This is a genomic window from Enterobacter sp. PL_is514, from assembly GCF_055816715.1.
Genome location: NZ_JBVPGN010000036.1, coordinates 229,392 through 287,062, shown reverse-complemented (window position 1 = coordinate 287,062; position 57,671 = coordinate 229,392). Strand labels below are relative to the sequence as shown.

Here is a 57,671-nt window from a genome sequence, read left to right as displayed (position 1 = left end):
TCCAGCGCCGTCGTTGGTTCGTCGGCAATCAGCACCGCTGGACGGCAGGAGAGCGCCATGGCAATCATCACCCGCTGGCGCATGCCGCCGGAAAGCTGATGCGGATAGCGCCCCAGAATGGCCTGCGCCTCCGGAATGCGCACCAGCTCCAGCATCCGTCGGGCCTCTTTGAGCGCTTCATCGCCGCTCAGCCCCTGATGCAGGCGGATGGACTCGGCAATTTGCTCCCCGACCGGGAACACCGGGTTCAGGGAGGTCATCGGCTCCTGGAAGATCATCGCAATATCCGCCCCGCGCACGCTCTGCATCTGCGAACCGCTTAGCTCATTTAAATCAATGACCTGACGATTGCGGCGGCGCAGGAGCATTTTCTCGCTGCTGATTTGCCCGCCCGTCTGTTCCAGCAGGCGCATCAGCGCCAGCGCGGTAACCGATTTCCCGGAGCCGGACTCGCCAACAATCGCCAGCGTCTCGCCGCGCCTGAGCGTGAACGATAAATTCTGTACTGCGGGGATGAACTGCCGCTCTTCCTGAAACGCAATATCGAGCTGATGGACAGCCAGCACTTCGCGGTTGTCCAGTTCTTCACTGTGCGGCACGCGCTGCCCCCTTATTCACGATAGATGCCCGTGCTCGGTTCATCACCGGCATAACCCCAGGCGCGATACATGCCTTCGCTGTTGAACGGCAGTGCCACGTTGCCCTCACGATCCACCGCAATGAGTCCGCCGACGCCGCCCAGGGCAGGCAGTTTTTCCATCACCACGCGCTCGCAGGCCTCGCTCAGGCTTAAGCCGCCGTAATCCATCAGCGCGGTGATGTCGTAGGCCGCGAGGGCGCGAATAAATACTTCCCCGGTTCCGGTACACGACACCGCCGCCGTCGCGTTATTGGCATAGCAGCCGGCGCCCGGCAGCGGGCTGTCGCCGACGCGTCCGGGAAGCTTGTTGGTCATCCCGCCCGTTGACGTCGCCGCCGCGAGGTTCCCGGCCTTATCCAGCGCCACCGCGCCGACCGTGCCCATTTTGGTGGTTTCATCAAGCGGCGCACTGTGGTCAAGCTGCGTCATGCCCGCCGAACGGGCGTCCAGCAGCTGCTGATAGCGCGCTTCCGTGGAAAACAGATCCGGCGATACCGGCTCCATTCCATGTTCGAAGGCAAACCTCTCCGCCCCCGCGCCCGTCAGCAGCACGTGCGGGCTCTCTTCCATCACCAGACGCGCGGCCAGCACCGGGTTACGCAGGTGGCTGACGCCTGCCACGGCCCCCGCTTTCAGGGTGATACCGTCCATGACGCAGGCATCCAGCTCGTGCGTTTCATCCCGGGTAAAGACCGAACCGATCCCCGCATTAAATAACGGGCACTCTTCCAGCAGACGCACCGCCTCGGTGACCACATCCAGCGCGCTCTCGCCCGCTTCCAGCATTTTCTGGCCCGTTTCCACAATGGCGTACAGCGCGTCGATGTAGCGTTTTTCCTGCTCAGAAGTGAGCTGTGCACGGGTGATTGCCCCGGCCCCGCCATGAATTGCGATTACCGCCTTAACCATTCGCATCACCCGTTAGCCTGTTTTGCGGCTTTTTCTATAAATATCATTATCGTCGACGAAACTTCAGATGATTTTTGAATATAGAAAGACGTAACAGTGATGTAAAGCGTGCACCCTTCGGTCATACAGTTAGCCGCACTTTTCTGCCATAATGGACGCTTTCGTTGTTACTCCGCAGGAGCCCACCATGGATTTTACCGCCGGATTGATGCCGCTTGAGACGGCACTCACGCAGATGCTTGACCGAGTTTCCCCGCTGCATGACGTTGAGACGCTGCCCCTCGTGCGCTGTTTTGGCCGTATTGCCGCGCGCGATATCGTCTCTCCGCTTAACGTGCCGGGGTTTGATAACTCCGCGATGGACGGTTACGCGGTACGCCTGGCGGATCTCCAGACGGGTAACGCCCTGCCGGTGGCGGGTAAAGCCTTTGCGGGTCAGCCGTTTAGCGGTGAATGGCCTGCGGGCACCTGCGTGCGCATTATGACCGGCGCACCGGTTCCGGCAGGCTGCGACGCCGTGGTGATGCAGGAAGAGACCGAACAGACCGACGACGGCGTGCGTTTTACTGCGAACGTTAAAGCGGGCCAGAACATCCGCCGTACCGGCGAGGACATTACCCTCGGCGCGACGGTCTTTGCTGCCGGACAGAAGCTGACGGTGGCGGAGCTGCCGGTCCTGGCCTCGCTCGGCATCGCGGACATCGACGTTATCCGTAAAGTGCGCGTTGCGGTTTTCTCCACCGGCGACGAGCTGCAGCTTCCGGGCCAGCCGCTGCAGGACGGCCAGATTTACGATACCAACCGCCTGGCGGTACACCTGATGCTGGAGCAGCTGGGCTGCGACGTGATTAACCTCGGCATCATTCCTGACGATCCGGAAAAACTGCGCGCCGCGTTTATCGAGGCGGATAACGCAGCCGACGTGGTCATCAGCTCCGGCGGCGTCTCCGTGGGCGAAGCGGATTACACCAAAACCATCCTCGAGGAGCTGGGTGAAATCGGCTTCTGGAAGCTGGCGATCAAGCCGGGCAAACCGTTCGCGTTTGGCAAGCTTTCACACAGCTGGTTCTGCGGCCTGCCGGGTAACCCGGTCTCGGCGGCACTCACCTTCTACCAGCTGGTGATCCCGCTGCTGGCGAAGCTTTCCGGCAACAATGCTAACCCGCTGCCGGAACGCCAGCGCGTTCGTGCCGCCACGCGCCTGAAAAAATCACCGGGCCGCCTCGATTTCCAGCGCGGCATTCTGGCGCGCAACGCGGACGGCGAGCTCGAAGTGAGCACCACCGGGCACCAGGGCTCGCACATTTTCAGCTCCTTCAGCCAGGGCAACTGCTTTATCGTGCTGGAGCGCGAGCGCGGTAACGTGGAAGCAGGCGAGTGGGTTGAGGTCGAGCGCTTTAACCACCTGTTCGGAGGCTGACATGACGGTGGAGCTGAGCGACCAGGAGATGATGCGCTACAACCGCCAGATTGTGCTGCGCGGATTCGATTTCGAGGGCCAGGAAGCGCTCAAGGCAGCCAGCGTACTGGTTGTCGGTCTGGGCGGTCTGGGCTGCGCCGCCGCGCAGTATCTTGCCGCAGCGGGCGTGGGAAAGATGACGCTGCTGGATTTCGATACCGTATCGGTCTCGAACCTGCAGCGCCAGACGCTGCACAGCGACGCGACGGTGGGCCAGCCGAAAGTGGAATCCGCCAGGGCTGCGCTGGCGCGCATCAACCCCCACGTTCAGTTCACGTTGATTGACGCGATGCTGGATGACGACGCGTTGTCCGCGCAGATTGCGCAGCACGATCTGGTGCTGGACTGCACCGATAACGTCGCCGTCCGCAACCAGCTCAACGCGGGCTGTTTTGCCCACAAAATTCCACTGGTCTCCGGCGCGGCGATCCGCATGGAGGGGCAAATCAGCGTCTTCACGTACGCCGAGGGTGAACCCTGCTACCGCTGCCTGAGCCGTCTGTTTGGCGAGAATGCGCTGACCTGCGTTGAGGCGGGCGTGATGGCGCCGCTCGTCGGCGTGATTGGCTCATTGCAGGCAATGGAAGCGATCAAAGTGCTGGCGAATTACGGCACGCCCGCAGCGGGGAAAATCGTGATGTATGACGCGATGACCTGCCAGTTCCGCGATATGAAGCTGATGCGTAACCCGGGGTGTGAGGTTTGCGGAGGGTAAACCCTGCTGCGGCCTGATGCCCTCACCCCGGCCCTCTCCCACAGGGAGAGGGCCGGGTAAGCGCCAGCGCCACCCGGCAACCGCGTCAGATCGACGTCCGTCCAAACACCCCCTGCCAGTCCTGCTCAAACTTCACGATCGCCGCATCCACGGCCGGAGAGGTAATAAACTGCTGCGCCACGTCCAGCGGCAGCGTGATGGACTCGCACCCTGCCAGCAGGCAGTCCAGCGCCTGACGCGGGGTTTTAAAGCTCGCGGCCAGCACTTTTGACTGCGGGGCATGCAGCGTCAGCAACTGCTGTAATTCCACAACGGTCTGGATCCCGTCCCCGCCCTGCGCGTCCACGCGGTTAACGTAAGGTGCCACATACTCAGCACCTGCCAGCGCGGACAGCATCCCCTGCGCGGCACCGTATACCGCCGTACCCAGCGTCGGGATCCCTTCAGCTTTCAGCATCTTGATCGCCGCCAGCCCCTCTGCGGTCACCGGCACTTTCACCACCAGATCGTTAATGATGGCGCGCAGCTTACGCGCGTCCTCCACCATCCCTTCGGCGGTGGTCGCCATTACCTGAGCGAACAGACGACCTTTACCACCCATCGCGTCGTGCAGCGCGGGCAGCAACACGTCCAGCGGCGTTTTACCTGCCGCCACAATGCTTGGGTTGGTGGTCACGCCCGCCAGCGGGAAGATACGCGCCAGCTTTTTGACTGCCGCAACGTCAGATGTGTCGAGATAAAGTTCCATGATGTCACCCTCAAAATTAGCCTGCACTTACCCTATCACGACAAAACCTGCTCAAGAGTTGACCTGCATCAAGATAACTTTCATTCGAAAGTAATTTAATCTTCATATGCAATATGAGAGGCGAAATCATGATCTTCAATATTCAGCGTTATTCTACCCACGATGGCCCCGGCATTCGAACCGTGGTGTTCCTGAAAGGCTGCTCGCTGGGCTGTCGCTGGTGCCAGAACCCGGAAAGCCGCTCCCGCAGCCGGGACGTGCTGTTTGATGCGCGCCTGTGTCTGGACGGCTGCGACCTGTGCCAGCAGGCGGCACCGGGCTGTATCGAACGCGCGCTGAATGGCCTGGTCATCCACCGCGAAAAGCTGAATGAAGAGACGCTTAATGCCCTTACCGACTGCTGCCCGACGCAGGCGCTGACCGTCTGCGGTGAAGAGCAGCAGGTCGAGGAGATCATGGCGACCGTACTGCGCGACAAACCCTTCTACGACCGCAGCGGCGGCGGGATCACCCTCTCCGGCGGCGAGCCGTTTATGAACCCCGAGCTGGCACAGGCCCTGTTTAAAGCCAGCCACGAACACGGGATCCACACCGCCGTCGAAACCTGCCTTCACGTGCCGTGGCACTATATCGAGCCGTCATTACCCTACGTCGATCTGTTCCTCTCCGACCTGAAGCACGTCGACGGTGACGTGTTCAAACAGTGGACGGACGGTTCGGCTAAGCGCATCCTGGACAACCTGAAACGCCTGGCCGCTGCCGGGAAAAAAATCACCATCCGCGTGCCGCTGATCCAGGGCTTTAACGCCGATGAAGCCTCCATCACCGCCATCACCAACTTCGCCGCCGACGAACTCGGCGTCGACGATATTCATTTTCTGCCGTATCACACGCTGGGCATGAACAAATACACCCTGCTCGGCCAACCCTACTCTGCCCCTGACAAACCGCTGGATAACCCTGCCCTGCTGGACTTCGCGCAGCAGTACGCCTGCCAGAAAGGGTTAACCGCGACCTTACGAGGATAAACCTATGACAACCCTGAATCTCAATACCCTCAGCGAGCGCATTAAGGCGCACAAAACGGCGCTGGTGCATATCGTTAAGCCGTCGGTCTGTACCGAGCGCGCGCAGCATTACACCGAAATGTACCAGCAGCACATGGACAAGCCGATCCCGGTCCGTCGCGCCCTGGCGCTGGCCCATCACCTGGCCGAGCGTACCATCTGGATCAAACACGACGAGCTGATTATTGGTAACCAGGCAAGCGAAGTGCGCGCAGCACCGATCTTCCCGGAATACACCGTCTCCTGGATTGAAAAAGAGATCGACGACCTGGCGGATCGCCCGGGCGCGGGCTTTGCGGTGAGCGAAGAGAACAAGCGCGTCCTGCACGAGATCTGCCCGTGGTGGCGCGGCCAGACGGTGCAGGACCGCTGCTACGGCATGTTCACCGACGAGCAGAAAGGCCTGCTGGACACCGGCATTATCAAAGCCGAAGGCAACATGACTTCCGGCGACGCGCACCTGGCGGTGAACTTCCCACTGGTGCTGGAGAAAGGTCTCGACGGCCTGCGCGCCAAAGTGGCCGAGCGCCGCTCGCGCATCAACCTGACGGTGCTGGAAGACCTGCACGGCGATCAGTTCCTGAAGGCAATTGATATCGTGCTGGAAGCGGTGAGCCTGCACATCAAACGCTTCGCCGATCTGGCGCGCGAGATGGCCTCAACCGAAACCCGCGCAAGCCGCCGCGACGAGCTGCTGGCGATGGCAGAAAACTGCGACGTGATTGCTCACGAGCCGCCAAAAACCTTCTGGCAGGCGCTGCAGCTGTGCTACTTCATTCAGCTGATCCTGCAGATTGAGTCCAACGGCCACTCCGTCTCCTTCGCGCGTATGGATCAGTATCTCTATCCGTACTACCGCCGCGACGTGGAGCTGAACCAGAGCCTCGACCGCGAACACGCCATCGAGCTGCTGCACAGCTGCTGGCTGAAGCTGCTGGAAGTGAACAAGATCCGCTCCGGCTCGCACTCCAAGGCTTCCGCCGGTAGCCCGCTGTACCAGAACGTCACCATCGGCGGCCAGAAGCTGGTCAACGGTGAGCCGATGGACGCGGTGAACCCGCTCTCGTACGCGATTCTGGAATCCTGCGGCCGTCTGCGCTCCACCCAGCCGAACCTGAGCGTGCGCTATCACGCGGGCATGAGCAACGACTTCCTCGACGCCTGCGTGCAGGTGATCCGCTGCGGCTTCGGGATGCCGGCGTTCAACAACGACGAAATCGTGATCCCGGAATTCATCAAGCTCGGCATTGAGCGCGACGACGCCTACGACTACGCGGCGATTGGCTGCATCGAAACCGCGGTGGGCGGCAAGTGGGGCTACCGCTGCACCGGCATGAGCTTTATCAACTTCGCCCGCGTCATGCTGGCGGCGCTGGAAGGCGGCCGCGATGCCACCAGCGGCAAGGTGTTCCTGCCGCAGGAGAAAGCCCTCTCAGCCGGTAACTTCGACAATTTCGACGAGGTGATGGCGGCGTGGGATACCCAGATCCGCTACTACACCCGTAAATCCATCGAGATTGAGTACGTGGTGGACACCATGCTGGAGGAAAATGTCCACGATATTCTCTGCTCGGCGCTGGTGGACGACTGCATCGAGCGCGCGAAAAGCATCAAGCAGGGCGGCGCGAAGTATGACTGGGTCTCCGGCCTGCAGGTGGGCATCGCCAACCTCGGCAACAGCCTGGCGGCGGTGAAGAAGCTGGTGTTCGAACAGGGCGTCATCGGTCAACAGCAGCTGGCGGCCGCCCTGGCGGATGACTTCGACGGGCTGACCCACGAGCAGCTGCGTCAGCGCCTGATCAACGGCGCGCCGAAGTACGGCAACGACGACGACAGCGTGGATATGCTGCTGACCCGTGCCTATCAGACCTATATTGAAGAGCTGAAGCAGTACCACAACCCGCGCTACGGCCGCGGCCCGATTGGCGGTAACTACTACGCGGGCACCTCCTCGATTTCCGCGAACGTGCCGTTTGGCGCGGCGACGATGGCGACACCGGACGGACGTAAGGCGCACACGCCGCTGGCGGAAGGGGCAAGCCCGGCTTCCGGTACCGACCACCTGGGTCCAACGGCGGTCATCGGTTCCGTGGGTAAACTGCCTACCGAGGCGATTCTCGGCGGCGTGCTGCTGAACCAGAAGCTTAACCCGTCAACGCTGGAAAACGACAGCGATCGCCAGAAGCTGATGGTGCTGCTGCGCACCTTCTTCGAGGTGCATAAGGGCTGGCATATTCAGTACAACATCGTCTCGCGCGACACGCTGCTGGAGGCGAAGAAACATCCTGACCAGTATCGTGACCTGGTGGTGCGCGTCGCAGGCTACTCGGCGTTCTTCACCGCCCTGTCGCCGGATGCGCAGGACGATATTATTGCGCGTACTGAGCATACGCTGTAACGGTGTATCCCCTCTCCCTTGAGGGTGAGGGGGAAATACGCACGCTGATGCCCTCACCCCGGCCCTCTCCCACGGGGAGAGGGAGAAAACACTAAAAACGGCAACCTCGGTTGCCGTTTTGCTTTTACTTTCGAATGAAATTAAATTTGTGCTCCCCGTCACCTTGTTATTAGAATGTTTCAAAACGCAGTGACCCAGGAGCACAGTATGACCGTTAAAGTTATCGTCACCGATATGGACGGAACTTTTCTTGATGATGCCAAGCAGTACGATCGTGACCGCTTCCAGGCACAGTTTGAGCAGCTTAAAGCCCGCGGCATTGAATTCGTTGTCGCCAGCGGCAACCAGTATTACCAGCTCATCTCCTTCTTTCCGGAGCTGAAAGACAGGATCTCCTTCGTGGCGGAAAACGGCGCGCTGGTGTTCGATCGCGGGGAGCAGATTTTTCACGGCGAGCTGACCCGCCATGAATCGCAGATCGTCATTGGCGAGCTGCTGAAAGATAAAGGGCTGAACTTCGTGGCCTGCGGGCTGGAGAGTGCCTACGTGAGCGACAAAGCCCCTGAAGCGTTCGTGGCGCTGATGTCAAAGCACTACCACCGCTTAAAGCGCATCAGCGATTACCGTGAAATTGACGACGTGCTGTTTAAGTTCTCCCTGAACCTGCCGGACAGCGATATCCCTAATCTGGTGGATAAGCTGCACGTCTCCCTGGACGGCATCATGAAGCCCGTCACCAGCGGCTTTGGTTTTGTCGATTTGATTATCCCCGGCCTGCACAAAGCCAACGGCATCAGCCGTCTGCTGAAGCGCTGGAAAATCTCCCCGCAGGAGTGCGTGGCCATTGGCGACAGCGGCAACGATGCCGAGATGCTGAAGCTGGTGAAATATTCCTTTGCAATGGGCAACGCGGCGGAAAGCATCAAAGAAATCAGCCGCTACAGCACCGACGACAACAACCATCAGGGCGCGCTGAACGTTATTCAGGCCGTGCTCGACCACCACTCCCCGTTCGACGCCTGATCCTCTCCTCGCCGGAGCCTGGCTCCGGCTTATCACTCTTTTTCCGTCCTGTGGCTTGCGTCAAGTTTTTAAACTTGCATTAACTTAATTTTAACTTAAAGTATCACTTGTAGACATTTTTACTTTCGAATGAAAGAGGCGAGGCAGTTATGACCTTTACCAGTGAAACTTTGCCGGCGGATCACAAAGCGGCAATCCGTCAGTTGAAACGTGAGCTGCGTGCGCAGATCGGCGACGTGCAGGCGGTGTTCAACAAGCTCAGCGATAAAATTGCCACCCGCGTGGCGGAAATCAACGCCCTTAAAAACAAAGGCGAATCCGTCTGGCCGGCGATCCCGTTCGCGGATGTAAAAAACGGCACCATTACCGACGCGCAGCGCGAAGCCGTTAAGCGCCGCGGCTGCGCGGTGATTAAAGGTCATTTCCCGCGCGAGCAGGCGCTGGCGTGGGATCAGTCGATGCTCGACTACCTCGATCTGAACAAGTTTGACGAGGTGTACAAAGGGCCGGGCGATAACTTCTTCGGCACCCTGACCGCTTCCCGTCCGGAGATTTACCCGATTTACTGGTCGCAGGCGCAGATGCAGGCGCGCCAGAGCGAAGAGATGGCGCAGGTGCAGTCGTTCCTGAACCGTTTATGGACATTCGAGAGCAACGGCAAACAGTGGTTTGACCCGGACGTGAGCGTGATTTATCCGGACCGTATCCGCCGCCGTCCGCCGGGAACCACCTCGAAAGGACTGGGCGCGCATACCGACTCCGGCGCGCTGGAGCGCTGGCTGCTGCCGGCTTACCAGCAGGTCTTTGCCCGCGTGTTTGACGGCAACGTCGAGAAGTACGATCCGTGGAACGCCGCGCACCGTACCGAAGTGGAAGAGTATACCGTCGATAACACCACCAAATGCTCGGTATTCCGCACCTTCCAGGGCTGGACCGCGCTGTCGGACATGATCCCCGGACAGGGGCTGCTGCACGTGGTGCCCATCCCGGAAGCGATGGCGTACATTCTGCTGCGTCCGCTGCTGGACGACGTGCCGGAAGACGAGCTGTGCGGCGTGGCGCCGGGGCGCGTGCTGCCGGTTTCCGAGAAGTGGCACCCGCTGCTTATCGAGGCGCTGACCAGCATTCCGGCACTGGACGCGGGCGATTCCGTGTGGTGGCACTGCGATGTGATCCACTCCGTCGCGCCGGTGGACAATCAGCAGGGCTGGGGCAACGTGATGTACATCCCCGCCGCACCGATGTGCGAGAAAAACCTCGCCTACGCGAAAAAGGTCAAGGAAGCGCTGGAGACCGGCGCGTCGCCGGGGGATTTCCCGCGTGAGGATTATGAAAAGAGCTGGCAGGACCGCTTTACCGTGAACGATCTCAACATCCACGGCAAGCGCGCGCTGGGCATGGTCTAACTGTCGTACAGCCCTTCCCGCTCCACGGCGGTGCGTCGTTTCCCCTGACGTATCCGCCGTACCGAATCCCGCACGGTCAGCGTGCCGTTAAGCAGCAACGTCCCCACCGGCGCGTCCGGGCGCATCAGCCGCTGCTGGAGCATGTGTACCGCTTCGGTTCCCAGTTCGTCGCGGGGAACGTGCACGGCCGTTAATGGAACATCCTGGATCGCCGCCAGGTTAAACCCGTCGATGCTCATCACCGACACGTCCTGCGGCACGCGCAGACCGTGGTTTTGTAATGCGCTGATGGTGCCCGCCGCCATAAAGTCGCCGCCGACCAGAAACGCGGTAGGTAAATCTTTCCCCTGCACTTCGCTGAGCCAGCTGCTGACCGCCTGTTCCGTTTCGCGCGCGCTGAAGCTGGGCACCACCAGCAGATCGCGTTTATCGCTGAACGTCAGGTTGTGGGACTGCCACGCGTCGCGGATCCCCGACAGGCGCAGCTCCATGGTGTAGCGACGCAGGCACAGCACGTTCATCACCTCACGGTGTCCCATCTCGAACAGGTATTCCGCCGCCCGCTCGCCAATGGCGCGGTGATCCGGCGCAACGACAGGCAGACGCATGTGCCGGTCGCGGCAGTTAATCAGCATGCAGGGTTTACCCACATCTACCGCCAGATCGTGAATATGGGGATCGTCAATGCCGAGAAGGATTGCCGCCTGAGTATCCGGCTCATTCATGCGCGCCAGAAAAAGCTGGGCATCGCTGTCGTTCTCTTCCAGCGCGCAGTAGCGCAGGCGCACATCGTGGGATGCCAGGCCTTTACTCACGCTCTGGATCACGCGGTAGTAAAAGATGTCGGACCGCTCGTCGAAGGCGCGCTGGGGGGCAAAAACCACCAGGCTATTGAGCAGCAGCCGTCCCGCCGCCATGCCCTCCATCACCCCCAGCTCCCGCGCGCACGCCAGCACCTTTGCGCGCGCTTTTTCGCTGGTATTCGCTTTCCCCGCCAGCACCCGAGACACGGTGCTGATCGAGAGCTGCGTACGGGCGGCGATTTCGGTGATTTTTAGCCTTTTGTCCATTTTGTGATCTGGCTCCTTTTGCGAAATGAAAAAATTTTCATAGCGTATCCGTCAGGCAATAACTGACATAAATGCCATCATGCCAGAGTGGTTGAGTCAGTTATGAGAAATTTTGCACAAAATCCACTATTGCCCACTCATTTTCTCCCTTAAGGTGAACTTGTCACACAACTTCCATACTAGTTGTATACCAACTTAAGCAGTTTAAACGGATAGAAATCAAAGGCATAAAAATCTGTGTGACACCTGAACCTCCGTCCCCTTACCGTCCGTCTTGTGGAGAGTAAAATGAGTCAGGACATCAATAACACCGTTGCGACAAGCAAAACCCGTCGCGTCATCAAGAACCTGCGCTGGTACGTGCTGGTGCTGTTCTTACTTGGCGTCACCGTTAACTACATCACCCGAAATTCGTTAGGCATTCTTGCCCCCGAGCTGAAAGAGAGCCTCGGGATCACCACCGAGCAGTACTCCTGGATCGTTGGCGCGTTCCAGATCGCCTACACCATTTTCCAGCCCCTCTGCGGCTGGCTGATTGACGTGATCGGCCTGAAGATTGGCTTTATGGTCTGCGCCGGCATCTGGGCGCTGATGTGTATTTTCCACGCGGGCGCCGGAAGCTGGCTGCACCTGGCTATTTTGCGCTTCTTTATGGGTGCCTCTGAGGCCGCCGCTACCCCGGCTAACGCCAAAACCATCGGTGAATGGTTCCCGAAATCAGAACGACCCGTTGCCGCCGGCTGGGCGGGCGTGGGCTTCTCCATCGGCGCGATGCTGGCTCCGCCAATCATCTACTTTGCTCACGCCTCGTTTGGCTGGCAGGGGGCGTTTATGTTTACCGGCGTGCTGGCGCTGCTGTGGGTGATCCTGTGGTGGGCGTTCTACCATAACCCGGAGCAGCACCCGAACCTGAGCAAGGACGAGCTGGCGTTTATCAAGCAGGATAACGAACCACCTGCCGTCAAACTGCCCTTCCTGACCGCGCTGAAAACCGTCTCGAAAAACAAACGCTTCTACGGTATCGCCATCCCGGCCTTTATGGCGGAACCCGCCTGGGCGGTGCTGAGCTTCTGGGTGCCGCTGTACCTTGCCAAAGAGCACGGCATGGACCTGAAGCAGATTGCGATGTTTGCCTGGCTGCCGTTCCTCGCCGCCGACCTCGGCAGCGTGGCGAGCGGCTACCTGACGCGTCTGTACACCCGTCTGTTCGGCTGCTCCCGCGTTAACTCGGTCGTCGCCAGCTCCGTGACCGGCGCGTTCCTGATGATCTCGCTGGCCATCGTGGCCATTACCCGCGACCCGTATATCACCATCGTGCTGATCTCCATCGGCGGCTTCGGGCACCAGATCATCTCCTGCATGCTGAGCGCCCTGGTCGTGGAGTCCTTCGACAAAGGCCAGATGGCAACCGTCAACGGCATGCGCGGCTCGGCGGCGTGGATCGCCAGTTTCCTGTTCTCGCTGTTAATCGGTGTGACCGCCGACAAAATCGGCTTTAACCCGCTCTTTATCGCCATGGGCTTCTTTGACCTGATTGGCGCTGTCTTCCTGGTAGCATTTATTGCTGAACGTCGCGCCAAGCGCGCCTGATAGTGGATGTATTGCATATGAAAACCCTGAAAAACTGGACCGTTGATATTCAGTCAGCAAACCATCTGGAACTGCTGGTCGATAACCAGCACCGCCTGTGCCTGTATGTGCTGGAAGAGAACCTTTTCCGCGTGCTGATTAAGCGCAAAGGCGAGCTGGCGCTGGACCGCACCTGGAGTATCGCTCCGGAAAAAGACGTGCCCTGGGAAGGCCGCCGTCGTGACGACATAAGCGGTTTCTCCTGCCCGGCCTGGAACCTGACGCAGCAGGGTGAGACGCTAACCGTGGCAACCGAACAGCTGCGCGTGACCGTCCACCAGCCGCTGTGGCTGGAGTGGCACTACCGCAATGAGGCGGGCGAATGGCTGCCGCTGGTCAATGACCGCCCCACCAGCGCCTACCTGCTGAACGCCCACGGCAACGGCGTGGCGCACTACCTCAGCCGTCGTAAAGACGAGCGTTTCTACGGCCTGGGCGAGAAAGCGGGCGATCTGCAGCGCAACGGTAAACGCTATGAGATGCGCAACCTCGACGCAATGGGGTACAACGCGGCCAGCACCGACCCGCTCTACAAGCACATCCCGTTCACTATCGCCCGCCGCGACGACGTCAGCTACGGCCTGTTCTACGACAACCTGAGCAGCTGCTGGCTGGATCTGGGTAACGAAATCGACAACTACCACACCGCCTATCGCCGCTGGCAGGCGGAAGCGGGCGATATCGACTACTACATCTTTACCGGCAGGCGCGTGCTGGACGTCACCAAAGCCTTCGTACGCCTGACCGGGAAAACGCTGTTCGGACCGAAGTGGAGCCTGGGCTACAGCGGCTCGACCATGCACTACACCGACGCGCCGGATGCGCAAAACCAGCTGATGAACTTCATCCGCCTGTGCGAAGAGCACGCCATCCCGTGCGACTCGTTCCAGCTCTCCTCCGGCTATACCTCCATCAACGGCAAGCGCTACGTCTTCAACTGGAACTACGACAAGGTGCCGCAGCCGAAGGTAATGAGCCAGGCGTTCCACGACGCGGGATTGAAGCTGGCCGCCAACATCAAGCCGTGCCTGCTGCAGGATCATCCTCGCTATAACGAAGTGGCGGAGAGCGGCCTGTTCATTCGCGATTCAGAAACCGATGCACCCGAACGTTCCAGCTTCTGGGATGACGAAGGCTCGCACCTCGACTTTACCAACCCGCAGACGGTGCAGTGGTGGCAGAACGGCGTCACAACGCAGCTGCTGGAGATGGGCATCGACTCCACCTGGAACGACAACAACGAATATGAAGTGTGGGACGGGGAAGCCCGCTGCTTTGGCTTCGGTAAGGAGATCGCCATCAAGCACATTCGCCCGGTCATGCCGCTGCTGATGATGCGCGCCTCGCTGGAAGCGCAGCAGCGCTTTGCGCCGGAAAAACGCCCGTATCTGATCTCCCGCTCCGGCTGCGCCGGGATGCAGCGCTACGTTCAGACCTGGAGCGGCGACAACCGCACCAGCTGGGACACGCTGCGCTATAACATCCGCATGGGGCTGGGCATGAGCCTGTCGGGGCTGTTCAACGTCGGCCATGACGTGGGCGGTTTCTCCGGCGACAAGCCGGACGCCGAGCTGTTCGTGCGCTGGGTGCAGAACGGCGTGATGCATCCGCGCTTTACCATTCACTCGTGGAACGATGACCACACGGTGAACGAGCCGTGGATGTACCCGGGCGTCACCCCAGCCATTCGCGGCGCGGTTGAGCTGCGCTACCGCCTGCTGCCGTATCTCTACACCCTGCTATGGCAGGCGCACGCCGACGACGAGCCGATGCTGCGTCCGACCTTCCTCGACCACGAGCACGATGCGCAGACCTTCGAAGAATGCGATGACTTCCTGCTGGGCCGCGACCTGCTGGTCGCCAGCGTCGTCGAAGCCGGGCAGCGCGAGCGCCGCGTCTGGCTGCCGGATAACGACACCGGCTGGTATGATTTTTACACCCACGCGTGGTATGCGGGCGGCCAGTCGATCGTTCTCGACGCGCCGCTGGAAAAACTGCCGCTGCTGGTGCGCGCCGGAGCCGGTCTGCCGCTCAGCGAGCGCATCACGCATGTGAGTGCCGAAAAAGATACGGCCCGCGAACTGAAGCTGTTCCCTGTGAAGGGCGTCGGCACAACCTCGGGCATGCTGTTTGAAGACGACGGCGAAAGCTGGGGATACCAGAACGGCAATGCGCTGTGGGTGGAATGGGAAATGGTGTGCGACGGCGCAAGTATCAACCTGAAGGTGAATGCGCGCGGCGACTATCGTCCGGCGTGGAAGGCGCTGAAGGTATCATTACCGGCGGGGGAAAAACGTACGCTGCGGGTGAACGGGGTTGAAGGGAGTGAGTGGGTGCTGTAGTGCGGCCTGATGCCCTCACCCTAACCCTCTCCCACAGGGAGAGGGAATAGAACGTAGGCCCGGTAAGCGAAGCGCCACCGGGCTTTTTTTTAGTTCTCGATACCTTTGCTGCGCAGGTAATCTTCGTAGTTACCGGTGAAGTCCACCACGCGCTCTGGCGTAATTTCGATCACGCGGGTCGCCAGCGAGCTGACAAACTCACGGTCGTGAGAGACGAAGATCAGCGTGCCCTGATACATCTCCAGCGCCATGTTCAGGGATTCGATAGATTCCATGTCCAGGTGGTTAGTCGGTTCGTCCATCACCAGGATGTTTGGTTTTTCCATCATCAGCTTGCCGAACAGCATGCGGCCCTTCTCGCCACCGGAGAGCACTTTAGCCGGCTTTTTGATGTCGTCCTGGCTGAACAGCAAACGACCCAGAATGCTGCGCACCGCCTGCTCGTCGTCGCCTTCCTGCTTCCACTGGCTCATCCAGTCAAAGACGGTCAGGTCATTTTCGAACTCGTACTCATGGTCCTGCGCGTAGTAACCAATCTGCGCGTTTTCGGACCATTTCACGGTGCCGTTGTCCGGCTGCAGTTCGCCGACCAGGGTTTTCAGCATGGTGGATTTACCCACGCCGTTGGCGCCCAGAATGGCAATCTTCTCGCCCACTTCCAGCAGCAGGTTAAAGTTTTTAAACAGCGGGCCTTCATCGAAGCCTTTGGTAAGGGCTTCCACTTCCAGCGCGTTACGGAACAGCTTCTTGTCCTGCTCGAAGCGGATGAACGGGTTCTGACGGCTGGAGGCTTTAACCTCTTCCAGCTTGATTTTATCAATCTGACGCGCACGCGAGGTTGCCTGACGCGATTTAGAGGCGTTGGCGCTGAAGCGGCTGACGAAGGACTGCAGGTCAGCAATCTGCGCTTTCTTCTTGGCATTGTCCGCCAGCAGACGTTCACGCGCCTGGGTGGCCGCCGTCATGTACTCGTCGTAGTTGCCCGGATAGACGCGCAGCTCGCCGTAGTCCAGATCCGCCATGTGGGTGCAGACCATGTTCAGGAAGTGACGGTCGTGCGAGATGATGATCATGGTGCTGTCGCGATCGTTCAGCGTCTGCTCCAGCCAGCGGATGGTGTCGATGTCCAGGTTGTTCGTCGGTTCGTCGAGCAGCAGGATGTCCGGGTTAGAGAACAGCGCCTGTGCCAGCAGCACACGCAGCTTCCAGCCTGGCGCGACTTCGCTCATCGGGCCGTAATGCTGTTCAACCGGAATGCCCACGCCCAGCAGCAGCTCGCCCGCGCGCGCTTCCGCAGAGTAACCGTCCATCTCGCCGTACTGCGTTTCCAGGTCGGCCACTTTATAGCCGTCTTCTTCGCTCATTTCGGCCAGCGCATAGATGCGATCGCGCTCCTGCTTCACTTCCCACAGCTCCGCGTGCCCCATGATCACGGTGTCGAGCACGGTGAACTCTTCGAAGGCGAACTGATCCTGACGCAGCTTACCGATGCGCTCGTTCGGATCGAGCGACACGTTGCCGAGGGTCGGCTCCAGATCGCCGCCGAGGATCTTCATAAAGGTGGATTTTCCGCTACCGTTGGCACCAATCAGGCCGTAACGGTTGCCGCCGCCAAATTTGACGGAAATGTTTTCGAACAGCGGCTTACTGCCAAACTGCATAGTGACGTTGCTGGTAACTAACACGGGGAGATTCCTGCGAAAAGTGTGATAAACACGGCATTATGCCACAATTCCGAATTGAGATCCCGCGTTGCAACCATCCACTAAACTTTAACAAAATCGAAAAAAATGTGATTTCGTACACATCTGAATTCCCTGTGAGCGGGAATGCACATATAATGCGCTCCCATCACAGATTCAGACTTATCAACTCATCGCCTGAATGGCTTAGATACCTCGCACAACATGAACATGAAATTAACAGCGCTTTTTGCGGCGGCGTTAGCCGTAGTAGGTTTTTGTAAGACCGCGTCTGCGGTGACGTATCCCCTGCCGACCGACGGAAGCCGTCTGGTGGGTCAAAACCAGGTGGTGACGGTTCCTGAAGGTAACTCTCAGCCGCTGGAGTATTTCGCTGCGCAGTACCAGCTGGGCCTGTCTAACATGCTGGAAGCGAACCCGGGCGTTGACCCATATCTGCCAAAAGCGGGTACCGTGCTGAATATTCCTCAGCAGCTGATCCTGCCGGATACCGTTCATGAAGGTATCGTGATTAACAGCGCCGAAATGCGTCTGTACTACTACCCGAAAGGCACCAACACCGTTATCGTGCTGCCAATCGGTATCGGCCAGCTGGGTAAAGACACCCCAATGAACTGGACCACCAAAGTTGAGCGTAAGAAAGCGGGCCCAACCTGGACGCCGACCGCCAAAATGCACGCAGAATACATCGCGGCGGGCGAACCGTTGCCAGCCGTTGTACCGGCAGGCCCGGATAACCCAATGGGCCTGTACGCGCTGTACATTGGTCGTCTGTATGCGATCCACGGCACCAACGCCAACTTCGGTATCGGCCTGCGCGTGAGCCACGGCTGCGTGCGCCTGCGTAACGACGACATCAAATTCCTGTTCGAAAACGTGCCGGTCGGTACGCGCGTGCAGTTCATCAACGAACCGGTGAAAGCAACGTCTGAACCAGACGGCAGCCGCTACATCGAAGTGCACAACCCGCTGTCCACCAGCGAAGACCAGATCAACAACAACGAAGTCGTTCCTGTTACGCTGAACAGCGCGGTGCAGGCGGTGACGTCTCAGCCAGATGTCGAAACGGCGATTGTTGACCAGGCCGTGCAGAACCGCTCCGGTATGCCGGTGCGTTTGAACTGATCACGCTGAATCAATAACGTATCTTATAAGACCCCGTATTATCGGGGTCTTATTGCACTGTAATCTCCATCACGCTGACCCTTTCTGAACAGCTATTACTGCCGTAAGTGCCTTTCTTGCCATTTTCTGCTAACCCAGCGGGGTTACATCTAATCCTCTAAGTGTTATGATGCGCCCACTTATAAAATCAGTTTTATCTGGTTTTATAAGGTCTTTTTATCTCCTGGAGCACGCATAGTTTGATGATTAGCATTAACTTAACAACAACAAAATCGCGCCTTTATCTCTGTTCGCAAACGGTGTGGTCACTGGCGAACCAGAGTAAGAAGGTCGATCAAATTGTTGTGTGGGTCTCCAGTACACCTTATCTCAGTGACGAAGGCATCACTGAGGAGCCGGAGTGGGCGCAGAAAATTCGCCAGACGGGCACCAACCTGGTTTTTAAATGGGTTAAGAACACCGGCCCTTATCGGAAATTGTTTCCGGCGCTGCAAGCAGCAACCGAAGACGATATTCTGATTTATGCCGATGATGACGCAATCTATAACGAAATTTGGGCAGAAACACTGCTGGATGATTTTTATCGCCACAATCAAAAATATGTGGTTGCCGCGCGGGTGCGTGAAACAGTAAAGAAGAAGAAAGAACTTCTTGATACCTATCGTAATTTCCCGCTTATCACCGTGCCAAAAGTCGTTGAGCAGAACTATATCATCACCGGTCTTGGTGGCGTTGTGCTCAAGAAAAATATGATCCCGGAATATTTCCATTTTAACGAAGATTTTATTACGGTTTGTCCTCGCGCGGATGATATTTGGATCAGCAAACTGATTCAGCTAACCAAAACACCTGTCTATGTTTCTGCACAAAGCATTCGTTTTGTTCATGAAATAATCCATGACTATGGATTATCGCGCGAGAATACCAGCAAAATAAAACGTTCCTGGTTTCAAAAAATCCGTTTTACATTTAAGCCTGGTCAAATCCAGCATCTGTGTCAGAACGATCTTTACATAAAAGACACGGACAGCTATTTCGAGTCGTGCGCCTGAAAGACTGATTACCCGTTATTCACGATCACGATCCCGCCGTGGTCGTAGCGATAGTGGCAGTGGGCATACTCCAGCGGCGTGCCATCCTCCAGATAAATCACCTGCTCCACCTCCAGCACCGGATCGGTTTCCTCGCAGACCAGATGCTCTCTGTCCAGCGCGCTGGGCTTAAGCGCCCGCACCACCCGGTACGACCCCATAATTTTCAGCCCCAGCGTTTCCTGAACGTACTGGAACACTGAAGCTTCAAGATGGTTTTTCGTCAGGCCCGGGACCAGATTCATCGGCATCACCGTGGAATCCAGCGACATCGGTTCACCGTTCAGCAAACGGAGTCGAATAAAGTCATAGATCGGCGCATCGGCGTTAATCATCAGCGACGCCTGCTCTTTTTCATTAGGAAAGCGCAGCTCGAAATGCACCACCTGGCTCGTGACCGTGCCCAGATGTGCCCAGGTTTTGGTCGCGCCAAAGTAGTCGCTGCCGGAGAGATCCCACTGCGAGAGCTGGAGGAAGTTTTTACGGATGAACGTGCCCTGGCCCTGACGGGTATAGACCAGACCTTCGACGATCAGCTGGCGCATCGCCTGCTGAATGGTCATCCGGCTGGAGCTGAACTCCGCCGCCAGCGCAAACTGGTCCGGCAGGGGTTCGTTGGCGGCGTACTGCTGGCTGATAATGCGTTTCTTAATTTCCCGCGCTATGGTGATGTACTTCGCCGCCATCGTCCTTCCTTTCTGTTAGTTTTCTATCCCGCTGTTTTTCAACGCCACTCGCTCGGCAATCTTGAGGAAAGGCAGGTAGAAGAATACACCAAATACGATGATTGCCAACTGCACCACCACCGCCCGCCAGTCCCCCGCCGTGGCCAGCCAGGCGCTCAGGATCGGCGGCGTGGTCCACGGGATCATCACCACGCAGCGCGACATTAACCCCAGCGTGGTACAGAGCCAGGCGAAATAAATGCCGATGGCGGGCAGCAGCACAAACGGGATCATCAGCGGCAGGTTAAACACGATCGGCAGGCCAAAAATCACCGGCTCGTTGATATTAAACAGGCCCGGCGCCAGTGACAGGCGCGCCACCTGCTTCGCCGACTGCTGGCGCGAGAAGATAAATATCGCAATCAGTAGCGAGATCGTGCTGCCCGTGCCGCCTACCATGCCGAACGTCGGCACGAAGATATTGTTGATGATGTGCGGAATGGGCTGACCGTTGGCGAAGGCCAGCATGTTTTCGTTGGTATTGATCAGCAGGAACGGCTCCAGCACCACGCTGTTGACCACCGACTGATGAATACCGAGCGTGAACAAGAAGTTGCCGAAGCTGTAGATGAAAATCGTCCCGGGCAGGCTGGTGTTGATCAGCCGCAGCGGCTGCTGGATAAAGGTCGTAATGAGATGGATCAGATCCGTATGCAGCACGTTTGCCAGCACCGCCGCCAGCACCGCAAACAGCGAGAGCGTGAGGATGGTCGGGATCAGCGCGGTAAAAGATTTGCTCACGGCCGGAGGCACGTTTTCCCCCAGCGAAATGTGCAGCGCCTTCAGGCGCGAAATAGCGATAAACACTTCCGTTGAAAGCAGCCCAATCAGCACCCCGGCGAAAATCCCGGTGGAGCCGATATTGGCGAACGTCAGCACCTGGGTGACGTTCACCGTGGTATCGCTGCCGACGGGCGTAATCTGCAAGCGTATCGGCATCATGATGATGAAGCTGCTGACGGCGATAACCACTGCCGAGACCGGATTGTCGAAATCTTTGTTGCGCGCCAGCGACCAGGCAATCATCGGCGCCAGCAGCAGCGCGGCAATGTTCAGCGTGCCGTTGATAATCGCCTCGCCCCACACTTTGAAGTGTGCCAGCGTATCGCCGTGAAAAATCCACGGAAAGACCACGTTGTTCACCAGCACCGCCAGACCGGCGAGGATGAAAATCGGCATCACCGTGGCGAAGGCGTCGCGCAGGGAGCGCAGGTGCACCTGGTTTGCCAGGCGCGCCGAAAACTCGACAAATTTATCGACAAAGGACTGCATGTGCGGTGTGATTTTTGTTTCAGACATAGCGGAGTGTTCCCATCAATCAGTCACAAAAACGGCCCGGCAGCGTACGGCTTACATCTCGCGTCCGTTGGTATGGATAACCTGTTTTAACCACGCGTAGCTCTTCTTCGGCACGCGCTTCAGGTCTTTCAGGTCGTGGTTTTCCCGGTTGACATAGACCACGCCGTAGCGCTTACGCATGTCGCCCTGGGAGCTGAGAATGTCGATCAATCCCCAGCCGAGGTAGCCAATGACCTCTGCCCCGTCCTCGAACATCGCCGCTTTCATGGCCTCGATGTGCGCCCGGTGATAGTCGATGCGGTAGGTGTCCTCAATCGGGTTCACGCCGTCCCATGACTCAATCACCCCAATGCCGTTCTCGATCGGGAACACCGGCAGGCGCCAGTCGTTGGCGTAGCGGGTGATGATGGTGCGGAAGCCCAGCGGATCGATCTGCCAGTTCCACTCGGTGGCCTTCAGGTACGGGTTATTTTTCTCGCCGTGCAGCAGGTAATAGTTCACCGGCGTGCCTTCCGGAATCGCATCGCTGTCCAGCGTTTTGCTGGCGTAATAGCTGAAGGCCATATAGTCGTTCTTTGTACGAGCGAACAGCGCCAGGTCCTCGGCGCGGTAGATATCACCAAAGCCCTCCTGTTCCACCACCGCCATCACCGCCGGGCTGTAGCCTTGCCCTGCGAAGACGCGCAGCAGGTTCTGGTTGAGAAACTCGTCATACTGCTGGGCGCAGAAGATATCGCGCGGTTTGCAGGTAGCCGGGTAGATCAGCTGGTGCGCCAGCATGCCGCCCATCAGCTGGCCCGGTCTGGTCTGGTGCAGGTATTCGGTTAGCGCCATGTGCGCCACCATCGTATGGTGCTGTAGCTCGTACAGCTCGCGCAGGGTTTTCTCGCCTTTCATATAGCCGGAAATACGGAACGCTTCCGGCATATGGAAGATGTTCTGCTCGTTGAAGGTCAACCAGTACTTCACGCGGTCGCCATAACAGTCGATCATCTTTTTGCCATAGCGGATAAAGGCGTCCATTACGCGGCGGTCGTTGAAGCCGTTGTACTCCTGCGCCAGCGCCAGCGGCATATCGAAATGGTACAGGCAGATCATCGGCTCGATGCCGCGGGCGATCAGATCGTCAATAAAGCGGTCGTAAAATGCGATGCCTTCGTCGTTGAACGGGCCGTCACCCTGCGGGCAGACGCGGCTCCATGAGATCTGGAAGCGGTAGCAGTTCATGCCCAGATCCTGCATCAGATCGAAATCTTCCCGGTAGCGGTGGTAGGAGTCGGTCGCCACTTTCCAGTCGGACACGTTTTCCCCGGCTTCACGAATGTCATACACCGACATCCCCTTCCCGCCTTCGTTCCAGGCTCCTTCCGTCTGCATGCTGGAGACCGAGTTGCCCCATAAAAAGTTGGCCGGTAGCTGATGGTTCATGTTTTCTCCCTATATGACTAGTCATTTAAAATTTCATGTCTAGTCATATAGGCGATGATGAAAAGAGGATCAAAGAGGAGGATCGTTTTTTGTGAGCAAGGCGGGAAAAAAAGCCCCGGTAAGCGATGCACTCCCGGGGCAAGAAGGGTTACTGTTGCGCGAGCTGATTACGGCGATACTCTCCCTGACGCTCCAGCATCCAGCCAGGATATTCCCGCGGCAGCGCGCTGACCGCATCCAGCTGTTTAAGCTCGTCTTCGCTGAGAAGGATACCGGTGGCGGCAATGTTGTCGTCCAGCTGTTCAACGCGTTTCGCGCCAATGATGACGCTGGTCACCGCTTTTTGATGTAGCAGCCACGCCAGCGCGATTTGCGCGACGGAGACGCCCTTGCTTTCGGCGATAGTCCGCATTACGTCCACGCAGTCGAAGGCGCGATCTTTATTCACCGGCGGGAAGTCAAACTCCAGACGACGACCACCGGCTTCACTCTGCCCGTCGCGGCCATATTTTCCGCTCAGCAGACCGCCCGCCAGCGGGCTCCAGACCATCAGCCCGACGCCTTCGCTCTGCATCATTGGCACCAGCTCACGCTCAAGATCGCGTCCGGCGATGGTGTAATACGCCTGGAGTGATGCGAACCGCGCCAGCCCGAGACGCTCGGAAATGCCCAGCGCTTTGGCAATCTGCCACGCCGCCCAGTTCGAGACGCCGATATAGCGCACGTGGCCGTGCTGCACCAGGTTATCCAGCGCATACAGCGTCTCCTCAATCGGCGTGGCCGGGTCGAAACCGTGAAGCTGATAGAGATCGATATGATCGAGCTGCAGGCGGCGCAGGCTCTCCTTCACGCTGCTGATGATGTGATACCGCGAGCTGCCGCGCGAGTTCACCCCGGCGGTACCCGTTTCGCCGAACACCTTGGTGGCAACCACCACGTTCTCGCGCGGGACGTTGAGGTTTTTCAGCGCCTGCCCGAGGATCGTCTCCGAGCGCCCTTCCGAATAGACGTCAGCGGTATCGATGAAGTTAATGCCCGCATCCAGCGCGCGGCCCACCAGCTGCTCGGCTTCGTTTTGCTTAAGCTGGCCAATCTTGCCCCACATGCCGTCTTCACCACCGAAGGTCATGGTGCCGAGGCACAGTTCAGAAACAAACAGTCCGGTGTTGCCCAGTTTTTGATAACGCATAAGATAATCCTCGCATGTCGTTTAAGGGGTACCCGATAGTTATACCCGCCCCTCAGCGATCGCGAATGTGGCGTTCCTGTCCGATTCTTGCCCAATCCTCTGAATATTTATCCGCGCGGGGCGTCGCCAAAGACGCTGTAGTCCGGTAATTGCACCTGCTGATACGGCTCCCAGCCGCCGCCGAGCGCCTTGTAGAGCGCCACCAGATCGAGCGCGCTCTGCACCTGCGCCTGCGCGCGCTGCTGCTGGGCCTGCGCCAGCTGTCGCTGGGCGTCCAGCACGTCGATAAAGCTGGCGATCCCCTGGCGGTAGCTGTCGCTTGCCAGGTCAAACGCGTTTTGCAGCGCATCGATCGTTTTCGCCAGCCCCGCTTCACGCTGCTGGTCGGTGCGATAACTCACCAGCGCATTTTCGACATCGCCAAGCGCGGTGAGCACCGTCTGACGATAGTCCAGCACCGCCGCCCCCTGCTGCGCGCGCGCCACCTTCACGCTGGAAACCAGTCGACCGCCCTGGAAGATGGGAATGGAGACCTGCGGGCCAAAGCTGTAGAAGTGGCTGCTCCAGTCGGTCAGCCAGTTGGTTTCGCTGTTGCGCAGGCCAAACTGCCCGGAGAGGGTAAAGCTCGGGAACAGCTGCGCCACCGAGACGCCGATTTGCGCCGTGGCGGCATGAAGGTTCGCCTCCGCTTCGCGCACGTCCGGACGGCGTCGCGCCAGCGTCGACGGAATGCCCGTTTGCACAATATCCGGCAGCGCAGGCATCGGCTGCACGCTCTGCAGTTCCGCATCCAGCGCCCCCGGCGGTTTGCCGAGCAGGATCGCCAGGCCGTTCATCGCCTGCCGCTCCTGCGCCTGATATTGCGGAAGCTGTGCTTCAAGGTTGCCTAACTGCGCCCGGGCGTTTTCCACATCCATCTGCGGCGACAGCCCGCCCCGCTGGCGACTTTCGGTCAGATCCAGCGTCTGCTGCGCGCTTTTAATCTGGGTGTTCAGCGTGGCGATAATGCTCTGCGCCCCGCGCAGCTGGAGCCACGCGCGCGCCACTTCCGCCTCCAGCGACACCAGCGCGTCGTTACGCTGCTCGATAGCCGCTTTCTGCTGCGCTTCGGCGGCTTCCACCTGACGACGCACCTTGCCCCACAGGTCGATTTCCCACTGGGCGTCGAAGCTGCCCTGGTAGAGGTTGATCGGCTGCGTCAGCGGTCCCAGCGCGCCCTTGAGAGCGGGATCGATACTATCCACCTGGTCATATACGCCGTGGGATTTCAGCTCCCCTTCCAGCCCGAGCTGCTGGCGCGTCGCCTGCAGATTGCCGTTCACCGACGGATAAAACGCCCCGCCCGCCTGGTTAATCTGTTCACGCGCGCCGGCGATGCGCAGCACCGTTTGCTGCAGCGTCAGGTTTCCGGCGATGGCGCGCTCAACCAGGCTGTCGAGCTGCGGCGAGCCGAAGGTCTTCCACCAGCGCGGGTTGGTCGCGGCGGAGGTGGTTTGCGACTTCACCGAGCCGTCGCCTTTATCGTTCCAGTGCGTGACGGCAGGTGACGCGGGCTGCTGGTAGTCCGGCCCGACGGCGCAGCCTGCCAGCAGCATCATTATCATCAGGGGGTGTAAACGTCTGTGTATCATCAATGTGCTCCTGCACTCCCCTCGCTCTTAACCGGCGAGAGCAACAAACAAAACGGAATCAATAGCAAGGCCACGGCGCTCAGGATGGTGAAGACGTCGATGTAGGCCAGGAAGCGCGACTGCTCAATCATCGTCTGGTACATACGTCCGGTGGCGATGCCGGTGGGATCGCCCACCTGGGTGGTGAAGTTCTGGATCGCCTGCGCGCTTTCGCGTATCGCCTGCTGAAACTGCTCGTTAAACGGCGAGGCGTGGTACGCAAGGTGCGCGCTGTGCGCCTGCGAGCGCTCGGTAATCGCCGCCGTCGACAGCGAGATCCCGACCGAGCCCGCCACGTTGCGGAACATGGTGAACAGCGCCGCCGCATCGGCGTTCAGCCGCCTTGGTATCGAGATAAAGGCAATGGTAGTCAGCGGCACAAACAGGAACCCCAGCCCCAGCGACTGGGCGCTGCGGAACAATACCAGGGTTTCGAAGTCGATATCCGGGGTCAGCGTGCGCGACCAGAAGAACGACACCGCCAGGCAGGTAAAGCCAAAGGCGATAATCCAGCGCGTCTGCACCACCGGCATCAGCTTCAGCACCAGCGGAATGGTCAGCACAATCAGCACCGCTCCGGGCGACAGCACCAGCCCGGACCAGGTGGCGGTATAGCCCAGGTCCTGCTGCGCCAGCTGCGGGATCACCACCGAGCTGCCGTACAAAATCATCGCCATTCCCGCCATCAGCAGGCTGGAGATGGCAAAGTTGCGGTCCTTCATGCAGTGCAGATCCACCACCGGTTTTCTGGCATACATCAGCCAGTAAATCGCACCAATGATGCCGATCAGCGTTAATACCGCGAAAGTGCGGGTAAAGTTCGAGTTAAACCAGTCTTCGTCTTCTCCCCGGTCGAGCATCACCTGCAGACAGCCCAGCCCCAGGGCGATCAGGCCGATCCCCGTCCAGTCGATGGTCAGCTTCTCTTTAGACTTGCTCTCCCACGGCGGATCTTCCAGCAGTTGGTAGATCGCCAGCACCGTGACAATCCCCACCGGGATGTTGATAAAGAACACCCAGCGCCACGAGTAATTGTCGGTGATCCAGCCTCCCAGCGTCGGGCCGAGGACCGGCGCAACGATAATCGCGATGGACGAGAGCCCGAAGGCTTTGCCCCTGTCCTCCGGCTTGAAGTAGTCGAGCAGCACCGACTGCTGCGTCGGCTGCAGCCCGCCGCCAAAGAAACCCTGCATCACGCGGAACAGGATGATTTGCCACAGCTCGGTGGCGATCCCGCACAGGAACGAGCAGACGGTGAACATGACGATGCAGATCAGGAAGAACTGCTTGCGGCCGAAGACGCGGCTCAGAAACGCCGAGATGGGCAGCACGATGCCGTTCGCGACCAGGTAGCTGGTTAACACCCAGGTGGATTCGTCATAGCTGGACGAGAGCGAACCCGCCACGTGGGGCAGCGCCACGTTGACGATAGTGGTGTCGAGGATCTCCATAAACACCGCCAGGGTGACGACAATCGCCACCGCCCACGGATTGCTGGCGGGCTTCCAGCTGTCGTGGCTGTGATCCGTCATTCCACCGTCACCTTCGGCGCAACCGACAGCCCCAGCGGCAGCGGTCTGTTCGGATCGAGCCCCTTATCAATCACGATTTTGACCGGCACGCGCTGCACAATTTTGACGAAGTTACCGGTTGCATTTTCAGCCGGGAAGGCGGAGAAGCGCGAGCCGCTGCCCTGCTGGATGCTGTCAACGTGGCCCTCGAGCGCCATATCCGGCCACGCGTCGACGGACACGGTGACCTTATCGCCGGGCTTCATGCGCTCAAGCTGGGACTCTTTGAAGTTCGCCACCACCCACACGTTTGGCGAAACCAGGGAGAACAGCGCCGTTCCCGCCTGCACCAGGGTTCCGGGCTGTACGTTGCGTTTGGTGACAACGCCGTCGAACGGGGCGCGGACTTCGGTGTAAGAGAGGTTCAGATTGGCCGTTTCCAGCTGCGCTTTCGCCTGATCGACCTGACGCTCGCGCGCTTCAACGTTGGTTTCCTGCTGGCGGATTTGCAGCTGTACCTGCTCTGCCACCTCCAACTGCGCCTGGGCGCTGGCCAGCTCCGCCTGCGCGCTGCGCAGCTGAGCGTTCGCGGAATCAATGCTTTGCTGGGTGGTTGCCCGTGGGTCGACACCGCGCTGGCGACGGTACTCCGCCTGCGCGTTCGCCAGATCGGCCTGCGCTTTCAGCACCTGCGCTTTGGCTTCGTCACGCTGGGCGGGATACTGCACTTTTGAGAGCGCCAGCTGTGCCTGAGCCTGATGCAGCTGCGCGATAGCCAGCCCAAGCTGGGCCTGGGCCTGATCGCGCTGCGCGGTGGTATCACGCGGATCGATGACCACCAGCAGATCGCCCTTTTTCACGCGCTGGTTATCACGCACGCGCAGCTCGGTGACGTAGCCCGCCGTTTTGGGGGCAATCGTCACCACGTCGCCGTCGGTAAAGGCGTCGTCGGTCGTCTCTTCGTTACGGGTTAAAAACCACCAGACCAGCGCCACGACGACCATCACCACCACGACAATGCCGAGGATAATTAACGGTTTTTTGCCCGGGCGCTTACGCGCATTATTGTTTTTGTCCTGCTCGTCAGCAGGCGGGTTTTGATCTTCAGCCATAGGTCAGCAACGGTCCTGTCAGTGAGCGGCATCACACTATGCCGTTCACTAAAGCTAGGACGTTGCTATACGTTTGCCAGGAAAAACTGACAAATTGCGCACTATATGAGAAGGAATAGTCCGAAACCGATCGCCGCGGCCCAAACCAGCATCGGAATAGACCAGACGTGGAAACGCCACCAGATACGACGGTCGTTGGCCATACGCAGAGCAATCAGGTTTGCCAGCGAACCGGGCAGCAGGCCAAACCCGCCAATGTTAACGGCCCAGGCCAGGAGCGTATCCGGCGGGACATAGTTGAGCAGCAGAATGGTGGACGGCACGTTGCTGATAAACTGCGACAGGCCAATCGCCGTTAGCCACAATCCCGGCTGAGACAGCGTGCTGACGCTGTGCAGCACGTTCTGCAGCACCGGAAGCTGGATGAGAAGATGCACATCAATAAACATCGCCATAAAGACCAGCAGCAGCGTCCAGTCCACGCTGACCAGCACGCGCCGCGCCAGAACGACAAACCCTGCGGCAACGAGCAGGACACCCGCCAGCTCAACCTTCAGCTCCAGCGCAAACAGAAAGACAATGTATAACCCGAGACAGCTCCACACCAGACGCGGCTGCCACTGCGGGCCCGTGGTGCCGCTGTGGTACTGCAGTTTTTTATCCGGGAAGGCAAACCAGCAGACCGCCAGCAGGGAAAGCATCATCACCAGCGCCAGCGGGGCCATCTGCCAGGTAAAGGCGGCGAACGACAGACCGGAACGGCCCCAGAGCAGGATATTCTGTGGGTTCCCGATAGGCGTCAACAGAGAACCGGCGTTAACGGCGAGCGCTTCAAAGATGATCAGCCGGCTGACCGGAATTTCACAGAGCTTACGCAGCGTAAGCGTGAGGGGCACGATGATAAACAGCGCCACATCGTTGGTCAGAAACGTCGACAGCACCGCGGCGGAGAACACCATAAACAGGGACAGCCTGCGTTCGGTGGCAAACCGGCGCACCATTTTACGTCCCAGAACGTCAAAATAGCCGCTCAGCTCGACCCCTTTGGTGAGCATCATCAGGCCGCTCAGGGTAATGATGGTGCGCCAGTCAATCGCGGCGGGCCAGGCATGTGGGGCAAACGGCACAAAGAGGCTTAACGCTGCGCCAATGAGTAATAACAGATGGAAAAAACGATCGCGTGCCAGAGCCTGCAGTCCAGGGATTTTCATTCAGCGGAGGGACCATATTTAAGCGTAAATTCACGAAATTTCACCAGCGTCTCTTCGCTAACGTGGTGTTCCATTCCTTCCGCATCCCGGCGGGCGATCTCCGGGCTGACGCCCAGCACCAGTAAAAAATTCTCGACAAGCTGATGGCGCTCGCGGCTCTCCTGCGCGAGTTTCTCCCCCTCCGGCGTCAGAAAAACACCGCGCCAGGGGATCATTTCAATTAAGCCCACGGAGGCCAGGCGTTTTAACATTTTAGCGACAGTTGGCTGTGAAACCCCCAGCCTGGCGGCCATATCGACCTGGCGCGCTTCACCAACCTCACGGATCAGATCGGAAATGAGTTCAACATAATCATCAATCAGTTCACGCCGGTGCGCTTCACGGACCTGGCGAAAACCTTCGACATGTTCTTCAACATTCACCAGTTGCGTCGTTTTCCTCATTGTCGGATGACCTGCGCGACGGTTCATTGTACTTCCTCAGTGGGGTGACGCTTCCAGCGCCCGGTTTCGAGAGCGCACATTGTAAACCATAGCTCCGCAAGCACAAAAAATTAACGAAATAGCCATAGCTATACAATATAGCCTGTGCTATATCTGTATGTAATGCAGTCACCCTTCACGGATCGAAGGGATCAAAACTCAGGAGGTCTTATGAACGAATTCAAGAGGTGCATGACCGTGTTTACCCACTCTCCTTTTAAAGTGCGCTTAATGCTGTTGAACATGCTGTGCGATATGTTTAACAACAAACCGCATCAGGACGACAAATCTTCCCACTAAGCGGCGTTGCGGTACGCCGCTTCATTTTCCCGTCACAATCTCGCTCTAAACTGGCTTCCAGCCGCCTTATTCCCGATCTTTTTTACGGATTTGCAATCCCCTTCGCAAAACATCTGCTTAGCAACTGTTGATATTATTTAGCGCTCGCACTATCTTCTTGCAGCCCTGCACAATTTGCGGCTCGCTGAAGCGGACCCTCATTCCCTCTCCACGCACTGTCAGGCAGGTTATGACCCTTGACGCCAGGGTGAGCACATGGCGTTTTCATCCATGATAGTGACCTATGAATGTAACCCTGATAGATACCGTTGTGACCCGCAGCCGGGCCTTAAGCCCGTGGACGGGTTTTTACTTTTTGCAGTCATTACTGATTAACTTTGCGCTGGGTTATCCCTTTAGTCTGCTTTACGCGGTGGCGTTCACCTGCGTTCTGCATTTGCTGTGGCGATCCGCACCGCGCGTGCAAAAAGCGTTAATCGGCATCTGTTCGCTGGTTGCTGCACTCTATTTCCCGTTTGGTCAGGCTTACGGCGCGCCAAACTTTAATACCCTGCTGGCGCTGCACTCGACCAATATGGAAGAGTCAACGGAGATCCTGACGATCTTCCCGTGGTACAGCTACGTGGTCGGGATCTTTATCTTCGCGCTGGGCGTTATCGCCATACGCCGTCAGTCGGGCGAGAAAAAATCCTGGGGTAAGATCGAAATACTCTGTCTGGTGTTCAGCATTGCCGTGGCCTTTGTCGCTCCCATCCAGAATATTCCCTGGGACGGTAAGCTAAGGCTCAGCAATATCGGTTATCCGGTTTTCCGCTTCGTGAAAGACGTCGTTGTAAATAATAAAGAGGTTCTCGACGAACAGGCGCGCATGGCTGAGCTTTCCAATATGAAAGACACCTGGAACGTGCTGGCCGTTAAGCCGAAATATCACACCTATGTGGTGGTGATTGGCGAAAGCGCGCGTCGCGATGCGATGGGAGCGTTTGGCGGTCACTGGGATAACACACCGTTTGCCAGCTCAGTCAAAGGCACGCTGTTTACCGATTATGTCGCGGCCAGCGGCTCGACGCAGAAATCGCTCGGCCTGACCCTTAACCGGGTGGTGGATGGCAAACCGCAGTATCAGGATAATTTCGTCACCCTGGCAAACCGTGCGGGTTTTCAGACGTGGTGGTTCTCTAATCAGGGGCAAATTGGCGAATACGATACGGCCATCGCCAGTATCGCCAAACGCGCTGACGAAGTGCAGTTCCTGAAAAATGGCGACTTCGAAGCCGACAAAAACACCAAAGACGAAGCGCTGTTGAAAATGACGGCACAGGTCTTCGCCACCCCGCGCACCCAGCCTCAGCTGATCGTCCTGCACCTGATGGGGTCGCACCCGCAGGCCTGCGATCGGACCGGTGGGAAGTACGCGGAGTTTGTGCAGTCCAAAGAGACGTCCTGCTATCTCTACACGATGACGCAAACCGACGACCTGCTGAGCAAGCTGTACGATCAGCTACGCAATACGGGCGACAGCTTCTCCATGGTCTATTTCTCGGATCACGGGCTGGCGTTTAAAGAGCGTGGTAAAGAGGTGCAGTACCTGGCGCACGATGACAAGTTCCAGCAGAACTTCCAGGTGCCGTTTATGGTGCTGTCGAGTGACGATAAAACGCATCGCGTTATTAAAGCGCGTCGTTCGGCAAATGATTTCCTGCAGTTCTTCTCGCAGTGGACCGGGATTAAGGCTGAGCAGATAAAAAATGCTTACCCGTTTGTCTCTAACAAGAAAGCTTCCCCAGTGTACGTTACCAACTTCAAGTTACAGAAAGTTGACTACAACCATCTGGGTACGGATATTTTTGATATTAAGAATAAGTAATTGCCGTCTCGTGCGGACCGATGCCCTCACCCTGGCCCTCTCCCACGGGGAGAGGGAACAAACACTAAAAACGGCAACCTAAGGTTGCCGTTTTGCTTTTCTCTTCGACAAAAAAATCCGCCACATTGGGCGGATTTTTTATTTAATCACCGAAGTGATTAGAAGCGGTAACCAACGCCAGCGATCCAGGTGCCAACGTCAACGTTGCGGATACGGCTCTGCTCATAGGAGAAGTCCAGAGCAACGTCCTGGATTGGGTTGAACTGCAGGCCTGCGCCATAGGAGAAGCCATAGTCGCTGTTGCTTGCAGTGCGGTTCAGACCCTGGTTTTCGGTCTGCTGGAATTTACCGTAGCCAACACCTACAACACCGTAGATGCTCGCCCAGTCATTCAGACGGTAAGCCGGGCCCGCGGTGATACCGTAGTACTGGCCTTTGTTGTATGCGCCGTTTTCAGAACGATCTTTCTCGGTGTAGGTGAAAGAACCGATCACGCCCAGTGGGTTGTTATCCTGCTCGTAACGATACTTCAGGTTGAAACCGTTAGCTTTGTTCATCACGCCCTGATAGTCGCTCTGAGCGTAACCACCAGTAACAGTAGAAGTAGCAGCTACAGCGGTACCTGCGGAAACAGCCAGTACAGCGGCCAGTGCTGAAAGACATGCAATTTTTTTCATAACCACCTCAAATGTGATCCAAGTAAGTCCGTAAGTTTTAAATATATCAAAAAAATTTGCGAAACTCTTTGTGATTCGTGATGTCTAATGAAACCTTTCCTGTAACAGAACGTTTCCAGCGTCAGCTATCTCTTTCAAATCACATGCAATTTTCACTACTAAATGCGCATAGTGCGCGTCTGCGCAGTTACATTCATCCAGATTATTCCTAATCTGACAGGCGATAAATCCACCAGCGCTTAACCATTTTACGGATTTGACGTGGTTTTTTTTCAACAGCGCCTCAACCGTAGCCGCATATTTCCTTTACACTGCAACTTTTACCTCATTTGACATAAGCTGACAGGAGAAAGGATGCCTGGGTTATCCCGCACGTCGTCGGTCTGGTTGCCGGTCGCAGTCATACTCATTGCCATGTTGTCCATTCAAAGCGGTGCTTCGCTTGCAAAATCGCTTTTTCCGCTGGTCGGTGCGCCTGGGGTAACAGCCCTGCGTATCGTGCTGGGCACGGCGATACTGGTGGTTATTTTCAAACCCTGGCGTCTGCGATTCAAAAAGGAGCAGCGTTTACCGCTGCTGTTTTATGGACTCTCCCTGGGGGCAATGAACTACCTGTTCTACCTCTCGATTCAGACGATACCGCTGGGGATCGCCGTAGCGCTGGAGTTTACCGGCCCGCTGGCGGTGGCGCTTTTCTCCTCGCGACGTCCGGTCGATTTCATCTGGGTCGTGTTAGCCGTACTGGGGTTATGGTTCCTGCTGCCGCTGGGCAAGAGTGTTTCTGAGATTGATCTGACGGGCGCAGCGCTGGCGCTGGGTGCAGGCGCCTGCTGGGCCGTCTATATACTTACGGGCCAGCGTGCAGGAGAAGAGCACGGTCCGGCGACCGTCGCGTTGGGGTCACTGATCGCTGCTATCGTCTTTGTGCCCATCGGCATGGCACAGGCGACCGAATCTATCTGGCAATGGTCCGTCATGCCCATCGGGCTGGCGGTCGCGATCCTCTCTACCGCACTTCCCTATTCTCTGGAGATGATTGCCCTGACGCGTCTGCCGACGCGCATATTTGGCACCCTGATGAGTATGGAGCCTGCGCTAGCCGCCATTTCCGGGATGGTGTTTCTCGGCGAAACCCTGACATTGACCCAGACGCTGGCGCTCTGCTCGATTATCGCGGCATCAATGGGCTCGACGCTCACCATGCGCCCTGAACCTAAAGTGGAGAAAGTGGATATCCGCTAAGCCCATATATTCTGCATGGCTTCCATGCCATGCAGAATAAAGGCCAGAAAGACTGTCGTTATAATTTTTTACACACTTCGCCCTATTTTCAAAATATCCCTCTGGGTTTACATTCCCAGCCAGTAATTAAGATTGATCTGTAACAATTTTAAAATTTTAGATTACTTTCAATGAGTTAAATTCTCAACCTCCTTCTCGCTATTAAACCGATAGGCACAGCCAAACCGCAGGGAAAAAATCCGGTGCTATACTTAGTTCCGTAATTACCTGGGACATAAACATCAAGAGGATATGAGATTATGAGTACCGCTAAACTGGTGAAAACGAAAGCGTCTAATCTGCTTTATACCCGTAACGATGTATCGGACAGCGACAAAAAAGCAACCATTGAGTTGCTGAATCGCCAGGTGATCCAGTTCATCGATCTTTCGCTGATCACCAAACAGGCCCACTGGAATATGCGCGGTGCAAACTTTATTGCCGTTCATGAAATGCTGGATGGCTTCCGCACAGCACTGGTGACCCACCTCGATACGATGGCTGAACGTGCCGTTCAGCTAGGCGGCGTGGCGCTGGGTACCACGCAAGTGATCAACAGCAAAACGCCACTGAAGAGTTATCCGCTGGATATCCATACCGTTCAGGATCACCTGAAAGAGCTGGCGGACCGCTACGCGATTGTGGCAAACGATGTGCGCAAAGCGATTGGCGAAGCCAAAGACGAAGATACCGCTGACATCTTCACCGCCGCGTCCCGCGACCTGGATCAATTCCTGTGGTTTATCGAATCTAACATCGAATAATTCATACGAATTTTCTATCAAACCCTCACCCTCCGGTGAGGGTTTTGCACATCTATGGTGCACAGTTTTTGTCTGCACACCTGCAAAAGTGAACGAAATGTAATAATCACCTCACACAACCGTTAACGGAAGATTGTTTTTTCGTCATAATTTACGCTAAATATCTCCCCGTCAGTTGAGCCAAACGAAGCGCACCAAAACAGTGCTCCACTTTGGTGCAATAAAACCTCATTGCCCCATTTAATGTGCAATGTATGACATCATCCCCTTTGCAAAACAATAGCTTGTAAAGTTGGCACGATTTTTTCATTGTGCCACCTGTTCTCGCAGGGGATCGCCCCGTGGATATAAAAGGAAATGCTATGAAGTCTGTATTAAAAGTTTCACTGGCTGCACTTACCCTGGCTTTTGCGGTGTCCTCTCAGGCTGCCGACAAACTGGTTGTGGCGACCGACACGGCGTTCGTTCCGTTTGAATTCAAACAGGGTGATAAATACGTTGGTTTTGATGTGGATCTGTGGGCCGCAGTCGCAAAAGAACTCAAACTGGATTACACCCTGAAGCCGATGGACTTCAGCGGCATCATCCCGGCACTGCAAACCAAGAACGTTGATCTGGCGCTGGCTGGCATCACCATTACCGATGAACGTAAAAAAGCGATCGACTTCTCTGACGGCTACTACAAAAGCGGCCTGCTGGTGATGGTCAAAGCTGATAATAACGACGTAAAAAGCGTGAAAGATCTCGACGGCAAAGTGGTGGCAGTGAAGAGCGGCACCGGTTCGGTTGATTACGCGAAAGCAAATATCAAAACCAAAGACCTGCGTCAGTTCCCGAACATCGACAACGCGTACATGGAACTCGGCACCAACCGTGCTGATGCGGTTCTGCACGACACGCCGAACATCCTGTACTTCATCAAAACCGCGGGCAACGGCAAGTTCAAAGCGGTTGGCGAGTCTCTGGAAGCCCAGCAGTACGGTATCGCGTTCCCGAAAGGCAGCGACGACCTGCGCACGAAAGTTAACGGCGCGCTGAAAACGCTGAAAGAGAACGGCACCTATAACGAAATCTACAAAAAATGGTTCGGTACCGAGCCTAAATAATAAGACGTAACAATGACGTTCACTCGGGGGCGACCTTTCGCCCCTGCTATTTTTGAAACACGGTAACAGTAACAGGAAATTATCATGCAGTTTGACTGGAGCGCCATCTGGCCTGCCATTCCTATCTTGCTTGAAGGCGCTAAAATGACCCTGTGGATTTCGGTCCTGGGTCTGGTTGGTGGGTTGATTATCGGTCTTGTCGCCGGTTTCGCTCGCACCTACGGCGGCTGGATTGCAAACCACATCGCACTGGTTTTCATCGAAGTGATCCGCGGCACCCCAATTGTCGTACAGGTCATGTTCATCTACTTCGCCCTGCCAATGGCGTTCACCGACCTGCGCATCGATCCGTTCAGCGCAGCCGTCGTCACCATTATGATCAACTCAGGCGCTTACATAGCGGAAATCACCCGCGGTGCGGTGCTGTCGATTCATAAAGGTTTCAGTGAAGCCGGTCTGGCGCTAGGTCTTTCTCGTCGCGAAACGATCCGCCACGTTATTCTGCCGCTGGCGCTGCGTCGCATGCTGCCACCGCTCGGTAACCAGTGGATCATCAGCATTAAAGATACGTCGCTGTTCATTGTTATCGGCGTGGCCGAGCTGACCCGTCAGGGTCAGGAGATCATTGCTGGCAACTTCCGCGCGCTGGAAATCTGGAGTGCGGTAGCCGTTGTCTACCTGATCATTACTCTGGTTCTGAGCTTCGTTCTGCGTCGTCTTGAAAGAAGGATGAAAATCCTGTGATTGAATTTAAAAACGTTTCCAAGCACTTTGGCCCAACCCAGGTGCTGCACAATATCGATCTGAACATTAAACAGGGTGAAGTGGTGGTGATTATTGGGCCATCCGGCTCCGGTAAATCCACCCTGCTGCGCTGCATCAACAAGCTGGAAGAGATCACCAGCGGCGATCTTATCGTCGACGGTCTGAAGGTGAACGACCCGAAAGTGGACGACCGTCTGATTCGTCAGGAAGCGGGCATGGTGTTCCAGCAGTTCTACCTGTTCCCTCACCTGACGGCGCTGGAAAACGTGATGTTTGGCCCCCTGCGCGTGCGCGGCGCTAACAAAGCGGCAGCAGAAGCGCTGGCCAAAGATCTGCTGGCGAAAGTCGGCCTGGCTGAACGCGCGCACCACTACCCTTCTGAGCTGTCCGGTGGTCAACAGCAGCGCGTGGCGATTGCCCGCGCGCTGGCGGTCAAACCGAAAATGATGCTGTTTGATGAGCCTACGTCCGCACTCGACCCGGAGCTGCGCCACGAGGTGCTGAAGGTCATGCAGGATCTGGCAGAAGAAGGGATGACGATGGTGATCGTGACCCACGAAATCGGCTTCGCTGAAAAAGTGGCGTCCCGCCTGATCTTTATTGATAAAGGCCGTATCGCGGAAGACGGTAACCCGCAGGAATTAATTGCGAACCCGCCGAGCCCGCGTCTGCAGGAGTTCCTGCAGCACGTCTCCTGATCCATCGCTTTACGCTAAAGCCGGGCTTGCCCGGCTTTTTTACGCCAGATTGTTCCCAAAAATCCCCCTCCGCGTCCCGACTTCTATACTTATCATTTTGTTCGACATTTTCACCGGAGGACGCCGTGCCGTGGATCCTGTTGCTGTTGATTAGCCTGTTTAGTGCGCCATCGTTCGCCGTCGCGATCCCCGGCGTGACCACCGGAACAACCGCCAGCCAGCAAAATACGCCCCCTCCTGAACCCGATGTCGAACAGAAAAAAGCCGCCTACAGCGCCCTCGCCGACGTCCTTGAGAACGACACCTCCCGGCAGGAACTTATTGGTCAGCTGCGGAAAGTGGCCGCCACGCCGCCGCAGGAGCCGGTGCCTGTCATCACCCCTCCCCAGGTGGAGGAACAAAAAACGGTGCTGGAAAATATCACCGACGTGAGCCGGCACTATGGGGAAGCGCTCTCCTCGCGCTTTGCTCAGCTCTACCGCAACCTGATTGGCTCGCCGCATAAGCCGTTTAACCCACAAACGTTTACCGCCGCCGCCACGCAGTTCCTGATGCTGGCCGGCGCAGTATTTCTTTTTTACTGGCTGGTGCGCCTGTGCGCGTGGCCGCTCTACCGCAAAATGGGGCAATGGGGACGCAGAAAGAATCAGCAGAAAAGCAGCTGGCTGCACCTGCCGTTGATGATAGCCTCAGCGTTTATCATCGATTTACTGCTGCTTGCGTTGACGCTGTTTTTAGGTCAGATGTTGGCCGACAGGCTGAACGCGGACAACAAAACCATCGCCTTCCAGCAGTCGCTTTTCCTGAATGCCTTTGCCCTGATTGAGTTCTTCAAGGCGCTGCTGCGGTTACTCTTTTGCCCGCACGTACCGGCGCTGCGTCCTTTCGCCATCCGGGATGCGAGCGCGAAGTACTGGGCGCTGCGTCTGAGCGTGCTCAGCGGGCTGATTGGCTACGGTCTGCTGGTTGCCGTGCCGATCATCTCCAACCAGGTGAACGTCCAGTTCGGGGCGCTGGCAAACGTCATTATCATGATCTGCATTACCGTCTGGTCGCTGTATCTGATCTTCCACAATAAAAAAACCATTACCCAAAGCCTGCTGAATCTGGCCGATCGCTCCCTTTCGTTCTTTAGCCTGTTTATCCGCGCTTTCGCCCTGGTGTGGCACTGGCTGGCAAGCGCCTACTTCATCGTACTGTGCTTCTTCTCGCTGTTCGACCCGGGCAATAGCCTGAAATTCATGATGGGGGCGACGTTCAAAAGCCTGGCCATTATCGGTATCGCGGCGTTTGTGTCGGGGCTGCTGTCGCGCTGGATCTCGAAAACCATCACCCTGTCGCCGCAGGTACAGCGTAATTACCCGGAGCTGCAAAAACGGGTGAACGGCTGGATGTCGGTATCGCTCAAGGTGGCGCGCATTCTGACCGTCTGCGTGGCGATTATGCTGCTTCTGAATGCGTGGAGCCTGTTTGATTTCTGGAACTGGCTGCATAACGGCGCAGGCGAAAAGACCGTCGATATTTTAATTCGTATCGCCCTGATCCTGTTCTTCTCCGCGGTCGGCTGGACGCTGCTGGCGAGCCTTATCGAGAACCGCCTGGTATCGGATATTCACGGCAGGCCGCTGCCCAGCGCGCGTGCAAGAACGCTGTTAACCCTGTTCCGCAACGCGCTGGCGGTGATTATCAGCACCATCACCATCATGATTGTGCTGTCGGAAATCGGTGTAAATATCGCCCCGCTGCTGGCGGGGGCCGGTGCGCTGGGGCTGGCGATCTCCTTCGGTTCGCAAACGCTGGTGAAGGATATTATTACCGGCATTTTCATTCAGTTTGAAAACGGGATGAACACGGGCGATCTGGTGACCATCGGACCGTTAACCGGCACCGTGGAGAGGATGTCCATCCGCTCGGTGGGCGTGCGCCAGGACACCGGGGCGTACCACATCATTCCCTGGTCTTCGATCACCACCTTCGCCAACTTTGTACGCGGCATTGGTTCAGTTGTAGCGAACTACGATGTGGATCGTCACGAGGATGCCGATAAAGCGAAGCAGGCGCTGCGCGATGCGGTAGAAGAGCTGATGCAGATGGAGGATATTCGCGGGCTGGTGATTGGCGAGCCGTCATTCGCCGGCATCGTCGGGCTGACGAACACGGCGTTTACCCTGCGCGTGTCGTTCACCACCCAGCCGCTGAAGCAGTGGACGGTGCGCTTTGCGCTCGACAGCATGGTGAAAAAACACTTCGATCTGGCGAACGTGCGGATGCCGGTCCAGACCTATCAGGTACTGCCGCCGCCCGCAGCTCCGCTCCCACCGCAGGAGCCGACGCTGTAGCCTCGTTGCCGGGTGGCGGCTTCGCCTTACCCGGCCTGCGACGGAGTGCTATTTGCGACGTTTGTTATTGTCCATAAACGTCCAGGCGATAAAGCGGCTTTGCTTCTGGCCCTGCGCCATCTCTTTTTTCACCACTTTTACGGCGCCCGCTTCGGTCAGCGCGCGGTAGAGTGGCGGCAGGTTATCTCCGCGGGAAACCAGCGTTGTGAACCACTTCACCTGACGGCCAAACTGTTTGCTTTCCGCAATCATCCGCAGGATAAACGCCACTTCGCCCCCTTCACACCAGAGCTCCTGCTGCTGACCGCCGAAGTTCAGCGCGGCGTCTTCAGCCTGACCCAGATTGCGGCGCTTGCGCTCGCTGCCCGCGCGGGCCGATGCCGCCGAATCATGGAACGGCGGATTGCACATCGTGGCGTCATAGCTTTCGTTTTTGTGAATAATGCCGTTGAAGATCGACGCCGCCTCTTTCTGACGACGCAGGCGAATGGCGCGGCTCAATCCCGGGTTAGCGCTGATAATTGCCTGGGCGCTGGCAAAAGCCTCGTCACCGATTTCGCTTCCGGTAAAGCGCCAGTGGTATTCATGCGCGCCGATCAGCGGGTAAATCAGATTCGCCCCGGTGCCAATATCCAGAATGGTGGCCTGCGGTGGAACAACGCCCTCATTGCCCTCGGCAAGAAGATCGGCAAGGTGATGCACGTAATCCGCGCGGCCCGGCACAGGTGGACAGAGAAAGCCTTCCGGAATATCCCAGTGAGCCACACCGTAAAAATGCGCCAGTAGGGCTTTGTTCAACATTTTAACCGCCTGCGGGTCAGCAAAGTTGACCGAGGGCTCTCCCGCTGGGGTCTGAACCAGGTAGTCCCGCAGCGGCGGGCAGCTCAGGCATAACGCATTCATGTCGTAGCGGCTGCGGTGGCGATTTCGCGGGTGCAATCCCGGCTTTTGGGCAGTCATGGCATTCTCCTTTAAACAGCGGCGTAAGATACCCTTTGCTGGCCCAACGGTAAATCTTTCTCTGCGTCGCGCAAAAAACCGTCGTAAATCAAACACCTTTATGTCTATGATCTGTCAGCGAATTGCCAATTTATATCGTTCAAAAAATAAGCAGATCATCATCAAATATTTGCGCTAAGTCACACTCATCAGGCTTCTAAACTTAAAGGGAATCACCTGCTGTTTCCTCATGAGGATGTGATTATGAAAAAGTATCTGACCCTTGCTATTATCGCTGGCGTCCTGGCAACTGCTTCATTCTCTGCCATGGCCGTTCAGTCACTAACCCAGAGTACCGACACTAGCCAGCTCCGTCCTGCAGGCACCGTTTCAGTTAGCCGTGCCAGCAACCTTGACGATCTCCAGGCTAAACTTGCCGAAAAAGCCCGTCAGGAAGGTGCAAAAGGATTCGAGATTAATTCCGCCAGCGGCGATAACCATATGTTTGGCACCGCGACCATTTACAAGTAACCCCACTACACTCCAACACACTGCATCTGCCGCACAGATGCAGTTCTCTTTTTCCTTCGCCTTGATTGTTCATTTTTTAACCCCATAGTAAACGTATGGCTTAAACCGATTTTGGGAGGACGCTATGGCTTCCGGCTGGGCAAATGACGACGCTGTTAACCAACAGATCAACAGTACTATTGAAGATGCGGTTGCGCGCGCCCGCGGTGAAATTCCGCGCGGCGAAAGCTTAACGGAATGCGAAGAATGCGGAGAACCCATTCCGGAGGCGCGCCGGAAAGCCATCCCCGGCGTAAGGCTTTGCATCACTTGCCAGCAACATAAAGATTCAAAAAACTCATCATATTCGGGATATAATCGCAGAGGTTCGAAAGACAGCCAGTTACGTTGACTTTCCTTTACCTAAGTTAACCTCGCAGGCCCATACCTTTACGCTCACGATTTTTAACGAACCGCGTGGCAAAATGTGCCCTTCATTTCGCTTCTGTAAAGCGCATCAACAAGAAGTGTAAATCGCCAGTTTGAATTTATTAATATTCAATAAGTTATTTGTCATTCAGTTTTTTTGAGCAACCACGTCAATTCTCTTCGATTTTATCCCTCGCAAAAAAACGTGATACTCATCACATCGACGGAACATCGTCTCCTTAACAGAAACACCTGCGAGAGATTAATTATGAAAACCATCAAATATGCTGTAGCTGCTGTTGCCCTGTCCGCTCTATCCTTCGGCGCTTTCGCCGTAGAGCCAGTCTCTTCAACTCAGGCACAGAACATGAACAAAGTCGGTGTGGTGAGTGCTGATGGCGCGACCACGCTGGACGGTCTGGAAGCCAAACTGGCTGAGAAAGCCGCTGCTGCCGGTGCAAGCGGATACACCATTACCTCCGCTAACGGCAATAACAAGCTGAGCGGTACCGCGGTTATCTACAAATAATCGCCTGAACGAATGCTGTCCCCTCGCCAAACCCTCTGGTGAGCTGCTCCAACCCTCATTGACCCTGTTGTTTGTTACCCTTGCTTGCCCGTCCGCCACTGGACGGGCTTTTTTTTTAGTTAAAAAGACTGCGCCACGCGTGCCAGCCCGGCTTCTACCGTGTCCACTTCACCGGTTGCCAGCAAACAGCAGGCCATCTGCAGCTTGATCGAATGCGGAACAGGAACTTTTCCGGCAAGGCACTGCTCAATCCAGTGGGCTGTAGTATGGGGATCTTTTGCCTCAGGCAATATCACACCGCTATTTTCCTCCCCGCGTTCCAGAATGGTGCGCGTACCTGCAGAATCAATCAGCATCACCTGCGGGCAACGCTGTGGGTTCGCATAAACCTCACCTTCCGTGCCGTGCATCAGTAACGCCCTTCCACCAATAGCCGCAAAGAACTGACCCACACGCGCCACGTATTCCGGGTGCGAGACGCTGGAAAGACGAAGGGCGGCATCTTCGCCAAACGGTGTGGCCAGCTTCGCCAGCGTGTGCGCGCTGTTGCGCACGCCCATGCGCCAGCGCATATCGAGCTGCTTTTCAAGCGGCGGGCAAAGTGTGCCAACCGGGATATAAACGGGCTGATGGCCATCCAGCTTCGCCTGCGCCTGACCGGCATGACGCGTTGGCTCGATGCCCAGCATCCCGAAAATGGTTTCCGTCAGTACGCGAGTGGGGTCTTCACTAACCCCGTGCACCACCACCGGGAACCCCAGCTTGTGTAATAAAATAGCGAGAAGCGGGGTTAAATTTGCCTGCTTGCGCGCGCCGTTGTAGCTCGGGATTACGATCGGCATGGGCTTTGCCACAGGCGGCGTTAAGCGCAGCGTTTGCGCCTGCATGGCTTCATAGAACCCGCGCATCTCCGCCTCACCCTCCCCTTTGATACGCAGCGCGATCAGAATGCCCCCCATTTCCAGGTCGGGGACGTCGCCCTCAAGCATGCGGGTGTAAAGTGCACGCGCGGTTTCATGGTCCAGATCGCGGGCATGATTTTTCCCACGCCCTACCTCTTTGATAATTTTGCGGTAATCCACGACTTCTCTCCTGACAGCATCATCTTGTTAACAATATAGCCCTGATGATTGCCCGGCCGTTAGTGTTTTATCCCCTAACCCAATGCTCTGTTTTAATGAAAAAAAATATATACAAGCAATTTTTCAATTATTTGTGATTTCTGCAGAAGATTCTTAGACATGTATTTTTTGATTAAATAACCAGCGGAAAGTCTTCCAGGGTCAACGGTGAAAACGTCCAGGCAACGTTCGCACCAGTCACATATCAGGATTCACTATGAACAAGGTTGCTTTAGGTTTATTCATCGCCGCAGCGGTGGGATGTTCTGCATCCGCATTTGCGGCAACAAACGGTGAAGGGCAGATCAATTTCACCGGAGAAATTATTGATTCAGCGTGTCAGGTGGTTAATGGGTTAAGTAACCCGTTAAACGTTCAGTTAGGCAAAGTATCTAAAACGGTATTTACCGGGGCAGGCTCTACCAGCACGTTAACGAAGTTCGATATTCAGTTAAAAGACTGTCCGGAAACCGTTACCTCTGCAGCGATTAACTTCGGCGGAACGCCGGATGCGAATAACAACGCAACGCTGGCATTAACGCCGGATGTGGATGCGGCAACGGGTGTCGCTATTCAGCTGGTTGACGCTTCTGAGCAGCCGGTGAGTCTGTACACCCCTTCTCAGCAATATCCGTTAGCCTCCGGTACAGCAGTTAACGACCTGATATTCGGCGCGCGTTATATTCAAACTGGGGCCGCAATTACCGCAGGTCCGGCTAACTCCGTTTCGACCTTCACCGTTATCTATAACTGATATTATCAATCCTGAGATATTAACGCGGTTATACGCGTTAATATCTCTTATCTTATTGAGAAATATTTATGCGCCACGGTTATTTACTGAGCACGCTTTTACTGGCGGCCTCTACTGCACATGCAGGTGTCATTATTAATGGCACACGTCTGATCTACCAGGGAGAGAAAAAGGAATCGTCTCTTGGTCTTTCAAACCCAGATGCAACGGATTATCTGGTACAGTCCTGGGTCGACTCTGGCGGTAAAAACCTGGCCAAAGCGCCGTTCCTGATCACCCCTCCTCTTTTCCGTCTGGATGCGAAAGAAGATAACGTTCTGCGCGTTGTACGTACGGGCGGAAATTTACCGGAAGACAGGGAATCTCTGTACTGGTTAAATATTAAAGCGATCCCATCATCAAAGCACGTCGAAGGTGTGAATACGCTACAAATTGCCATTAATACGCGTATTAAATTGCTTTATCGCCCGTCAGCAGTAAAAGGCAGACCAGAAGAGGTGGCCGATAAGCTTGAATGGCGCCGTGAAGGTAATGAACTGGTGGTGAATAACCCCACGCCTTTCTTTATGAACTTCCAGACCGTCACGCTGAACGGTCATAAAGTAACAAAAGCCACCTGGGCGGTCCCGAAAACGGAAACGCATTTTGCCTTGCCTGGCAATATCGGAGGCTCAACCGTCACGTATTCCATTATTACTGATTACGGCAGCATCAGCCATACCTGGTCGAAAGCCGTTCGTTAATACTATCCCCCGGTAATAAAATAATCATGTACAGCCATAAAAAGCCGTTTACCTGCCGAATTTCATCCCTGCTGGTCATTCTCTGTGGCCTGGCACTGGCGATCTTTGCGCAGCAGGTTATGGCTGATGATTATTTTAACCCCGCGCTGCTGGATATTGATAATCCGCAACAGGGTAAGACCGATCTGTCGGTTTACGAAAAAGGGCCAGGGCAGGCACCGGGGAAATATCAGGTCGCTATTTTTATTAATAATAATAAAATTGATACCCGCGACGTCACGTTCACATTGCATAAAGGTTCACACGGCAGCAGTTCACTTCAGCCCTGCTTTAGCCTGAATGATTTAAAAAGCCTTGGGATCAAAACCCAAAAATATCCGGCGCTGATGGCAAAAGGCCAGTGTGCCGATTTAACCGCCATCCCGGCAGCCTCCACGTCGTTTCACGTTCGCAATCAGCAGCTGCTGCTCAGTATCCCTCAACTGGCCCTGGGCCAGGTTCCACGCGGCTATATCGACCCGAAAGAATTCGACGAGGGGATCACCGCAGGTATTCTCAACTACAGCGCGACCGCCAGCCAGAGCCATGCGCGACAGTCGGGCGAGCAGAATAACAGCAGCCAGTACGTTAACCTGCGTCCCGGGTTTAACGTTGGCGCCTGGCGCGTACGCAACTACTCCACGTGGAATCGCAGCACCCAGGGCAAGGAAGAGCAGCAAAGATTCTCTTCCGTTTATACCTATGCCCAGCGCGATATCGTGGCGATGAAAAGCGATCTCACCGTTGGACAAAGCTCTTCGCCTTCTGATGTTTTTGACAGCGTACCCTACACCGGCGTGGAGATTAAATCCGACAGCGACATGCTGCCGGACAGCGAAAAAGGCTATGCGCCCATTATTCGCGGCACCGCACACAGCAATGCGCTGGTGATGGTTCGCCAGAACGGCTACGTCATTTATCAGAACACGGTCGCCCCCGGCGCGTTTGAAATTAACGACCTTTACCCCACCGGCAGCAGCGGCGATCTGCAGGTCACCGTGAAAGAGACCGACGGCAGCGAAAGCCATTTCGTAGTGCCATATGCCTCCGTACCAGTACTGCAGCGCGAAAAAAACCTGCGCTACAGCGTGACCGCCGGGCGGTACCGTTCCTACGACAAAGACGTCGAGAAAACTCCGTTTGCCCAGGGCAGCGCGATTTACGGCCTGCCCTTTGGTTTTACCGCTTACGGCGGCATACAGCAGAGCAGCCACTATCAGTCCCAGGCGCTCGGCGCCGGGAAAAACATGGGCGATTTAGGGGCGTTCTCCATCGACGTCACCCGTGCGAAAGCCCTGCTAAAGAAGCTGCAGTCGAGTAAAGGCCAGTCCTGGCGCGTGCGCTACAGCAAAGATTTTGCCGGTTCAGGCACCAACTTCTCGCTCGCGGGCTATCGCTACAACAGCAAAGGGTTTTACACCCTGGAAGACACCATGGAGTCATATACCCGCTCTGACGACTGGTCTGCCCCCCAGCAGCGCCGCGCCCGAACCGAGGCCACCATCGACCAGACGCTGCCCGAAGGCTGGGGGTCCGTCACCCTGAGCATGGTGAAAGAGACTTACTGGAGCCAGAACCAGGACATGACCTCCATGAGCGTTAGCTACAACAACAGCTGGCACGGGGTGAGCTACAGCCTGAGCTACAGCATGAACAAGAACACCCAGAACAGCGATGAAAACGGCGACGAAGTGACGAACGACAACCAGTTCTCACTGAGCGTTTCCGTGCCGCTGGACCACTGGATGCATAACACCTGGGCCACCTACAACCTGAACAATACCAAAGACGGTACCACGCAGAATATCGGCCTGAACGGCACGGCGCTGAAGGAAGACAACCTGAACTGGAATATTCAGGAAGGGCTGAGCAGTACCGGCAGCGGTAACTCCACCAGCATGAACGCCGATTACAAAGCGACCTATGGCGAAGTGAGCGCAGGCGTCAGTCAGGATAAATACCAGCAAACCGTGAACGTCGGTTTGCAGGGCGGCGTGGTTGCCCATGCGAACGGCATCACCCTGAGCCAGCCGCTCGGTGAGACCATCGCGCTGGTGAAGGCGCCAGGAACGCACGGGACGCATATCACCAACCAGACGGGCGTTAAGACCGATTTCCGCGGCTACACCGTCGTACCATTCGTCACCGCATATCGCCATAACACCATTGCGCTGGATACCGAAACGCTGCCGGATGATGCCGACGTGACGCACGCGGCGCAGGTCGTCACCCCAACGCGGGGAGCGGTGGTGCGCGCCAGCTTTAACACCCGCGTGGGCAATCGCGTGCTGATGACGCTCACGCACAACGGTAAACCGCTGCCCTTCGGCGCGACGGTGACCACTGAGGATAAGGACAGAGAATTTATCGTTGGCTCAGATGGCCAAACGTACCTCTCCGGCCTCCCCGCACGCGGAAAACTCTCCGTTGCGTGGGGTGACAATGCCAGCGAACAATGCATCGCGCAGTACACGCTGGCTGAAGAGAGAGCTAAATCCGGCATTATTACCGCTGCCGCAACATGTCAGTAATGCACTGGCTGAGACGAAAGATGATGCAAATCGTTAAACAGAGTTTTTTATTGTTAGTGCTGGGAATATCCGCATTTTTCATGCCGCACGCGAAAGCGTCATGCACGTCACCGGATATGCCAAAGATGATTGATGTGGCCTCCATATCGGTACCCACCTCGCTGGCCGTTGGCGCAACCATTCCGGGTTCAGAACAGACGGTACACGTTGCCGGGAATTGCTCCAGTACCTACAGCCCGGGGATGGAAATAGTGGCTTGCTATTATGGTTCCGGTTCAGAAATAGCGGGCCTGCCGGGCGTGTACGACTCTGGTGTCGCCGGGATTGGTATCGCCCTGATGAACGATCAGGGGCAACGCATCCAGGGGGCCGGTGGCGTCCACTGTGATTCCCGGAATACGCCGGTGGGGTATCTCTCTTCAGATGGACAGCTCTCGTTCAATTTTGACGTGACTCTGGAGCTGGTGAAAACCAGCTCCACGGTGTCCTCAGGTTCGCTTTCTCAGGCTCAGACGGAGTTTGGGCTTGGCGTTTACAATCACGAAGGTTTAGGCAGTCCGAACACCCTTTCCTATTCAGGAAATATCACGTTTAACGAAGTCACCTGCTCCGTTTCGCCGAAAAGCCTCACCGTGACGCTGGGCAATTTCCCTGTCAGCGACTTCACCGGGACAGGAACTCTGACGTCGCCTCAGACGTTCGACATTACCGTTAACTGCAATAACACCGTACAGCCTCAAGTGATGATCACCAGTGCAAACGGCTATGAAACAGATTTCCCTGGCGTCGTAAAACTGACTCAGGAGAGTGGCGTAGCAACCGGCGTGGGAGTGCGCATGATGTTCGACGGGGAAATTGCCAACTTTGATACTTACAAGAATACGGCGGCAGTTGCACAAGCGAACGTTCCGCTGGCGATCCCGTTTGAGGTCGCATATCAACAAACGGCAGCCAGCGTCACCCCCGGGACAGCAAACAGCATTGCCACGATTACGTTGGGATATAAATGAAAAAAATCACCTTGTTACTACTGGCAGGCCTTCTCACGCAGGCTAATGCCGATGAGATCGCGATCCAGATGAGAGGCAATATCATCGCCAATACCTGCTCGGTAGACAGCCCCAGCCAGAATTTGACCGTTAACCTGGGACAAGCCGCCTCCAGCGATTTTAAGGATGTGGGGGATACCGGGGAGTGGAAGAATTTTGACCTTACGCTGTCCAAATGCCCGTCCACCACCACGCTCGCCACCGCGACCTTTAACGGCCAGGCAGACAGCGCACACCCGACGAAATTTGCCAGCACGGGCAGCGCCGGCGGGCTGGCTCTGGAGCTGGCAGACCGCCTGGATCGCATTACCATTGCCCCGCAGGCGAGCTTCAGCGCCCTGGTTAATCAAAGCGATCATACCGTCGATTTCCCACTTGCCGCACGCTACTACGCCACCTCCATGCCGGTGAGCGCGGGGACGTTCAGCAGTGTGGTACAGGTGACCTTCACTTACCAGTAGGACCGCGCCCCTTAGCACGGAGGCTTTTCCTGCGCCCGGCGGTCAGTGTTGCCGGGCGTTTTTTTACCTCGGGCACTTCTGGCTGTTCAATCGGAAAGATCGGCAGCGCGTTTAACAAACGTTGGCCGTAATTTTTGGTGAGTAGACGTTTGTCATAAATCACCACCTCCCCCCAGCAGCCGTGGCTACGGATCAGACGCCCGACCTGCTGAATGAGGTTAAACGACGCCGCAGGTAAGCTTTGCACCTCAAAGGGATAGCGATTGAGGCTTTTCAACCACTCGCCTTCGGTGATGACGACCGGGCTGTCGATGGGCGGGAAGGCAATTTTATGAATATGCACCTGCGTCAGGTAATCGCCCTTCAAATCCAGACCTTCCGCGAAGGACTGCAATCCCACCAGCACGCTGCGCTCGCCGTTATCGATGCGTTTGCGGTGCGTTTCCACCAGCCGGTAGCGCGGCTGATCGCCCTGGACCAGCAGTAATAAACGCAGATCGGTGACGTGCTCCAGGAAGCGCTGCATCGCGCGCCCGCTGGCAAACAGCACCAGCATGCCGGGGTATTTTCTGCTCTCAACCTGTTCACGGAAGTAGGCCGCCATTTCCGCAATGTGCTGCTCTTCGTTGTCGATCAGCGGCTCGAATTTCATGCGCGGGATCACCAGCTTCCCCTGCTCGCAGTGGTTAAACGGCGAGTCCAGCGCGACAAAACGATCGCCCGCTTTCTCTTTAAGCCCGCTCATTTCCTGCAAACGCGAAAAACTGTTCAGGGAGCGCAGCGTGGCAGAGGTGACCACCACGTGCGGCACGCTGCGCCAGATCAGCTTTTCCAGCTGATCGGCCACGCGGATGCCCACGCAGTGGAAAAACAGATGGACCTGCCCGTCCCGCACTTCGCGGGTGGCCCATTTGGTGACCGGCGCGCCGGACGCCTGCGCCATCGAGGCGAGCCGCCAGAGCTTGCTCTGCGCTTCGAACATGCCCAGCGCACGGTTCATTTGCAAAAGAATACGGTGCAGGCGAACAACGTCATGCGAGCCGGTTTTCTCGCTCAGATCGTTTAAGAACATCTCCGCCAGCCCGCGCAGCTTTTCCAGATGCTTCGCCAGCTGCTGGCAGATCTCCATCACCTCTTCCGGCAGCTCGCCCATCGCAAAGCGGTGTTCTGCCTCCTGAGTTGCGGGAAGATAAAGATTCAGGATGTTGTTGAGCGATGAGATCAGACCGTAGACCTCTTCACAGTGGTCGCTCAGCCGCTCGGGTACCGCCAGCGGCGGCGTGGTTTTCGGGCGGAACTGCTCCATGCAGGTGGCGACAAGCTTACAGAACAGATCGAGCTGCAGGCGGAACCAGGGCGCGGTAATTTCGGCGCTCATCTCCAGCGCGTCCCGCGCCACGTCCGGCAGGTGGTGGCCTTCGTCGAGCACCAGCAGCAGGTTTTTCGGCTCCGGCAGCACCGCTTCGCTCTCCAGCGCCGCCATCACCAGGGCGTGGTTAGCCACAACCACTTCGGCTTCCTGAATTTCGCGCCGGGCGACAAAGAACGGGCACTCGCGATAGTAGTGACAGTTGCGGTTCAGACAGCTGGCTTTGTCCGTGCTGAGCCTGCGCCACAAATCGTCGCTGATGGCTTTATCGGTGTGATCGCGCAGGCCGTCCCATTTATAGCCATCGAGATCGCCTTTCAGCGTTGCGCAGAGCTCCTGCTCGGCTTTGTTGTTTGGCGTGAGATCGTCGTCGAGGAACGCCAGCAGATCCTGCTGCGACGCCTCGCTGCTGGCAAGCCCTGCCAGGTTACGCGGACAGACGTAGCGACCGCGACCAAAGGCGGCCGTAAACCGCAGGTCGGGGATGATTTTGCGCAGCAGCGGTAAATCTTTGCTGAAGATCTGATCCTGCAGCGCCACGTTGGCGGTGCTGACCACCAGCGTTTTGTCCTCTTCCCGCGCGATGGCAATGCCTGGAATGAGATACGACAAGGTTTTCCCGACGCCGGTCGGGGCTTCAATCGCCAGATGTCGCCCGTCGTCCCCGGCGAGCGTTTTTGCCACGTCAGCAATCATCTGCCGCTGCGGCGCTCGGGGGATAAAATCGGGGATCTGCTGTTGTAGCGCCTTATACCATGCGCCAATTTGCGCCTTGAGCGCAGCGGTTAAAGCCATCGGAAAACCTGAAACACTGTATAAACAGCCACTATTGTGGCACTTTCTCTTCGCTGCCGCAAAAAGAAAAGCCCGGCTTTACGACCGGGCTTCCAGATTACTGCGGGTTAGCAGGCTTGCGCGGGCGGCGTCGGCGCTGCCCTTCCCCTGCCGGCTTGCCTTCGCCGCTGCGCCATGGATTGTCACCGGCCGGTTTGCTGTCGTTGCTACGACGCGGCGGTTTGCCCGCTGACTTCGGCGCGCCGCCTTCGGCACGACGCGGCTGCTGGCCGCGACCACCGCCGCCCTGACCGCGACCGCCCTGGCGACCGTTCTGAATCGGCTCGGCTTTGATCGACGGATCCACTTCATACCCCGGGGTTTCGATACGCGGGATCTCTTTCTTCAGCAGACGTTCGATATCGCGCAGCAGCTTGAGCTCGTCCACGCAAACCAGAGAGAGCGCTTCGCCGGTTGCCGCCGCGCGGCCGGTACGGCCAATACGGTGCACGTAGTCTTCCGGCACGTTTGGCAGCTCGTAGTTCACCACGTGCGGCAGCTCTTCAATGTCGAGGCCACGGGCAGCAATGTCGGTCGCCACCAGCACGCGGATGTCGCCAGACTTGAAGTCCGCCAGCGCACGGGTACGCGCGCCCTGGCTCTTGTTACCGTGAATGGCGGCGCTGCGGATGCCGTCTTTATTTAGCTGTTCCGCCAGGTGGTTCGCGCCGTGCTTGGTGCGGGTAAAGACCAGCACCTGCTGCCAGTTCCCCTGACCGATCATCTGGGAGAGCAGTTCCCGCTTGCGCTTTTTATCAACAAAGTGAACGTGCTGGGTCACCTGCTCAGAGGCGGTGTTGCGACGCGCCACTTCCACTTCCAGCGGGTTATGCAGCAGCTTTTCCGCCAGCGCCTTGATCTCGTCGGAGAAGGTCGCGGAGAAGAGCAGGTTCTGACGACGCGGCGGCAGCTTGGCCAGCACGCGGCGAATATCGTGAATAAAGCCCATGTCGAGCATGCGGTCGGCTTCGTCCAGCACCAGAATTTCAATGCTATTGAGCTTCACCGCGTTCTGGTGTTCCAGATCCAGCAGACGACCCGGCGTTGCCACCAGCACGTCGACGCCGCCGCGCAGCTTCATCATCTGCGGGTTGATACTGACGCCGCCGAACACCACCAGCGAGCGAATGTTGAGATAGCGGCTATAGTCACGCACGTTCTCACCAATCTGAGCCGCCAGCTCGCGAGTTGGGGTGAGGATCAGCGCACGAACCGGACGGCGGCCTTTGGCGTGCGGCTGATTTTTTACCAGCAGCTCTAACAGCGGCAGCGTAAAGCCCGCGGTTTTACCGGTGCCGGTCTGGGCGCTGGCCATCAGGTCACGGCCCTGAAGAACGGCGGGGATCGCCTGCTGCTGGATTGGGGTTGGCTCAACGTAGCCCTGCTCTGCGATCGCGCGCAGAATTTCCGGGTTCAGGCCAAGGGAATCAAAAGACATAAAAACTCCGAACCGCCCCGACCATCACAGGTGTAGTTTTCAGGGAGATATAACAATTAGGAGGACAAAAACCACAATGTCGCGAAGGGGCGGAGTGTAGCAGCTTTTGTGACGTGGCGCATAAAATATCCCTCCGCGTTCCCTCGACGTAAGCGTGAATCAGGCATAATCTTAATCAATCGATTGATTAATTTTTAATGCCACCATGAATACAATACCCACAACAACCAAAGGCGAACAGGCCAAAAACCAGCTTATTGCCGCCGCGCTGGCGCAGTTTGGTGAGTACGGGCTGCATGCGACCACGCGCGATATCGCCGCGCTGGCCGGGCAAAACATTGCGGCGATTACCTACTATTTTGGCTCAAAAGAGGATTTATATCTCGCCTGCGCCGAGTGGATTGCCGATTTTATCGGCACGCAGTTTCACCCGCACGTCGAGGAGGCCACCGCGCTGCTCAGCCAGCCGTCTCCCGATCGCGAGGCCATCCGCCAGCTGATCCTCAATGCCTGCCACAACATGATCCGCGTGCTGACGCACGACGATACGCTCAACCTGAGCAAGTTTATCTCCCGCGAGCAGCTCTCCCCCACTGCCGCCTATCAGCGGGTACACGATCGGGTCATTGCCCCGATGCATACCCACCTGACCCGGCTGCTCGCCGCCTATACCGGGCGGGATGCCAACGATACCGCGACAATTTTGCATACCCACGCCCTGCTGGGTGAAATCCTTGCCTTCCGTCTGGGCCGGGAAACCATCCTGTTACGCACCGGCTGGACACAATTTGATGAGGATAAAGCCGCGCAGATCGGTGAGGTGATCGCCTGTCATCTCGATCTGATCCTGCAAGGCTTAACGCAAAGGAGCCTGAAGTCATGAAAAAACCTGTCGCCATCATTCTGGTGGTTGTTGTTTTGCTTGCCGCGGGCGTCGGTGGATGGCTGTGGTACCAGAGCCATCAGGATAAAGGCCTGACGCTGTACGGTAACGTGGATATTCGCACGGTGAACATGAGCTTCCGCGTGGGCGGACGTCTCGCCTCGCTCAGCGTTGACGAAGGCGATGCCATTAAAACCGGGCAGACGCTGGGAATGCTGGACAAAGCGCCCTATGAAAATGCGCTGCTGCAGGCCAAAGCGGGCGTCTCCGTTGCGCAGGCACAATATGACCTGATGCTGGCCGGCTATCGCGACGAAGAGATCGCCCAGGCCGCCGCCGCCGTTAAACAGGCGCAGGCCGCCTATGACTACGCGCAGAATTTCTACGCCCGTCAGCAGGGGCTGTGGAAAAGCCGCACCATTTCCGCTAACGATCTGGAAAATGCGCGTTCGTCCCGCGACCAGGCGCAGGCAACGCTGAAATCCGCGCAGGATAAATTAAGCCAATACCACACCGGTAACCGCCCGCAGGATATCGCCCAGGCGAAAGCCAGCCTTGAACAGGCGCAGGCGCAGCTGGCCCAGGCGGAGCTGGATCTGCACGACACCACGCTCATCGCACCGTCTGACGGCACGCTGATGACCCGCGCCGTGGAGCCGGGCAGCATGCTCAGCGCGGGCAGCACCGTGTTGACCCTCTCCCTGACCCGCCCGGTGTGGGTACGCGCCTACATTGATGAGACGAATCTCGGCCAGATGCAGCCGGGTCGCGAGCTGCTGCTCTATACCGACGGTCGCCCGGACAAGCCGTATCACGGCAAAGTGGGCTTTGTCTCCCCTACCGCCGAATTCACGCCGAAAACAGTAGAAACACCGGACCTGCGTACCGACCTGGTGTATCGCCTGCGCATCATCGTGACCGATGCGGATGACGCGCTGCGTCAGGGCATGCCCGTCACCGTAAAAGTGAACGGCGGGGAACGACATGAATGACGCGGTTATTCAGCTCAACAATCTGGTTAAACGCTTTAAGGGGATGGATAAGCCCGCGGTCGCGCCGCTGAACTGCACCATCCAGAAAGGCTATGTCACCGGCCTGGTCGGCCCGGACGGTGCGGGAAAGACCACGCTGATGCGCATGCTGGCGGGGTTGCTGAAGCCGGATAAAGGATCGGCCAGCGTGCTGGGCCTTGACCCGATAAAAGATGACGGCGCGCTCCACGCCATGCTCGGCTATATGCCGCAGAAGTTTGGCCTGTATGAAGACCTGACGGTGATGGAAAACCTGAACCTGTACGCCGACCTGCGCAGCGTTACCGGCGAAGCCCGACAGAAGACCTTCGCCCGCCTGCTGGAATTTACCTCCCTCGGCCCGTTCACCGACCGGCTGGCGGGCAAGCTTTCCGGTGGGATGAAGCAGAAGCTGGGTCTGGCCTGCACGCTGGTGGGCGAACCAAAGGTGCTGCTGCTGGACGAGCCCGGCGTGGGCGTCGACCCGATATCGCGCCGCGAGCTGTGGCAGATGGTGCACGAGCTGGCGGGCGACGGGATGCTGATCCTCTGGAGCACCTCCTACCTCGATGAAGCGGAACAGTGCCGGGACGTGCTGCTGATGAACGAAGGCGAACTGCTTTATCAGGGCGAGCCGACGACGCTGACGCAGAGCATGACCGGGCGCAGCTTCCTGCTGCACAGCTCGCAGGCGTCCAACCGCTCGCTGCTACAGCGGGTGCTCAAGCTGCCACAGGTCAGCGACGGAATGATTCAGGGCCGCTCGGTGCGGGTAATCCTCAAAAAAGAGGCCACCGTCGACGATATTCGCCATGCGCCCGGCATGCCTGAGATCGACATGGAAGAGACGGCGCCGCGCTTCGAAGATGCGTTTATCGACCTGCTGGGTGGCGCGGGGACGTCCGAGTCGCCGCTTGGCGCAATCCTGCACACGGTGGACGGCACGCCGGGCGAAACGGTGATCGAAGCCAAATCCCTCACCAAAAAGTTCGGGGATTTCGCCGCCACCGATAACGTCAATTTCGCGGTAAAACGCGGCGAGATTTTTGGCCTGCTTGGACCGAACGGCGCGGGAAAATCGACCACCTTTAAGATGATGTGCGGCCTGCTGGTGCCGACGTCCGGCAAAGCGCTGGTGCTGGATATGGATCTGAAGGTCAGCTCTGGCAAGGCGCGCCAGCATCTGGGCTATATGGCGCAGAAATTCTCCCTGTATGGCAACCTGACGGTCGAGCAAAATCTGCGCTTTTTCTCCGGCGTGTACGGCCTGCGCGGGCGGGCGCAGAACGACAAAATCCGCCGCATGAGCGACGCCTTCGGGTTAACCAACATTGCTTCCCACGCCACCGACGAGCTGCCGCTCGGCTTTAAGCAGCGGCTGGCGCTGGCCTGCTCGCTGATGCACGAGCCGGATATTCTGTTTCTGGATGAGCCGACCTCGGGCGTTGATCCTCTCACCCGCCGCGAGTTCTGGCTGCATATCAACAGCATGGTGGAAAAAGGGGTGACCGTGATGGTAACCACCCACTTCATGGACGAGGCGGAGTACTGCGACCGCATCGGGCTGGTGTATCGCGGTAAGCTGATTGCCCACGGTACCCCGGACGACCTGAAAAACCAGGCCGCCGACGATGAGGTCCCGGACCCGACCATGGAGCAGGCGTTTATCACCCTCATCCACGACTGGGATAAGGAGAATGCCCATGCGCAGTAACGCCCTTTCCTGGCGCCGGGTGCGCGCGCTGTGCGTTAAAGAGACGCGGCAGATCGTGCGCGATCCCAGCAGCTGGCTGATTGCGGTGGTGATCCCCCTGCTGCTGCTGTTTATCTTTGGCTACGGCATTAACCTGGACTCCAGCAAGCTGCGGGTCGGGATTTTGCTGGAGCAGCAGAGCGAGGAGGCGCTGGACTTCACCCACGCCATGACCGGCTCGCCCTACATTGACGCCACCATCAGCGACAATCGTCAGGAGCTGATCCAGAAGATGCAGGCCGGGAAAATTCGCGGTCTGATCGTCATTCCGGTGGATTTTTCCGCCAATATGGCGCGGGCGAATACCGATGCGCCGATCCAGGTGATCACCGACGGCAGCGAGCCGAACACCGCGAACTTCGTGCAGGGCTACGCGGAGGGGATCTGGCAGCTCTGGCAGATGCAGCGGGCGGAAGATCGGGGTGAAGAATTTAAACCACTCATCGACGTGCAGACGCGCTACTGGTTTAACCCCGCCGCCATCAGCCAGCATTTTATTATTCCGGGTGCGGTGACCATCATCATGACGGTCATTGGCGCGATTCTGACCTCGCTGGTGATCGCCCGCGAGTGGGAGCGCGGCACCATGGAGGCGCTGCTTTCAACCGAAGTGACGCGCGTCGAGCTGCTGCTGTGTAAGCTTATTCCCTACTACTTCCTCGGTATGCTGGCGATGCTGCTCTGCATGCTGGTTTCCGTTTTTATCCTCGGCGTGCCGTATCGCGGCTCGCTGGTGGTGCTGTTCTTTATCACCAGCCTGTTTTTACTCAGCACGCTGGGGATGGGGCTACTCATCTCCACCATCACCCGCAACCAGTTTAACGCGGCCCAGGTGGCCCTCAACGCCGCCTTTTTGCCGTCGATTATGCTGTCCGGGTTTATCTTCCAGATAGACAGCATGCCTGCCGTGATCCGCGCCGTGACCTACATCATCCCGGCGCGCTACTTTGTAAGCACGCTGCAAAGCCTGTTCCTGGCAGGGAATATTCCGGTGGTGCTGATTATCAACACCCTGTTTTTACTGGCGTCAGCGGCGATGTTTATCGGGTTGACGTGGATGAAAACCAAACGGCGGTTAGATTAAGGAGCGCGCATGTTTTACCGTTTATGGACGTTAATACGCAAAGAGCTGCAATCCCTGCTGCGCGAGCCGCAAACCCGCGCCATTCTGGTTTTGCCGGTGCTGATCCAGGTACTGCTGTTCCCGTTTGCCGCCACCCTTGAGGTGACCAACGCCACCATCGCCATTTACAACGAAGACAACGGCAAACACGCCGTTGAGCTAACGCAGCGCTTTGCCCGCGCGAAAGCCTTTACCCACATCCTGCTGCTAAAAAGCCCGCAGGAGATCCAGCCCACTATCGACACGCAAAAAGCGCTGCTGCTGGTACGGTTCCCGGCGGATTTCTCCCGCAATCTGGATACCTTCCAGACCGCGCCGATGCAGCTGATCCTCGACGGACGTAACTCCAACAGCGCCCAGATAGCGGCCAACTATCTGCAGCAGGTGGTGAAGGATTACCAGCAGGA

Annotated in this window: 50 protein-coding genes (2 of these 50 cut by a window edge); 31 read left to right on the top strand and 19 right to left on the bottom strand. The window is 57.2% G+C overall.

The window, feature by feature from the left end:
- Both gsiA and iaaA read right to left on the bottom strand, forming a co-directional pair.
- Window positions 1-599, bottom strand: partial view of a glutathione ABC transporter ATP-binding protein GsiA gene (gsiA, locus tag AC0TNG_RS21685; RefSeq protein WP_473713089.1) — the 5' portion only. The gene continues 1,273 nt to the left of window position 1, outside the view; the window shows 599 of its 1,872 coding nt (coding positions 1-599); its start codon is at window positions 597-599; its stop codon lies beyond the left edge, outside the window.
- A gap of 11 nt (window positions 600-610) precedes the next feature.
- Complete coding sequence (gene iaaA, locus AC0TNG_RS21680; RefSeq protein ID WP_417927135.1) at window positions 611-1,549, bottom strand: beta-aspartyl-peptidase; 939 nt, start codon at window positions 1,547-1,549, stop codon at window positions 611-613.
- A 187-nt stretch (window positions 1,550-1,736) separates the two neighbouring features.
- Between iaaA and moeA the strand changes: the two genes are divergently transcribed.
- Entirely contained in the window at window positions 1,737-2,969 is a 1,233-nt protein-coding gene (gene moeA, locus AC0TNG_RS21675; RefSeq protein ID WP_157188815.1) for a molybdopterin molybdotransferase MoeA, read from the top strand.
- Window position 2,970: 1 nt separating this feature from the next.
- The gene (moeB, locus tag AC0TNG_RS21670; RefSeq protein ID WP_473713088.1) at window positions 2,971-3,723 is read left to right on the top strand and encodes a molybdopterin-synthase adenylyltransferase MoeB; all 753 of its coding nucleotides are present in this window, start codon (window positions 2,971-2,973) and stop codon (window positions 3,721-3,723) included.
- A gap of 85 nt (window positions 3,724-3,808) precedes the next feature.
- Here the strand turns inward: moeB and fsa are convergent, their stop codons facing one another.
- Window positions 3,809-4,471, bottom strand: coding sequence for a fructose-6-phosphate aldolase (gene fsa, locus AC0TNG_RS21665; protein ID WP_473713087.1), 663 nt, complete (start codon window positions 4,469-4,471; stop codon window positions 3,809-3,811).
- Window positions 4,472-4,599: 128 nt separating this feature from the next.
- Here fsa and AC0TNG_RS21660 point away from each other — a divergent pair, with 128 nt between their 5' ends.
- The 4 genes from AC0TNG_RS21660 (at window position 4,600) to AC0TNG_RS21645 (ending at window position 10,365) form a co-directional block, all read left to right on the top strand.
- On the top strand, window positions 4,600-5,499 hold the full coding sequence (locus tag AC0TNG_RS21660) for a glycyl-radical enzyme activating protein (protein WP_370883966.1): 900 nt from the start codon (window positions 4,600-4,602) through the stop codon (window positions 5,497-5,499).
- Between the two features lie 4 nt (window positions 5,500-5,503).
- Entirely contained in the window at window positions 5,504-7,936 is a 2,433-nt protein-coding gene (locus AC0TNG_RS21655) for a formate C-acetyltransferase/glycerol dehydratase family glycyl radical enzyme (protein ID WP_473713086.1), read from the top strand.
- 207 nt (window positions 7,937-8,143) lie between these two features.
- Entirely contained in the window at window positions 8,144-8,959 is an 816-nt protein-coding gene (locus AC0TNG_RS21650; protein WP_090417640.1) for a Cof-type HAD-IIB family hydrolase, read from the top strand.
- Window positions 8,960-9,108: 149 nt separating this feature from the next.
- The gene (locus tag AC0TNG_RS21645; protein WP_090417642.1) at window positions 9,109-10,365 is read left to right on the top strand and encodes a DUF1479 domain-containing protein; all 1,257 of its coding nucleotides are present in this window, start codon (window positions 9,109-9,111) and stop codon (window positions 10,363-10,365) included.
- Here AC0TNG_RS21645 and AC0TNG_RS21640 read toward each other — a convergent pair.
- Window positions 10,362-11,435 carry a LacI family DNA-binding transcriptional regulator gene (locus AC0TNG_RS21640; RefSeq protein ID WP_473713085.1) on the bottom strand — a complete coding sequence of 358 codons (1,074 nt, stop codon included), beginning with the start codon at window positions 11,433-11,435 and terminating at the stop codon, window positions 10,362-10,364. The two genes, AC0TNG_RS21645 and AC0TNG_RS21640, sit on opposite strands and share 4 nt — an antisense overlap.
- 288 nt (window positions 11,436-11,723) lie before the next feature.
- Here AC0TNG_RS21640 and AC0TNG_RS21635 point away from each other — a divergent pair, with 288 nt between their 5' ends.
- Both AC0TNG_RS21635 and AC0TNG_RS21630 read left to right on the top strand, forming a co-directional pair.
- Window positions 11,724-13,025, top strand: coding sequence for an MFS transporter (locus AC0TNG_RS21635; RefSeq protein WP_024908695.1), 1,302 nt, complete (start codon window positions 11,724-11,726; stop codon window positions 13,023-13,025).
- 17 nt (window positions 13,026-13,042) lie between these two features.
- Entirely contained in the window at window positions 13,043-15,406 is a 2,364-nt protein-coding gene (locus AC0TNG_RS21630) for a glycoside hydrolase family 31 protein (RefSeq protein WP_463726938.1), read from the top strand.
- An 89-nt stretch (window positions 15,407-15,495) separates the two neighbouring features.
- Here the strand turns inward: AC0TNG_RS21630 and AC0TNG_RS21625 are convergent, their stop codons facing one another.
- On the bottom strand, window positions 15,496-17,091 hold the full coding sequence (locus tag AC0TNG_RS21625; RefSeq protein WP_024908697.1) for an ABC-F family ATPase: 1,596 nt from the start codon (window positions 17,089-17,091) through the stop codon (window positions 15,496-15,498).
- A gap of 222 nt (window positions 17,092-17,313) precedes the next feature.
- Here AC0TNG_RS21625 and ldtB point away from each other — a divergent pair, with 222 nt between their 5' ends.
- Together ldtB and AC0TNG_RS21615 are read left to right on the top strand one after the other, a co-directional pair.
- Window positions 17,314-18,234, top strand: coding sequence for a L,D-transpeptidase (ldtB, locus tag AC0TNG_RS21620; RefSeq protein ID WP_024908698.1), 921 nt, complete (start codon window positions 17,314-17,316; stop codon window positions 18,232-18,234).
- A 242-nt stretch (window positions 18,235-18,476) separates the two neighbouring features.
- Window positions 18,477-19,286: a glycosyltransferase gene (locus AC0TNG_RS21615; protein WP_024908699.1), complete on the top strand. Its 810-nt coding sequence runs from the start codon at window positions 18,477-18,479 to the stop codon at window positions 19,284-19,286.
- 8 nt (window positions 19,287-19,294) lie between these two features.
- Here the strand turns inward: AC0TNG_RS21615 and AC0TNG_RS21610 are convergent, their stop codons facing one another.
- The 9 genes from AC0TNG_RS21610 to mntR form a co-directional block, all read right to left on the bottom strand.
- Window positions 19,295-20,011 carry a GntR family transcriptional regulator gene (locus AC0TNG_RS21610; protein ID WP_024908700.1) on the bottom strand — a complete coding sequence of 239 codons (717 nt, stop codon included), beginning with the start codon at window positions 20,009-20,011 and terminating at the stop codon, window positions 19,295-19,297.
- 15 nt (window positions 20,012-20,026) lie between these two features.
- Window positions 20,027-21,349: a PTS sugar transporter subunit IIC gene (locus AC0TNG_RS21605; protein WP_463726939.1), complete on the bottom strand. Its 1,323-nt coding sequence runs from the start codon at window positions 21,347-21,349 to the stop codon at window positions 20,027-20,029.
- A gap of 51 nt (window positions 21,350-21,400) precedes the next feature.
- Entirely contained in the window at window positions 21,401-22,777 is a 1,377-nt protein-coding gene (locus AC0TNG_RS21600) for a glycoside hydrolase family 1 protein (RefSeq protein ID WP_061715701.1), read from the bottom strand.
- Window positions 22,778-22,925: 148 nt separating this feature from the next.
- Window positions 22,926-23,966: an aldo/keto reductase gene (locus tag AC0TNG_RS21595; protein WP_032649388.1), complete on the bottom strand. Its 1,041-nt coding sequence runs from the start codon at window positions 23,964-23,966 to the stop codon at window positions 22,926-22,928.
- A 107-nt stretch (window positions 23,967-24,073) separates the two neighbouring features.
- The gene (locus tag AC0TNG_RS21590) at window positions 24,074-25,597 is read right to left on the bottom strand and encodes an efflux transporter outer membrane subunit (RefSeq protein WP_407859619.1); all 1,524 of its coding nucleotides are present in this window, start codon (window positions 25,595-25,597) and stop codon (window positions 24,074-24,076) included.
- Window positions 25,597-27,168, bottom strand: a complete 1,572-nt coding sequence (locus AC0TNG_RS21585) for a DHA2 family efflux MFS transporter permease subunit (protein ID WP_032649392.1) — start codon at window positions 27,166-27,168, stop codon at window positions 25,597-25,599. Before AC0TNG_RS21585 ends, AC0TNG_RS21590 begins: the two co-directional genes overlap by 1 nt.
- Entirely contained in the window at window positions 27,165-28,259 is a 1,095-nt protein-coding gene (locus AC0TNG_RS21580) for an HlyD family secretion protein (protein WP_473713084.1), read from the bottom strand. Before AC0TNG_RS21580 ends, AC0TNG_RS21585 begins: the two co-directional genes overlap by 4 nt.
- 101 nt (window positions 28,260-28,360) lie before the next feature.
- Window positions 28,361-29,470, bottom strand: a complete 1,110-nt coding sequence (locus AC0TNG_RS21575) for an anion transporter (protein WP_473713083.1) — start codon at window positions 29,468-29,470, stop codon at window positions 28,361-28,363.
- Entirely contained in the window at window positions 29,467-29,940 is a 474-nt protein-coding gene (mntR, locus tag AC0TNG_RS21570; protein ID WP_023310887.1) for a manganese-binding transcriptional regulator MntR, read from the bottom strand. Before mntR ends, AC0TNG_RS21575 begins: the two co-directional genes overlap by 4 nt.
- Window positions 29,941-30,123: 183 nt before the next feature.
- Between mntR and mntS the strand changes: the two genes are divergently transcribed.
- Window positions 30,124-30,252, top strand: a complete 129-nt coding sequence (gene mntS, locus AC0TNG_RS21565; RefSeq protein WP_032645368.1) for a manganase accumulation protein MntS — start codon at window positions 30,124-30,126, stop codon at window positions 30,250-30,252.
- Between the two features lie 283 nt (window positions 30,253-30,535).
- A complete protein-coding gene (locus AC0TNG_RS21560; protein WP_024908708.1) occupies window positions 30,536-32,119 on the top strand; it encodes a phosphoethanolamine transferase in 1,584 nt (527 codons plus the stop codon).
- A gap of 158 nt (window positions 32,120-32,277) precedes the next feature.
- Here the strand turns inward: AC0TNG_RS21560 and ompX are convergent, their stop codons facing one another.
- Window positions 32,278-32,796, bottom strand: coding sequence for an outer membrane protein OmpX (gene ompX / locus AC0TNG_RS21555; RefSeq protein WP_024908709.1), 519 nt, complete (start codon window positions 32,794-32,796; stop codon window positions 32,278-32,280).
- A 354-nt stretch (window positions 32,797-33,150) separates the two neighbouring features.
- Between ompX and rhtA the strand changes: the two genes are divergently transcribed.
- From rhtA to ybiO, 6 genes are all read left to right on the top strand, one after another.
- Window positions 33,151-34,038 (top strand): threonine/homoserine exporter RhtA, encoded by an 888-nt coding sequence (gene rhtA / locus AC0TNG_RS21550; protein ID WP_024908710.1) that lies wholly within the window; start codon window positions 33,151-33,153, stop codon window positions 34,036-34,038.
- Between the two features lie 299 nt (window positions 34,039-34,337).
- Complete coding sequence (gene dps, locus AC0TNG_RS21545; protein ID WP_010428924.1) at window positions 34,338-34,841, top strand: DNA starvation/stationary phase protection protein Dps; 504 nt, start codon at window positions 34,338-34,340, stop codon at window positions 34,839-34,841.
- A gap of 362 nt (window positions 34,842-35,203) precedes the next feature.
- The gene (gene glnH, locus AC0TNG_RS21540; protein ID WP_023310880.1) at window positions 35,204-35,947 is read left to right on the top strand and encodes a glutamine ABC transporter substrate-binding protein GlnH; all 744 of its coding nucleotides are present in this window, start codon (window positions 35,204-35,206) and stop codon (window positions 35,945-35,947) included.
- An 84-nt stretch (window positions 35,948-36,031) separates the two neighbouring features.
- Complete coding sequence (gene glnP / locus AC0TNG_RS21535; protein WP_014169254.1) at window positions 36,032-36,691, top strand: glutamine ABC transporter permease GlnP; 660 nt, start codon at window positions 36,032-36,034, stop codon at window positions 36,689-36,691.
- A complete protein-coding gene (gene glnQ, locus AC0TNG_RS21530; RefSeq protein ID WP_048991512.1) occupies window positions 36,688-37,410 on the top strand; it encodes a glutamine ABC transporter ATP-binding protein GlnQ in 723 nt (240 codons plus the stop codon). Before glnP ends, glnQ begins: the two co-directional genes overlap by 4 nt.
- A 125-nt stretch (window positions 37,411-37,535) precedes the next feature.
- Complete coding sequence (gene ybiO, locus AC0TNG_RS21525) at window positions 37,536-39,749, top strand: mechanosensitive channel protein (protein ID WP_473713082.1); 2,214 nt, start codon at window positions 37,536-37,538, stop codon at window positions 39,747-39,749.
- A 48-nt stretch (window positions 39,750-39,797) separates the two neighbouring features.
- Here the strand turns inward: ybiO and rlmF are convergent, their stop codons facing one another.
- Window positions 39,798-40,709, bottom strand: coding sequence for a 23S rRNA (adenine(1618)-N(6))-methyltransferase RlmF (gene rlmF, locus AC0TNG_RS21520; protein ID WP_061715708.1), 912 nt, complete (start codon window positions 40,707-40,709; stop codon window positions 39,798-39,800).
- A 243-nt stretch (window positions 40,710-40,952) separates the two neighbouring features.
- On the opposite strand from rlmF, the gene mcbA reads away from it, so the two are divergent.
- The 3 genes from mcbA (at window position 40,953) to ybiJ (ending at window position 42,156) form a co-directional block, all read left to right on the top strand.
- Window positions 40,953-41,219, top strand: a complete 267-nt coding sequence (gene mcbA, locus AC0TNG_RS21515; RefSeq protein WP_024908715.1) for a DUF1471 family periplasmic protein McbA — start codon at window positions 40,953-40,955, stop codon at window positions 41,217-41,219.
- A gap of 124 nt (window positions 41,220-41,343) precedes the next feature.
- On the top strand, window positions 41,344-41,610 hold the full coding sequence (locus AC0TNG_RS21510; protein WP_024908716.1) for a DksA/TraR family C4-type zinc finger protein: 267 nt from the start codon (window positions 41,344-41,346) through the stop codon (window positions 41,608-41,610).
- Between the two features lie 285 nt (window positions 41,611-41,895).
- Complete coding sequence (ybiJ, locus tag AC0TNG_RS21505) at window positions 41,896-42,156, top strand: DUF1471 family protein YbiJ (protein WP_023310874.1); 261 nt, start codon at window positions 41,896-41,898, stop codon at window positions 42,154-42,156.
- Between the two features lie 119 nt (window positions 42,157-42,275).
- Here the strand turns inward: ybiJ and ybiB are convergent, their stop codons facing one another.
- Window positions 42,276-43,238 (bottom strand): DNA-binding protein YbiB, encoded by a 963-nt coding sequence (gene ybiB, locus AC0TNG_RS21500; protein ID WP_024908717.1) that lies wholly within the window; start codon window positions 43,236-43,238, stop codon window positions 42,276-42,278.
- Between the two features lie 256 nt (window positions 43,239-43,494).
- On the opposite strand from ybiB, the gene AC0TNG_RS21495 reads away from it, so the two are divergent.
- The 5 genes from AC0TNG_RS21495 to AC0TNG_RS21475 all read left to right on the top strand — a co-directional run bounded on the left by AC0TNG_RS21495 (window position 43,495) and on the right by AC0TNG_RS21475 (window position 48,854).
- Entirely contained in the window at window positions 43,495-44,031 is a 537-nt protein-coding gene (locus AC0TNG_RS21495) for a fimbrial protein (protein WP_024908718.1), read from the top strand.
- A 68-nt stretch (window positions 44,032-44,099) separates the two neighbouring features.
- The gene (locus AC0TNG_RS21490) at window positions 44,100-44,774 is read left to right on the top strand and encodes a fimbrial biogenesis chaperone (protein ID WP_024908719.1); all 675 of its coding nucleotides are present in this window, start codon (window positions 44,100-44,102) and stop codon (window positions 44,772-44,774) included.
- A 26-nt stretch (window positions 44,775-44,800) separates the two neighbouring features.
- Window positions 44,801-47,344 (top strand): fimbria/pilus outer membrane usher protein, encoded by a 2,544-nt coding sequence (locus tag AC0TNG_RS21485; protein WP_473713081.1) that lies wholly within the window; start codon window positions 44,801-44,803, stop codon window positions 47,342-47,344.
- A 23-nt stretch (window positions 47,345-47,367) separates the two neighbouring features.
- Window positions 47,368-48,354, top strand: coding sequence for a fimbrial protein (locus tag AC0TNG_RS21480; RefSeq protein WP_061715711.1), 987 nt, complete (start codon window positions 47,368-47,370; stop codon window positions 48,352-48,354).
- Entirely contained in the window at window positions 48,351-48,854 is a 504-nt protein-coding gene (locus AC0TNG_RS21475) for a fimbrial protein (protein WP_024908722.1), read from the top strand. The genes AC0TNG_RS21480 and AC0TNG_RS21475 overlap by 4 nt, the downstream gene beginning before the upstream one ends.
- Here AC0TNG_RS21475 and dinG read toward each other — a convergent pair.
- Both dinG and rhlE read right to left on the bottom strand, forming a co-directional pair.
- On the bottom strand, window positions 48,841-51,018 hold the full coding sequence (dinG, locus tag AC0TNG_RS21470) for an ATP-dependent DNA helicase DinG (protein ID WP_473713080.1): 2,178 nt from the start codon (window positions 51,016-51,018) through the stop codon (window positions 48,841-48,843). The two genes, AC0TNG_RS21475 and dinG, sit on opposite strands and share 14 nt — an antisense overlap.
- 97 nt (window positions 51,019-51,115) lie before the next feature.
- A complete protein-coding gene (gene rhlE, locus AC0TNG_RS21465) occupies window positions 51,116-52,495 on the bottom strand; it encodes an ATP-dependent RNA helicase RhlE (RefSeq protein ID WP_473713079.1) in 1,380 nt (459 codons plus the stop codon).
- 205 nt (window positions 52,496-52,700) lie between these two features.
- Here rhlE and cecR point away from each other — a divergent pair, with 205 nt between their 5' ends.
- The 5 genes in view from cecR to AC0TNG_RS21440 are tightly spaced (at most 9 nt apart) and all read left to right on the top strand, a layout consistent with a single transcriptional unit that may run on beyond the window.
- The gene (cecR, locus tag AC0TNG_RS21460) at window positions 52,701-53,378 is read left to right on the top strand and encodes a transcriptional regulator CecR (protein ID WP_473713078.1); all 678 of its coding nucleotides are present in this window, start codon (window positions 52,701-52,703) and stop codon (window positions 53,376-53,378) included.
- Window positions 53,375-54,370 (top strand): secretion protein HlyD, encoded by a 996-nt coding sequence (hlyD, locus tag AC0TNG_RS21455; protein WP_417927119.1) that lies wholly within the window; start codon window positions 53,375-53,377, stop codon window positions 54,368-54,370. The genes cecR and hlyD overlap by 4 nt, the downstream gene beginning before the upstream one ends.
- Window positions 54,363-56,102, top strand: coding sequence for an ATP-binding cassette domain-containing protein (locus AC0TNG_RS21450; protein WP_473713077.1), 1,740 nt, complete (start codon window positions 54,363-54,365; stop codon window positions 56,100-56,102). Before hlyD ends, AC0TNG_RS21450 begins: the two co-directional genes overlap by 8 nt.
- Window positions 56,092-57,225: an ABC transporter permease gene (locus AC0TNG_RS21445; protein ID WP_417927117.1), complete on the top strand. Its 1,134-nt coding sequence runs from the start codon at window positions 56,092-56,094 to the stop codon at window positions 57,223-57,225. Before AC0TNG_RS21450 ends, AC0TNG_RS21445 begins: the two co-directional genes overlap by 11 nt.
- 9 nt (window positions 57,226-57,234) lie before the next feature.
- Window positions 57,235-57,671 carry the 5' portion of an ABC transporter permease gene (locus tag AC0TNG_RS21440; RefSeq protein ID WP_048991524.1) on the top strand. The gene runs 670 nt beyond the window's last position, so the window shows 437 of its 1,107 coding nt (coding positions 1-437); the start codon lies at window positions 57,235-57,237; its stop codon lies off the right edge, out of view.

Excerpts from the sequence above, each read along its gene's own strand:
- iaaA (WP_417927135.1), bottom strand. The coding sequence starts at position 1,549 with ATGGTTAAGGCGGTAATCGCAATTCATGGCGGGGCCGGGGCAATCACC.
- moeA (WP_157188815.1), top strand. The coding sequence starts at position 1,737 with ATGGATTTTACCGCCGGATTGATGCCGCTTGAGACGGCACTCACGCAG.
- moeB (WP_473713088.1), top strand. The coding sequence starts at position 2,971 with ATGACGGTGGAGCTGAGCGACCAGGAGATGATGCGCTACAACCGCCAG.
- fsa (WP_473713087.1), bottom strand. The coding sequence starts at position 4,471 with ATGGAACTTTATCTCGACACATCTGACGTTGCGGCAGTCAAAAAGCTG.
- AC0TNG_RS21660 (WP_370883966.1), top strand. The coding sequence starts at position 4,600 with ATGATCTTCAATATTCAGCGTTATTCTACCCACGATGGCCCCGGCATT.
- AC0TNG_RS21655 (WP_473713086.1), top strand. The coding sequence starts at position 5,504 with ATGACAACCCTGAATCTCAATACCCTCAGCGAGCGCATTAAGGCGCAC.
- AC0TNG_RS21650 (WP_090417640.1), top strand. The coding sequence starts at position 8,144 with ATGACCGTTAAAGTTATCGTCACCGATATGGACGGAACTTTTCTTGAT.
- AC0TNG_RS21645 (WP_090417642.1), top strand. The coding sequence starts at position 9,109 with ATGACCTTTACCAGTGAAACTTTGCCGGCGGATCACAAAGCGGCAATC.
- AC0TNG_RS21640 (WP_473713085.1), bottom strand. The coding sequence starts at position 11,435 with ATGGACAAAAGGCTAAAAATCACCGAAATCGCCGCCCGTACGCAGCTC.
- AC0TNG_RS21635 (WP_024908695.1), top strand. The coding sequence starts at position 11,724 with ATGAGTCAGGACATCAATAACACCGTTGCGACAAGCAAAACCCGTCGC.
- AC0TNG_RS21630 (WP_463726938.1), top strand. The coding sequence starts at position 13,043 with ATGAAAACCCTGAAAAACTGGACCGTTGATATTCAGTCAGCAAACCAT.
- ldtB (WP_024908698.1), top strand. The coding sequence starts at position 17,314 with ATGAACATGAAATTAACAGCGCTTTTTGCGGCGGCGTTAGCCGTAGTA.
- AC0TNG_RS21615 (WP_024908699.1), top strand. The coding sequence starts at position 18,477 with ATGATTAGCATTAACTTAACAACAACAAAATCGCGCCTTTATCTCTGT.
- AC0TNG_RS21610 (WP_024908700.1), bottom strand. The coding sequence starts at position 20,011 with ATGGCGGCGAAGTACATCACCATAGCGCGGGAAATTAAGAAACGCATT.
- AC0TNG_RS21605 (WP_463726939.1), bottom strand. The coding sequence starts at position 21,349 with ATGTCTGAAACAAAAATCACACCGCACATGCAGTCCTTTGTCGATAAA.
- AC0TNG_RS21600 (WP_061715701.1), bottom strand. The coding sequence starts at position 22,777 with ATGAACCATCAGCTACCGGCCAACTTTTTATGGGGCAACTCGGTCTCC.
- AC0TNG_RS21595 (WP_032649388.1), bottom strand. The coding sequence starts at position 23,966 with ATGCGTTATCAAAAACTGGGCAACACCGGACTGTTTGTTTCTGAACTG.
- AC0TNG_RS21590 (WP_407859619.1), bottom strand. The coding sequence starts at position 25,597 with ATGATACACAGACGTTTACACCCCCTGATGATAATGATGCTGCTGGCA.
- AC0TNG_RS21585 (WP_032649392.1), bottom strand. The coding sequence starts at position 27,168 with ATGACGGATCACAGCCACGACAGCTGGAAGCCCGCCAGCAATCCGTGG.
- AC0TNG_RS21580 (WP_473713084.1), bottom strand. The coding sequence starts at position 28,259 with ATGGCTGAAGATCAAAACCCGCCTGCTGACGAGCAGGACAAAAACAAT.
- AC0TNG_RS21575 (WP_473713083.1), bottom strand. The coding sequence starts at position 29,470 with ATGAAAATCCCTGGACTGCAGGCTCTGGCACGCGATCGTTTTTTCCAT.
- mntR (WP_023310887.1), bottom strand. The coding sequence starts at position 29,940 with ATGAACCGTCGCGCAGGTCATCCGACAATGAGGAAAACGACGCAACTG.
- mntS (WP_032645368.1), top strand. The coding sequence starts at position 30,124 with ATGAACGAATTCAAGAGGTGCATGACCGTGTTTACCCACTCTCCTTTT.
- AC0TNG_RS21560 (WP_024908708.1), top strand. The coding sequence starts at position 30,536 with ATGAATGTAACCCTGATAGATACCGTTGTGACCCGCAGCCGGGCCTTA.
- ompX (WP_024908709.1), bottom strand. The coding sequence starts at position 32,796 with ATGAAAAAAATTGCATGTCTTTCAGCACTGGCCGCTGTACTGGCTGTT.
- rhtA (WP_024908710.1), top strand. The coding sequence starts at position 33,151 with ATGCCTGGGTTATCCCGCACGTCGTCGGTCTGGTTGCCGGTCGCAGTC.
- dps (WP_010428924.1), top strand. The coding sequence starts at position 34,338 with ATGAGTACCGCTAAACTGGTGAAAACGAAAGCGTCTAATCTGCTTTAT.
- glnH (WP_023310880.1), top strand. The coding sequence starts at position 35,204 with ATGAAGTCTGTATTAAAAGTTTCACTGGCTGCACTTACCCTGGCTTTT.
- glnP (WP_014169254.1), top strand. The coding sequence starts at position 36,032 with ATGCAGTTTGACTGGAGCGCCATCTGGCCTGCCATTCCTATCTTGCTT.
- rlmF (WP_061715708.1), bottom strand. The coding sequence starts at position 40,709 with ATGACTGCCCAAAAGCCGGGATTGCACCCGCGAAATCGCCACCGCAGC.
- mcbA (WP_024908715.1), top strand. The coding sequence starts at position 40,953 with ATGAAAAAGTATCTGACCCTTGCTATTATCGCTGGCGTCCTGGCAACT.
- AC0TNG_RS21510 (WP_024908716.1), top strand. The coding sequence starts at position 41,344 with ATGGCTTCCGGCTGGGCAAATGACGACGCTGTTAACCAACAGATCAAC.
- ybiJ (WP_023310874.1), top strand. The coding sequence starts at position 41,896 with ATGAAAACCATCAAATATGCTGTAGCTGCTGTTGCCCTGTCCGCTCTA.
- AC0TNG_RS21495 (WP_024908718.1), top strand. The coding sequence starts at position 43,495 with ATGAACAAGGTTGCTTTAGGTTTATTCATCGCCGCAGCGGTGGGATGT.
- AC0TNG_RS21490 (WP_024908719.1), top strand. The coding sequence starts at position 44,100 with ATGCGCCACGGTTATTTACTGAGCACGCTTTTACTGGCGGCCTCTACT.
- AC0TNG_RS21485 (WP_473713081.1), top strand. The coding sequence starts at position 44,801 with ATGTACAGCCATAAAAAGCCGTTTACCTGCCGAATTTCATCCCTGCTG.
- AC0TNG_RS21480 (WP_061715711.1), top strand. The coding sequence starts at position 47,368 with ATGCAAATCGTTAAACAGAGTTTTTTATTGTTAGTGCTGGGAATATCC.
- AC0TNG_RS21475 (WP_024908722.1), top strand. The coding sequence starts at position 48,351 with ATGAAAAAAATCACCTTGTTACTACTGGCAGGCCTTCTCACGCAGGCT.
- dinG (WP_473713080.1), bottom strand. The coding sequence starts at position 51,018 with ATGGCTTTAACCGCTGCGCTCAAGGCGCAAATTGGCGCATGGTATAAG.
- rhlE (WP_473713079.1), bottom strand. The coding sequence starts at position 52,495 with ATGTCTTTTGATTCCCTTGGCCTGAACCCGGAAATTCTGCGCGCGATC.
- cecR (WP_473713078.1), top strand. The coding sequence starts at position 52,701 with ATGAATACAATACCCACAACAACCAAAGGCGAACAGGCCAAAAACCAG.
- hlyD (WP_417927119.1), top strand. The coding sequence starts at position 53,375 with ATGAAAAAACCTGTCGCCATCATTCTGGTGGTTGTTGTTTTGCTTGCC.
- AC0TNG_RS21450 (WP_473713077.1), top strand. The coding sequence starts at position 54,363 with ATGAATGACGCGGTTATTCAGCTCAACAATCTGGTTAAACGCTTTAAG.
- AC0TNG_RS21445 (WP_417927117.1), top strand. The coding sequence starts at position 56,092 with ATGCGCAGTAACGCCCTTTCCTGGCGCCGGGTGCGCGCGCTGTGCGTT.